This is a genomic window from Sulfitobacter sp. 1A13353 (assembly GCF_043557255.1).
Taxonomy (GTDB): Bacteria; Pseudomonadota; Alphaproteobacteria; order Rhodobacterales; family Rhodobacteraceae; genus Sulfitobacter; species Sulfitobacter faviae.
Window position 1 is genome coordinate 215,135 of the sequence record NZ_JBIFFS010000004.1, and the last position, 53,426, is coordinate 268,560.

A 53,426-nucleotide genomic window follows, 5' to 3' on the forward strand; every position below is an offset into this window, starting at 1 on the left:
GTGATCGTCGGTCAGCGTGTTCCCAAAGGCGATGTTTGAGGCGTCATGCCCTTTGATCATCATGTCCGACGTACAAGTCGCGTAAGACTCTCCATTGAGCTCCTGCCCGAAGAGATCAACCTTCAGGCCTGGGTTCAGAGCCAGCATCGTTTCTTCTGCGATGGAGAGCATACCGCCAGTGCCGCAAGCAGGGTCGTAGACACGGCGGATAACGCCCTTCCCGGTCAGTGCCTGGTCATCTGCACCGATAAGCAGATCAACGAGCAGCTGAACAACTTCACGCGGCGTAAAATGCTCACCGGCTGTCTCATTGGCCATTTCGGAGAACTTGCGGATCAGCTCTTCGAAGAGATACCCCATCTCGAGGTTCGAGATCGTGACAGGGTGCATATCAATCTGGCAGAAGCGATCGAAAACCTGCCAAAGAGACTTCGTGTCATCGAGCTTCTTCAGGATTTCGGTGAAGTTGAACTTGTCGATGAAGATGTCGCGGATGTTCGGGCTGAAGCCTGAGATGTAATCGATCAGGTTCTCGCGGAGCTCGGATGCCTCCTGCTGATGCAGGCTATCAAAGGTGAAGCGCGATGTGTTGTAGATCTGGCCACCGGCGTCTGCCGTGGTCGACAGGATCATCATGCGGGATTCATCATCAATCTCTTCCGGCAGATCATTAGCCATCGCGACGACCTGATCTTTTGTTTTCGCAAGAACACAGTCAAGGCGGCGCAGGATGACCAAAGGCAGAATGATCCGCCCGTACTCCGAAGGCTTAAAGTCTCCACGCAGAAGGTCAGCGATCGACCAGATGAAGGTATTGTATGTCTTTACTGCGGTTTCGGTCATGCTGGCCTCGGTTTACTGAATTAACTTATCAAGAAAACTAAACCTTCGTTTTTCGCAATTCTACGGTGCCAACGAATTACGCCGGCGTTTATTGTGGATAACCTCATCAAACATGGATCTTGCGCGGTGATCAGCTCGATAAGACCGGATACCGCGTTTCAGCCAAATACCTGAGATAGGGTATATCATCGACTGCAATATCAAAATTTTCATCCAGCCTGATACACCATTCCTTAGAGCCGGGCACCCAACACCAATGGCGCCGTATCAAATAGTCATTCAACCCATCGATGTAAGGTATCTTCACCTTCAGCCACAGGCCCTCAAGTCTGATGGATGTCTCTTTCGCGCACGTGGTGGCTTCGTACAGGGAAATTAGAGGTTGCGCCTGGTTTGGCCCCTCAGCCGCCATGAAGGCGTCCTCAGCTTTCTTGAGCACACCTTCAAGTGAAGCAAACCAATCATCGACTTCATCGGCATCAGCCATACTGAAACGCCAAACACCACCATAGTGCCCACTCCAAGATATGGCAGGATGTTTATTGGGGAACGTCCACTGGAACAGATGTACAATTTGACCATGCGCGGCATATGAGCCCTCACCATCCAAGAAGCATTGCATATCTTTTACGGGCGTAAAGCGGCGGGCTTTCGCATGCTTCACCAAAAGCTCCGTGGCCTTCAACTTCTCCGCAAGTTCGTCAAAGTCCTGCAGCTTTACGACCCAAGAGTGTTTCTTGTCATATGCACTACGGTTGAGCCGGCAGGGCGCTGATCGGAAACTGATAAAATTCTTATATGTCAGTATTTCTTTTCCTGACACACGTACCATAGGCTCCTTCAGCTTCTCGAAGGTGAGCCCTGAAATTTCCGGCATGATCTTCCGGGAGAGCTCCTTTTTCAGGGGAATTTCTTTGAGGTGCTTGGCATGGAGCCTTGAGATAGCTGGTGCGGCCTTCTTCTTGAAGACAACAGGACCAACCACGAAGCACCACTCATCCTGCATGCGGCACCACTCACCATTGACCTTCAATGCAGCGATATCGTCTCTCTCAGCTGATATTATCCAAGACTTCCCGTTCTCATGCCTCGTGACACGGAATGGAGGGAACTCGCCTTCGCCCTCAATCACAATTCGCTTAGCCATGATCTGAATGACCTCTTTTCATAGCGTAACCACTCTCATTTTTCGCACTAGCTTTCCTTTGCCGCGTTCATGGGACTTCCTGAAGAATAATGTGCCCTTACAACTGACGGCGGTATGCGCCCGTACTTGATGACGCTCTCTCGTTCTGGCTTCTTCCATCACCCCATACCCCGGGTATTCGCTTGGCAAGTACCTGACCCCGGCATCTGAGAGCGTGTATTGAATGGTCTCAATAATCTCATCAGCTCCAACACCATGTAGACACTGGACCTCGCCGGCACGTTTGATGATGTGACTCTTGTACTTTGTCAGCATCATGGAAAGGCATCCAAGCATACCGAGGCCATCCTCAGTTATCTCTCTCTGCATCTGCAGAATAGCGTCACCATCACCTCCATATGCATCGCCCGTTGCATCGATGAATTGGTGAGCATGTTCGATCTCAGCAAAACGATGATCACCTGAGGTGGCGCGTCCCAAGACGGTGTAAAAAGGTAGTGTGATTTCCTCACCCCTTGAAGCGAATACGGTCACTTCGAAATCTCGAGCGGGCGCATCTTCATTGTGATGGCACAGGATTCCGATACGATCGTATCCATCGATTGTGTCGCTTATGTCGAACTCCATCCAGGTATGTTCGAAGGGAGGGTACATCCCGGAGCAAATTGTTTTTAGGTCTGTCGTGCCTACAGTGGTGTAAATCTTCCTTGCTGCAGCCGTATCTACATCGATGACTACGCATGACTGTATGTGCTGATCGACCCGCGCGAGCCAATCTAGCGTTTGGGATCGATCCGCCCTGCCATCCCCGAATTCTAGTGCATCAGAAATTGCACGCCGGATGCTATGACGTATCACTTACGAGCTCTCCTGGCCTTACGATTTCCTTTCGGGACCAGCGGCTCTTGAGGGAAGGCTAAATCGCTCGCTGACCGTCTCAGTCCGAGAGCCAGGACAGGAACCTTTCCCCTTGCAGACTCGCCCCCCGAAAGGCTGACGGGTGTTGCCCCAGGAAAGGGCTCTGAATCGGCCGCACCCCCATCGGCGGCCGCGGCCTCTTTTACCTCTGTGTCATCTTGCGCGCCATCGGTCGACGTGGCTACTTCCAACACGGCATCCATCAGTTTCTGAAGAACTTTTTCGGCCTGCGTTTCACTGAAGTACAGACCCTTACCGTTTGCCAAGGTGCCAGCTTGAAATCCCGTCAGATGCTCTTTGAGTTTGCTCGAGATATCGTCCATTTCGCAAAGTGCATTTGCAGCGAATGATACACCAACAGGCAGTAGATCATCTTCAAGTGCCTCGGGCAGGATAGCTCTGTTTGTCATCTCAACATCTCCTTCGGATCATCCCCAAACCTGTTCTTCCCTTCTTCCCCTGGCCAAAACAGCAACGCCAACCACGCAAGCGTCCCCACGTAGGGCAGCAGTACCGTCAAACCGGCAAAGCCAGAGAACCCCACGTCGCGGCACCGCTGCGCGGAGGTAATCAAAGACACGGCGGTCATCGAAATGATGAGACCTACGATCAAAACAGCTGCAAGCACCCCAGTCCCGCCCAGAAGCTCGTCGAGCAGCAGAATGGCGAAACACAACGCAAGACCGAGACCGTAGACCGTTAGATGCAACAAGGCATAGCTCTTGCGGTTGCGCCGGCCATGAAAGGCAAAGAGGTCATCGAGTACGGGCTTGGACATCTCAGGTCTTCAACCCCCGCGGATCGGCGCCAAATTTGTTGGGACCCTTTTCACCCGGCATCACCAGGAGCGCGATCCAAGCAGCAATGCCCGCATAGGGCAGCATGATAACAGCTGCGACCACACCAGGCATACCGAGATCGCGGCAACGCTGTGCGGTGGTTGCGATGGAGGAGACCCCCATGACGATGAACATCAAGATCAACAGGAACAAAGTGCCAAGCGCCGTGTCCGGATCGCCGCTCAGCTCCGCCTCAACGATCCAAAGCACAGTTGCGGCCATACCAAATCCGAGCATGGCCAGCTGCAACAAAGTATAGCTCTTGCGGTCGCGACGGCCGCTCCATTTAAAAAGGTCTTCTAGTACGGGCTTGGACATGGGCACTCTCATTCTTGCAAGTTACTTGCATGATGAAATGAGAGCTGCGCACCTAGAAGCTATTTTCGCACTTCAATCAGCGAACTGCTAGGTTATCCACATAGAAGCATATGCCGGGCCAAATAGAGACTTGATATCCGGGACTTAAACTTCGTTATTCATATCTTTTTTGAGCTTTTCGTAATAGGGGTTCAAGTCAACCAAAGCTGCAATCTCTTCGAACTCATAGATAAGAAAAGGATCATCAATGAGAGGGAAGCTGCCCTTTTCGGGCCGATGCGCACTATGGCAGAACATAGACCCCTTCTCAGCCTCATTCTTGCAGTGCTTCCCTTGCTGGGTCAGAGCCGCACAGCGCGCGACGATGCGCTCTTCAACAAAGTCGTAATCCACGCCCGATCCAGACGAGGGTGTGCGCTTTTGATACGTCTCGACGTGATAAGCAAACCAGTGGTTTGGCTTGTGTGCTTCCACTAAAGAAATGGCATCCGAATTTAGCTTTTTCGTCAGGGCCAACGTACTGGGTAGGTTCAATGTCGGAAAGATGCGGTTCGTTGGCATTTCGGTGGTCGCGATCACTTCACCTTCTGCGTTGTGAAATCTAGCTTGGGTATAGCCTCTGGGCATGATGTCTATCCTTCTAAGCGCAGCAACCGCAGAAACTGCATTTCCAACATAAAAAAGGACTATGTCAGTTTTGACATTCCGCAAGGGTTGGCTGCACGACTATCGCTTAAATCGCAGTGGATCGCCCCCATAGCAGTTCACTCCGCTCTCCCCCGGCATCATAAGGGCAATAAGCCAGACCAGGGCGCCCAGATAGGGCACGTAGATAAGCAATGCCCAATATCCGCTCCACCCACAATCGTGGCAGCGCTGCGCCGCGGCCGTGACAATCGCCACTGACCAGCAGATACAATACAGAATGATCAGCACCGCAGGGATGCCGGTCTCACCGAACCCCCATCCGAACTCGACATCCAAAAGTAGGATGACAATGCCTTCTGCGAAAGTCAGAGCCAGTAGGAGATTCAACCACAGAAAACTCATCCTGTTGCGCCGTCCGCGAGAGGTAAAGAGATCGTCCAGCGCGGGTTTGGACATTCCCCCGCCTCAAACGGCAGGCATCAGTAGAGACGCTCTTCAAGATATCCCAACTCACGATCGCACTTGCGGTTGTGACCTGCTGCGGCAATGGCATCGAGCTGACCTTTGAGCTGGGCAAATTCAGCGCGCTTGCTGAACAAACCAAGGGCAAGCAGCGCTTCAGGTGTAGAGAGGTACATCGAAGTGGCAATGATGCGCATATCTGTCGCCATATTATGCTCATGGGCGTTGGCGATCTCCAGCATCTTGCCTTGGACGATCATCGCTTCGGCGGTGATTTCGGAGCAGTTCAATGACCCGTAAACAATCGGGTCAAACTCATAAGCCTTAAGTTCTTCCTGCGGCATCGAGCAGGCCGAAACGGAGGCAAACATGGCAAGGGCGGCAAAAGCTTTCTTCATAACGATCTCATCTCTTTTGTGTGATGAGACCATTGTGCGTCTCTGTTTTTCGCACCTCAAAGAAATTGAGCTGAAACCTGCCAAAACGGCGATGAAGCCGCCATTCTCTGGGCGGCTTCATGCGATCTGTGAAATACTCGGTTAAGTTAATTGGCGGGACATCCCCCCCAAACCGAGATCTTCTTCCGCTTCAGGTCTCAGGCATCAGGTTATGGTCAATGAGATCCCCAAGCGGCTTGGAAACCTGCATCGAAAGATACCCCCACTGGTCCTCGGTCCTCTCTGGGATATTGGGCCAAGCCTTGCCCTCGCGCTCTGGCATACCGGGCAGAGTCTTCAAGAAATTCCGCGCCATATCTGTGTTGGGGCTGTCGGGGAAATGCTCTTCACAGGTAGCCAGCCGCTCCAGAAACCCTCCCTTCCCGGTCAGGCTGAAAGATTGACGGAACGAGGAAGGATCGAAAGGGCACTCTTCGCGTTCCTGCGTTTGGAAGAAGATGGCTACAACAGCCTCTACGCATTCTCGCGCGCGGTTGCGCCACATGCCCTCATGAACCTGCAGGTAGCCCCCGTCCACGAGATCCATCACTGCTTCGCTGCAAGCTTGCTCCCCACCCTTGTAGAAATGCAGGATCCGACGGTGTTCCGCTTTGGCGATATCTGCCGCCGAAACCCTTGGGGTGCTGAGCTCCGCCCGGAAGGTATTCCAATCCTTTGCCCCAGCAGCGCAGGAGAGCGCCTCCAGGGCCTGGGCACGGCTCAGCTTGAGCCCCTGCCCTGCCAGATAGGCCGCAAGGCGCCCAGCGGCGTCTTTTGCGTCACGCACCGCTTCAGGCTGCGCATCGCGTTTCAGTTTGGTCGTCTTGGTGCTGTCTTTGGACATCACATCACTCCTCATATCAAACGAGATCGGTTTGACAGCTGGTCCGTTGCCGCAGGGATCTCATGATGATCAAGGCGTGCGATTGTCTGGGCCCTTCAGGGCGACGCAGGTTTACCACGCGGAGGTTGTCCGTGGACCGGGCAGGGCTGCATCCCTGCGCCCAATATACGTACTGATAAAAACGCGGCAACTGGTTATCCACACCTATATTGGCAAGCCTTAAAAGCGAGACGCGCCCACTGGCAAGTTTCAATGAATGGCCTCACCGCCCTCCAACACCATCAATGCAGGGTGGGCGTATCATCAGATGCCGTCACCAAAGTCGGCCGGGTGTCGGGCTCAGAGCCGCGCTTATGCGCCTTTACCAGAACTACCTTCCCGCTCTTGTAACGACGGACGTGCTCACGCACTTCATGGCGCACGCGTGGCGCCTGACCGCTGGCGATCGCAGCACGATCTTCGGCCATTGTCATGGATCTTATCGGCGGATCGGAAGACGCCCTACGCCACTCTGCGAATATAACCCCTGAAAACCTATTCCCAAGCCGTATAACTATAACGCCCTACGCCCAATCTCGATGAGCTCCGCCGTGTCGCTAAATAACTCATCGAACATGCGTGTAATTGGCCAAGCGACCCTCGACCATTGCTCTTTGAACTTTGTCTCCAGTGGCCTTCCAGGCTTCCACCCCGGACCGGGCGTGCCGGGCACCGTCTGCAAAAAGTCTCGCATAATCTTAGTTTCACGGCTGTCGGGAAAATCTCTTTCGGCAATCACGGCGTAAGCCAAAAAGCCACCTTCATCCTTAATTTGAAAGGCCTCACGAAACAGTTTTGGATCATATGGTCTTTCTGCGAGATCCTGGGCTTGGAAATAGGCCAGAACAACAGCCTCTGTGAGCTGCACGCAACGACTATACCATGCATCCCTCTGACTTTCTGCGACGCGCTCTGAAAGCTGGTTCCAGACAGTCGACAGGCTTTCTTCTGCACCGCCAGGATAAAGCTGCAGCACACCCCTCAAGAGCACAGAATGGGCGTCCTCTGCAGGTGGCATGAGGCTCGTTTCAAAGGCTTCCCAACTCTCGGACCCTGCGACATGGGATACGGCCTCCAAAGACTCTGTCTCGGTGAGATTGACACCCTGCCCCGCAAGGTGGTCTCTCAACCTGGCAGCGGCCTTCTTGGCCTTACGTACGGATTGGATCGCTCTTTTGCGCAAGATTGGCGTCGTCATGGTCATAGCTTCCTTAACCAGTCTATATCCCTGAATCGCCGATCAGCTTAGATCTCCGGCATCTCGTCATCTTCAGGCTCCGCGGCGGGCGTTTCGACCTCAATCCGGAAGGCTTCGAGCGCCTCTGAGCGCCCCCAAAAGAAGTCTTCGAGCAGCTCCTCGCTGTACTCCAGTACAGGGATCTCGAAATGCCCAAAGCTCCCTCGCAAGAGCAAGGGCTCAGTCCCATTGGGATCTCCCGATAAGACAAAGCCAGCACAGCGGTGCGGGATGATGCCATCAGGGGTCACCAGCTCATGGCCCTCGAATACAGTGTGCTCGCCGACAACAACGCCGGGCTGCACCCGCGTATGATGAGGCAGGACAGCGTTTCTGCCGATCACAGCACCGCGGCCGACCTTCGCCCAGTTGCCAAGCTGGGCGCCCTCGTGGACTTGTGCCCCTTCATGGACCTCCGCGTAGGGACCCAGGCACACATTGTCACCGATCACGGCATTGGCGCGCACTTTGGTCCAGCTGCCGGAGGTTACATTCTCGCCAAAGCGCGCAGAGTCTGAAATCTGAGCAAAATCGACGCCCTTGTGGCGCTTCTTTAATCCGAACATGGGGCTCTCTTCCAATAGATGTCGACCTGATGGTCGGTCCTGTCATGCCAGTATAGATACCTTGGTCGATCGAAAGTGCGAAAAATATTCAGATATGGTCTTGTCGTGCCGCTATCCTGGTGCTAGATCAGGTTCAAGGCGCGCAGCCCCGGCACTCGCAGGCCGAAATCGCGAAGCACCAAGACGATCCAATACTTCAGTTGATCAGCCTCCCTTTTATAGGCTCCGGTCCAACTTGCGAGCAGATGAGCCTTTAACAAAAGGAGATGGATTATGATCCTGAATAAGACTTCCCTACGCGACATCAAGACGGCCCTAATGGCCATTCCCGGACACCCTGGTTCCTCGCGGATCAGCGAAGCCCTCGCCCGCGGCTTTGGTTTCGATGACCATCATGCATTGAAGGCCAAGTTTGATGCCTATGAGGTTTCGATTTCGGACCTCCCGCCAGAGGTAGACTTCGACACGGCCTCATTCATCAAGGCAGTTGGCCCATCCGAGCGTCAGACCATTCTCGATCTAGCAACAACGGCGCAATACCTCGCAGACGGCGGGATCTTCCTGGATGATCTCGAAAGCTATCCCGAGCTCCGCGGTGGTCGGGTCATTCTCACTGGATGGACCAGCAAGGACTGGACCTTGGCCGCTTCCGATTTTGTTGAGCGCATTGGTTCGATCATCGGAACAACCACCTGGGTGCTCAATATGGTCGATAGACTATGGGACATGGAAGTCGCCGTATTTGGTGACAGCGAGGCTGAAACCTTTGACGTATACGACCCCGAAAAGGGAGTTCGCAAACCGACACTTCAGGAGCACTACGCGAACGAGGAGCTCGAAGAATCTACCGGTGTCACAGTCATGGCTTTTCTCGATGGGACCTTTGTCCGGTTCCGCGACATGCTCCCGAAGCATAGCCAGCCGAGCGCGCAATATTTGGCAGCGAGTGAAAAGGGGGTCCGCATGGTACATGGGGATGCGGAATACGCCGTCGAAGTGTGGCTCTTGATCCGCAGCGGTTCTTGAAAGTCCAGGCGCCGCTTCGGCGACAGCCTTTACGTGTCAGAAAAACATATATGTTTTTCTGACACAGCAGCGTAGACACGTCCCCCGTAAAAGTGGGGAGGATATTCTGCAGCAAATGTCACATCTCGGCCTCCTGAGTTGTATTTTTTTCGCACATGCCTTTCTTTCTCGCATGGCTGGGTTTATCTTGGGGGCAAAGGAGCCTCTGCCACATGAACACCCTCCACTTTTGCCGTGATGGCATTCTGCGCCGCACGATTACGACGCGCTTGCCTGAAGTAACGGATGACTACCGCTTTGAAACCCGGCTGATCCCGGTTCAGGCGTGGGAAGCCTCTACTGATCCGGACGTCTTCCTCAAGTCTCTGCACGACGGCATCGTCTTTGAAGATGGCCTGACCGTGGGGGAGGTATTCGAGAACCTGGCGCCTTGGGCCGAGACAATGCGCGGCGTGGCCTGCATGGATTTCCCTGCGTTCCTTGAAGAGATGCGCAGCACACACGACAACCCCATGCAGGATGTCGATAAAATCACCATCTCCTTTGATGCAGAAATCTCTGCGGTGCCGCGGTACGAGCGCGAAGGCCCCATCTTTGAAGACCGGAAGATGAACCTCGGAACGGCCGCATTTACGGGCCGCATCTCGCTGGATCAGGGTTGGAATATGACGGCTCGGGTCAAAGAAGAATATCGCGCTGAATATGACGGTGCTGAGAGCGTATCTTTGAGCTTTTGCCCTCTGTCCGAATGGAAGCATCTGCCCATCTGCATCGACAAAGCAGGCAATCTGCGCGACGAGACGGCCAACAAACGGGCCTCCGTTCACCTCGGCACCGAACAACCACTCACCGCGGCGGATCATAAGAACGTCAAGCTGACCGCCAGCCCCGAAGGGGTCGTCTTCGGCCATGATATCGTTATCGATGCGCCCGAGCCGACCTTCTTTCACGCTCTGATCCGCGGCTTTCTTTGGGATGTCGGGTTTCATTATTCACCCGTGCATCGCGACGAGACCCGCGACAGCATCATGGCAAGCGTGGATGAGATCAACGCGATGGAGAGCCTCGAAGAGCTCGATGCGCCTAAAGGTAATGCTTACGAGATCGATGGCGAAGATCGCGCCGAAATCGCCTTGATGGGCAAGCTGGTTGCGAAAGCCTCCGAGATGGGATTGGCGGTCAGCAAGCCGAAGCCCCAAGGCGACGATGCCTGACCTGCGTATGTCATCAACGCCGCGAGGTTGGCTTGCCCGCATCTTGCGGGCTCCGGGCAAACTCCTTTTGAGCCTTGGCTGGGAGCGGCGGGCAGGTCTTGAAGCGCACCTGCGTCAGCAGATCAAGGATGCGGATCTTGAACGTGCTACAGGCGTGGCCGCAATGGTGGGACGCTGTTCGCTTATAGAACGCTGATCAGTGCCGGCGCTCGCCGCTCTCTTCCAACAGCAGATCCAGGAACGGATTTCCCAGAAACGTATGCTCCGCGGCCGCGCGCGCATCCTTCACGTCAGGGGTCGCGATCGAGAACAGCGCATGATGCGAATCGCACTCCCCACAGTCGTAGCTCAGAACCGTCCGGCCGCTATCGGTGTCCAGTGACAGGCTGCAGCTGCCATCCATCATCGCGTCGATCGCGGTCTGGATACACATAAACACATCCGCAGGCGCCGTTTCCGGCTCATAGGCGCGCTTTGAAGCACGGCGCGCAATCAGCTCGGCAGAGTAGTGATAAGGCTCTGCGGGCAGGTGCCCTGCCCCCTCCGTGGTGCTGAGGTAGGCCATATAGGGGATGGACCCCACAACCGGCAGAAGGAAGCGCCCCCCGTTTTCGATCTCCGTCTCTTCTTCAAGATACTCGATGTCGACGATCGGGTGGTGGGTATCGCAGTGCTCACAGACATAGGCGAGAAGCAAACCGCCGGTGCGCTGGTTGCGGTAGACCTCCACCTCACCTGTGGCGATGCAATTATCCGCAAAGGCCAACATGGAGGCGACCTCAGGCGAAGGGATCAGATACCGATGCGCTTCAGTCAGGCCGATTGCCTCATCAGGTTTGATCTCTTCTTTGCGCATTGCCGTCCGGTCCTTGTCACTCTTCGATCTGATCAGATGTAACCAAACCGAGCATTTGTAAAGCCTGCCGGGTCTTATCTTGGGCGGCACGCTCACCGGCATCAAAGCCGTTCCTGAAAGCCAGCTCTACGAGCTCCGCCTCGCGTTTCGATTTTGCCTGCGCCTTCAGCGCTTCCAATCTCAGCATCACATATTACCATCTTCAGTTAATTTCGCATCACGTAGCACTCTATGCCCCCATGGCAGAAATACATCGGACACTGACGTGAAAACCAGTATTTGCGAATAATGCTCCACATATCATTGTATCAGACCCCCACAACATATAATTAATGAAATACAGATTTAGTCTTTTTCGCAGGAGCCCTTCATGTCCGATGCCACCGTACTCGACGAGAAAAGCACCACCGCCGAGATCGTCGCCGAGGCTTTGGATCAGTGGGTCGCTCTTACCGGCGTCAAGCAAGATCAGACCAGCTTCACCATGGGGGACATGGACGTCCACAGCATGAACGAAGTAATGAAGAAGGCGATGGAGCTCGATCCCGAAGGCACCACGACCTATCTTCTGCTCGAATGCTTCTTGCGCGATTATCTGGAACGAAAGAGCTTCACTGCTGCGCAGATCATGAAGGACTATGACGCAACATCAGCCTATCTGCAGAAGGCTGAACTGCTCTTCTCTGTTGTGCAGTCCGAACGCGCGCTGGAGTTGGCCTCGCAGTTTCGTGCCCGGGTCACAGATGGCGTCCGCCACTATAAGGCAGACCGGGACGATGTGATCGATGTGATCAATGATGCAGACATTCTGCCTTTCCTCCGCCGCGATGCGCTGCACTCGTTGGAAAGCCTGAAGCCGTATCAATTCCTGCGCGGCCCCGCGAGCACAGGGCCCGCTCAGGTGATCGAGCACATCTATCAGGCCTGGAATATCAACGATCTGCTGATCGCTCTGCGTGATATGCCCGTCTCGGGCATCGCGGTTGTCTTGCTGCGCGATCCTGCGCATCCGGATCGGAGCTACTTCGCCTTCGCCATGCGCAACGGCGAGAACGTGATCCTGTTTACCGATAAGAACAAACCAGCCTACCCCGGTCAGGAAGATGTTTTGGCCGGCCGCGGCTCACGTGGCACAGGCCGGTCTTATATGTCCCGGGCCTGGTCGAACCACTTCCCCTATCAGATCATCAAGACAGGTTTTGATGATCGGGGTGATGTGTATTTCAAACCGGAAACCACACCGGTGGCTGCTGGCAAGGCTGTCGTGCCCTTGATGAAAATGTCGGACCTGCCACCGGCACAGGTGGTCTGGTTGACCATGATGCTGTCCCTGATTTCCGAGAAATTCTGGAAGCAGAGCTGGCAAGCCGAAGCGCTAAGCTACACGGGCGAGATGGTGCGCAACAAAGCCTTGCTGGTGACAGATGGCCGCGGAGAAAACCTGCCGATGGCCAACGACTACGCCCCGATCGCTCTGGATGAGGTCAAAGTGGCAGATATCACACGCGAGGCGCTCGATGCCCAGTTGGAGCGGCCAACACAGGGTGTTCACGCTTGGATGGAGGAGCGCTACCGCGATACGGTCACGCATGAGGTGGTCAACCAGTGGTTCACGGACCCCGGCACTGTTCTCATGCTGCCCCGCACCCCAGATGAGCACAGCCCTCCCCAGAGACGCAATCACGAAGTGACCAAGCAGGTGGCCCCCGGCATTCTGGCAGTAGAAACCCGCAACTCACTGCCGCATTGGGAGCAGCCGAAAGGGTACAAGCTACAGACATTCTCCGCCACTGACTTTGGCACCGAGGAAGAAATCCGGGACGACCGCATCTGGGTCGCGCGCCACAACTTTGCCAAGCAGATCCAGAAGGCTGCAGACGACGAGCACAAGCTTCGCGCAGGTGAGGTTGCTGCTTGGTATAATAAAGCCGTTGAGAAGAACCTGCCCTACTTGCTTCAGCAGATCGCGGAGTTCAGCCTCAAACAGAAAGCCGGCACCCTGGAGCGGGGTGAGCACTTTATCCGCTTCGCACCGATCAAGGATCCAGAGTGGCGCTATGAGTACCGTACCGATAACCCGATGGGCAACGGGGTGTGGGGCAGTGGCAAGTGGCGCTGCGTCCTGACGGATGCGGTTTCGACATACCGCGCCATGTTCAAGCCGCGCACCGCACAGGATCTCGCCTTGCTTTGCGGTTGCGAAATTGACGGATTGCCCGATGTGTTGCAACACTGGTCACGAGGTAAAGACTATGTGGGCAATCACCTCCTGAATCGCCTCGATCCGATGGATACGATTGTCGAGAATCCTTGGAAGAAGTTTGGAGCTGAAGTGAACGTATTTCTGTCAAAGCGCGGACTGGCGCAAATCGAGAAGCGGCACGGCTGATGCTGGGGTTTGGACGCAAAGACGCAAACGGCGATCAGACCCGCATCGAACACCGCGGCCGCCACACCCGCGCCTCGCGCACCGGTGGCGCCTCCGTGCGGGCCCAGGGCAAGATCGGCAAGACCAATGCCACGGTGAACAGCAAGCATGGGCTGCGCCTATCGCGAAAAGTGGCAAAGGGCACGCAGATCAATCTTCAGAACGGCCGCCTCGGCGTCCGAGGGCGCTACGGCAAGGGGCGGTTGAAGACCAATCTGTCAAAATCAGGTCTCAGCTTCTCTTGGCGCGCGCGCCGCGGCAGCTTCAATATTACCCGCCCGGCCCGCTCAAGCTTCAAGATCGCCGGCATGCAGTTCCGCGGCAAAACGGCGGTGAACCTGCATATCATCTTCGGGATTATTGATCTCGGCATCCTCTGCCTGAAGCTGCTCTGGCTGCCTTTCGGCCTGGTGATCGCCCTCTTGCTCACCGCCTTTAGCTCACGCCAAGGGGATCAAGATGAAGGGGCTGCGGGGTGAGCTGGCGCAAGTCCGATAAGATCGGCACGGTCGAACGGTTCACCGCCGAGGGGGTGAAGTTCGAGAACCACTTTCTGCCGGCCTATGAGGGAGCCCAGCTTCAGGGCGCTGACCCTGAGGCGAAAGGTGAGCAGCGTATTAATGCTCAGGTCGAAGGTTTTAACCGGCGATACTACATCGCGCGCCTGCGCAAGTCTGATCGCAAGGTCCTCTTTCGCTGGGGCGAGCTCATAACCTGCAAGGCCTGCTATATCAACGGAAAATTTGTCTCCGCCGAATATTACGCGACCTGAACGACCGATTGAAAGCAGGTGGCCGACCAATTGAAATCACCGATGTGCAGGTGCTCTGCGGCTAGGCGTTTTCAAAGGATCCAAGCAAAATGGCTCAAGCCAGATTGCAATCAAAAAGGAACAACAGATGTCGGAAAAGCCAACCTATGAACAAGTTGCACAAGCCATGGTCGACCTCGGGATGCCCGCGGTGGAAAACATGCGCGACCCGAACTTCCACTACTCCATGGGCAAAAAGGCAGATGCGCTGATTAAGGAGATCGAGGTCGAGATGGGCGGCCCGATGCCTGAGATCGCCAAATCCGTGCTCTACACCGCAATCGAGAAAGCCGGCTGCATGACCGGCCCGCAGCTTGAAATCGTGACGGAAGACGAAACGCCTACGGCCGAGATGTAAAGGCAAGGAGCGCCGAAGGCGGCGCTTTCCATTCCCCCCAGATCATGTGGTACAGAATTATACAAGCACAGCATATATTTTTTCACGAACCCCTTTATTCGCAAATCAGTTAGACCTATCTCATCTATATTGGTTCACACGGCGTTGCCTTTACGGCCTTCATGCGCCACCAAAAGGCACCGTCGAGAAAAGGACATTAAGATGAAGTTTCACCTGATCCCCGCTACCGCAGTGATGCTGGCTCTGGCCGGTACGGCTTCGGCCCAAGAATGGTCTCACGCATCCCCCGGCATGGGGCAGCATGAAGGGCTGCTCGAGACCGAAGATGGTGCCACAGGTATCAACTATGCCTGCGCCGACAGCTATTCCCAGGTGGGCTTCAAGGCAGATGGCGTCCATGTGGCGGCCGGCGTCAGCACGATCTCCGTGGATGGCGAGGTGGTTGCCGAGGGCAACACAACCTACAACTCCAAATGGGATGCCACCAGCTTCACCAATAAGGTTGAATCCGAATGGGGCCCCAAGCTGAAGAATGAGCACAATAAGCTCGTTCAGGCCCTGGCACAGGGTGCGGAAGCCATCTGGACCACACCCAATGGCGAGAGCTTCAACTTCTCTCTGAAGGGCTCCAGCGACATCGTGTCCTGCCTGATCAAGTAAGCAAATCCCCGGTATCGGGGTGATCCGTAGTAAGAATGCTCCAAGACATTCCAGGCTTGCTGTTCCCCGATGTTACCGGGGGTGGAAAACTTGAAAACCGGCCAGCGCAAGCTGACCGGTTTTTCGTTTCTGATGGGAGGTTCACTGGATCAGATCAGCGGGTTTGGCGTTTGAAAAAGAACGGGTAAGGAACTTCCAGGGCCCCTCCCCCGCGCAATAAAGGGATTGCTGGTATGGCAGGTTCTCGCCTGCCGTTTTTCGCAATGTGGATTCTGAACCCCTTTCAGGGTAAATCCGTCGAGCTGCCATTCGCGCCCGGGCCAACGCTGCTGTTGTTCGTGCGAAAAACGAATGTCGCTGATATTCCTAACGTCAGAGAAGACACATGAAAGATACACTTCGCCTTGTGATGGCGGCTTTGGCCGCCCTGTCACTGTTCGCCGCCCCAGCTTCTGCCTTCAGCTTCGGGAAGAAATCTACCCAAGCTGTAGAGACAGTCGAGATCATCACTGTCCCCGAGCAGCTGATCACCGACCTTCAGGAAGACTTCGATCTGCCAGAGAGCTCCGCCGCTGCCATCGTCGGCAATCTGGCACATGAGTCCGGTAACTTTCGTATGCTCCACGAGATCAAAGGGACCTGCTACGGCTATTCTCAGTGGTGCGGGTCGCGCAAGACTGCCTTCCGGGCCTTCTCCAAATCGCGAGGCGGTCAGCAGACCTATGAGGCGAACTACGGCTTTCTCAAACACGAGCTCGCCACCGAATACCAGCCGATGCTGAACCGCCTGCGTCAGACCGAAAACGTCGACAAGGCTGCAAAGATCTTCATGAAGGAGTTCTTGCGGCCGCGGGCCTCGACGGCAAACCTCAAACGCCGTGTGCGTTTCGCCAAACAGTATCTGAACGAGGATTTCTCCGGCGCTGGATGCTACTCTCACTTCAAGCTTGAAGGCGCACATAGCCCAGCCCCCTGCCCCAGCATCAAGCTGGCTCAGGCCGGCTCATAAGCTGGGCTCAGGTGCTGCAGCGTCATCCCTGTATTGCTCAGCGGCCTCTGCCTCGGCGCCGATAAGCCAGGCCAGATCATAGCCTGCACGGTCCCCAAAACTGACCAAAGCGCAATGCAACGCATCCCGGTCCATTCCGATGGACCGGGCGTAGCGCTCTACTTCCAGCTCAGCGCCAAACCCATTGCCCAGAAGCTCAAAAGCGACCAAGGCCACAACGGTTGCCGTATCTGAGCTGTAATAGGGATCCTCAGGATCAAAGCGCAATCTGCGCTCCATCTGGTTGAGCGCGTCATGCAGCTCTTGGAGGCTATAGTTGATCTGCTCAAGTTCATCTTCGATCCCGCCGCGCGCCTCAATGGACAGGAACCGGCAGAATACCTTGAAAAGCTTCTGATGTTCGGTGAGCGCTGCCGCGGCGGGCAGCTCATAAAGCATGTTCGCGCCGCGATCGACAGTGACCTCTTCGGGATGGAGAACACGCTGCATCGTATCATATGGCACCAGCGCGCCAAGACCCGTCTCCCGAAGCGCTTCAAAGAAAGGTGCGGGATCACGAAAATGCTCAACAGGGTCTTCCATTCGGCTGCGCAGGCGCTCTGCAACACGCGGTGAGAGATCGCCTTGAGGGACAGAAAGGCCACCAGCCTCAAAAACCTGGGCAATAGCTGCCGGTGTCAGTCTGTTCAGGCGCTTCAGGATTGCCTGCTCCGCCCCAGCACCGCCTTCACCGGAAAGGAATGCAGCCATCGCAGCCTGCGGCTTCATTCGCGCGCGCAGCATCAATCCCGCCTCATCATAGGCGTCATTTTCGCCCAGGTAGATATGCGGATGGCTCGGGGAGGTCATCGCCCAGCGTGTGGGATCGAGGATTCTGCCATCTTTGGCTTCCAGCCAGCTGTGCTGCTGCAGGGAGCCGCGATATACCGAGGCACTCGAGACATAGCCATGATAGTGCCCGCGGACGATCCGCATGCCCGCCACAGGCGCCTTTCTAAGCACCGCTGTGGCGACTGCATGACAATTGCCGGGCCAGTCCTTCAGTGGAATGCCAATCGTTTCGGCTAGATCTTCTGGATCGAGGGGGAATTCCTGGCTCATGGGACAGATCAGAGCTCTGGCTCGGCGGGTTCGTCCGCAATAAGCGGCTGCCACTGCTCCACACCTTCAGCGACATAGGCGCGCGGTGCATAGCCATCGAGGACGACAAAAATGCGCCCTTTCTGATCCTCGAGGGGATGGAGGTATTGGGTTTCAGAAAGCTCGATTACAGGATGATCCACGAAGGCTGCGATCTTAACAATCAGCTCGTAAGCATCTGGCTTGCCATTGGCGCTATGAGCGTCTCGGATCATGGCTTCAATTTTAGGCCCCATGATCTTGGCGAGATCATCCCGCTCCCGGGGAACGATGGCGTCAGGATCTTCACAGAACTCGTTCCAGCAATGGCCGGGTTCAAAAGGAAGATACCCCAGCCCCTCGATTTTACCCAAGGAGCCATCATTGCGGGCCGTCTGCATCGCCACGAGAAGGCTTTCAGCGATATGCGTGCTTGCCTCCAGCGTGTCCAAGAGTTCCTGCTCAGTTTCGAGCTTCAAGAGCCCGGACAGCCAATCCTCTGTGATATATGGCATGGTTTAGAACCCCGGCTCTTCGGTGTTCGAAAGCTCAGGTGCTTCTCTATCGTCGAGGCTTTCCCATAGAGCGATCAGGTCAGGCTCTTTCGGTCCGATCCACTCGATTGGTGTATCGTAAAAGCCGTCCGAGTAGACGATGGGATTACCCGCATCATCCCGCTCCAGCTGCCTAAACGCGCCGATCTGGCAGAGATCTGCGCGGGTCTCGAGGCTGCGGGGCATGCCAGCGAATGGACCCCAATTGGTTTCATAGGGAACGGCCTTTGCGGGATCGGCTTCATCAGGCGCCACATAGTCAAAGCCCTCAAGTTCCAGACGCATGACGGCCCAGAGACTGGTGCCTCCGGGATAGAAAGTCATCTCGCCATCAAACTTCGGATCTTGATCATAGGGCGTTGGAAAGCCGATCCGGACCAGGCTGGTTACTTCAGGATCGGCAATGCCGCTGTAGGCATGGGCCGCATGGGTGAGCTCGCGCAGACCCTCGTCACTGTCCACTGCAAAGGTATCCAGTTGACCGTTGTGATCCGGGCGGGAGATCATCCCGTCCTTGAGGGTGGCGCCGACCGTTTCAAGCGCGGACGCGAAGTCGCGCTCCTGCAGGAAGATTTCGCCCTGGCGCAGCAGGATGACGCTCTCATCCCCACCTACATTCGTTTCGCTGATCGTCTCGACAGCCTCGACCCTGAAGTCCCCGTCATCAAGTGCGGCGTCGCGCACAACAAGAGCACCACTTTTGGGTGACATGTCACCGATATTTGTCCAAGGCATTCTGTTCTCCGATCTGGTTTTCTGTCCAGGAGTCTAGGAAATCCACACGAAAAGACCGCATGAATAATCATGGCGTTTTGTTTTTTCACAAAGGTCAAATATCTATCAGGGCAACAGCAATCGAAAGGATACTCCAATGAGTGATAAGCTATACTCCACATTCTCCGGCAAAGCCGATGGCAACTTCGCCGGTCGCACCTTCGCCAAAATCTCCGGTTACATGGCCGCTTCGCGCGAAGCCCTGAAAGAAGCCGGCGCCGAGATCAAAGGTCAGGGGTCTTACCTTCTGCCTGAAGGACAGGAAGACGCGATCATCGCCAAGCTCGACACCCTGACCGTTCAGGATCAGGCCCAGGCCATGAAGGACCGCACCCCGGTTGCCGCAGATGCAGCAGCCAAGCTGAACATCGGCGACAAGTTCGATTTCGGCGGCACCGTTGGCGAAGCGCCGATCGTCGGTATCGGCAATGCCTTCACCCCCAAGGGCACTTCGGCGCATGATGACCGCCTCGAAGCGGGCAAAGAGCAGGTCTATGTCTATAACGCGAACGCACCGAAGTCGGCGATGCCGAAGCCGGAGCTGACCGAAGAAGAGAAAGCCGCCAAAGCGGAAGCACGTGCCGCCTCCGTTGCCAAGCGTGATGAGACCCGCGTACCGGTCATCGAAGGTTCCAAGACCAAGAATGACACGGTCACCGTCGATGGTGAAGAAGTTGCCATCACAGAACTGGGTCAGGCCTGGGAAATGGACGCTGACTCTGTTGAGACTCTGAAGGCGCGCTTCCCGGACACCGACTTCAAGGTCGGCGACAAGGTGCAGTTCGCGAAGTTCGAAGCACCCGAGAAGGTTGCCGAGCCGGAAATGTAAGCTAAGGGCTACATGCGAAAATATGGCCCGCCGATCTTTCGGCGGGCTTTTTCATGACAACGAAAAAGAGCCTCAAGGAGGCCGCATGTTTCAGACCACCCTCACCGCGCTCTATGGCGCAGGCATAGCCATGCTTCTGACGGTTCAGGTTCTGATCGCTTTTGGCGTCAACAAGCGCGAGATCTGCGCCCTCTCCACCATAGCCATCACACCGTGCATCCTTGCAGCCAGCGCAATGGGCAACTGGAAGCTCTTCGCGGGCACCATCTGCTGGCTTGCGATCTGCGCTTGGGGAAGCCCAATCATAGAGCGCCGCGACCCACCCGGTAGATCCGACCAATTCACACTTTTCGTGGCATCGCTGCCTTTGATGGCATGGATCGCCCTGCCCTCTTATCTGATCTGGACGGCGCTCGCGTCTCTTCAGCTTGTCTGGCTGCTCTTCGCCTGGGGATTGGCATGTCGGCCAATTTACCTGCTCTCGATTACGGCGGCCGCCATGCCGCTCATACCGAGCCTCGTGATGAAAACCTCAGCAGGCACAGTGAGCTTTGATGCGATCTTGTTCGGCGCTTGCGCCTATGCCTTGCTCTGGATCTATGTCGGAGCCGCCAAAACAAGAGCCCAGGCCCGGCCGCTTTGGTAAAGATCAATCTTCGGTTAGGAGGTCCGCGTCCCGCATCATCGCCCGGGTGGCCTTGTTCTCATGGAAGCGCCGACGGCTTCTGACATATTTCTTAGCACCTTTGACCGCCCGGGCCATGCCGCGGTTGCCGTTCGAGAAATCATTCCCAATCGACGCCCCGATATCGCGGTCCGCCAATTCAGCCCGAGCTCTAAAGCCCTCCATCGCCTTATCAAGATGCTCGGAGTTTTTGTTGCGCACCACGCCATTATGCGTCGGGATCTCAGAGCGGCGAACATCTTGATAGGCGTGGGTGTCATCCTGACGGTCCCAACTGTCATAGAGGAGACCCTCCTCCTTCTCCACGCAGATCACGTCCTTGCGGACTTCGCCATAGCCCGGCTTCCTATTTTTTCGCCTGTGATTGCGTTTCATCACATCGCCTCCTGCAAAATATGCTCCATGTACAATATATATTCCCCGGTTTTTTCGCAATGTCATGACACAGTGGTATCAACACGAAATATAAGAGGTTGATATGACCACAGCACAGCTCCCTTTCCGCGCAGATATTGCCGGTGCGATGCCGCCAACCATGATGAAAGATGTTGAGGGCCTCCTCGGCACCTCATCCCGTCTGCTGGGCATGTATGAAGCCTACAAGGCCTTCGCGGTCCAGAGCGAGCGTTTCGAGCCCCCGCTCGAAAGCGATGAGATCACAATCGCGATGCTCGAGGACATTCATGAGCGCGCAGCCAGCGTGGTGGAAGATGCAGAGATCGTCGCCGACCGCGGTCACACCGATGGGTTTGTCGCCATGATGCGCATGACCATCAACGATGTTGTGCCGAGCCTCGAAGATCTGCGCGCCGAGGCCGCTGGGGTGATTGCTACAGGCTACAATGTCGAAGAAGAAATGCCTGAGTTCGGCCAGGCCGATACCGTCATCATCTCCTCACCCTTCGCGACCGCGGATCCGATCCTGGCTTTCGAGAGTGACGAGATGGAAATCGAAGACGAACTGTCGTTCTGACATTGCACCGGCGCAGCTGCGGCTGCGCCGAAATAACTGTTGTGTAAAAACAATGTAATGCGCTTCATTCTTCACAAATTGGTTTAACATTTCTGAGCCAGGTCATCTCTCATGAAACTTGGAGATCTCTATAGCAATGCAGAGCTCACGGATGAGAGCGAAGCACTATTTCACTGCCTTTGTGCTGAAGTTGAGGGCTTCGACTTTACCTCAAAACTGCTCGCGTGGGAGGACATCGCCCTGCTCGAACCTTGGGGCGGCGGGGTGAAATTGATCACCTCGATGGACGCTCTCGCCACTCCAGAACAGATCGAGCTCATAAATGAGAAGGCGCATTCCTTTGATGCGCGCCGCTGTGTCGTTCTGGAAGGCGTCCGTGTGGTCGACGGTCACCACCATTTGGTGGCCGCCTACAAGATCCAAGAAGATGTGTCTTACATCGATCTCGAGGAGGCTTATCCGGAAGCAGAAGCCGGACCGGACTTCTGATTTTTCGCTTTCCGATCACGGCTTAAAAGGTAAACTGAAAGGCATCACCGAGCTTCGGTGTGAACCGGTGGATTTACCTTAGCCGTAGGCGCCGACATAAAGTTCCCCGATCCTGCCGGGGTGAAGACATTGCCAAGCACACTGCGGTTATTTGCAATCCTGCATTTTTCGCATAGCTGATCTTTATGTTCTATTTTGGACCACTTAACCGATGCGGGTAGCTGTATATTTCAACCTGCACAAGCGTTGCTTCAGTCTACGGGCTGAAGAAGGCGATCTGCGCGGTATTGTCATCGGTCATGCAGACCAGGTGGTCCTCACTGCGGTCACTTGCCATGTGCGGGCCGCCGGGCAAGCGACAGTCAGGGCCACCCGGGTGAAGAACGTCCACGCATTCCTGCGCGGAGATCTTGTCAGCCTATCTGGGTTTGCACCGACCAAGCGTGCAGCTGAGATGAAGCTCCAGCTGGAAGCTGATAAAGCTGCACCACGCATACCTGATTTTTCCAACAATGGCAGTATCTTCGGATACGATCCTTATGTGGATCACGGCTTCACCTCACGGATGAAAGCGCACTGCGGCACCTATATCACGGCGGCGCGCGCGGCCTTGCTCTCCATCACGGAAGCCCCCCGCATGCTCGACCCGGAGATGCGTCCAATCCCGGCCTAACGCCCTGGTTATCCACATGTCTCTGCCCCGCTGACCTATCAGCGAAACCTCTCCCCGACATATCTGCCCCGTAACGCGCCCAATGAACGGTCGCGCGCAGACATCCGCGGGAGCACCTCATGCCGACGACAGACAAGGACCTGGCCGAGAACTGGCCTGGCAAAAGCCCCGCCGAGGGCTGCGACATCTTTCACCCTGCGGCCTATCACATGCTTGATGTGGCTGCCTCGGCCGAGGAGCTGCTGACCTCCTTCGAGATCCCGCAGGGCGCCGCAGACGCGCTCGTGCTACTCATCTTTCTGCATGACCTTGGAAAAATCGGAAATGAATTCCGCGACATGGTGACCGGCGTTAATGTTGACGGATACATCTATCGTCACTGGGAATTGTCCGAGACTTGGCTCTTTGATCACCAGGCCCGTATCGCCGCCCATCTGGGCATTCGCCCGCGCGCTCTTTTCCAGCTGATTGCTGCGGCCTCAGGGCATCACGGCCGCCCTTCGCGGCGTGATATGAATGACGATTACATTCGTATGCGGGACCGGGCGGGTGTGCAGGCCGCGGAAGACGCCGCAACACTCATCGACCGGGCGCTGGCGCTCTGGCCTGATGCAGATCTCTCTGGGATGAGCACCAAGGAAACCAAGCGTTTTTCCTGGTGGCTGGCAGGTCTGACTTCCGCAGCGGACTGGATCGGTTCGAACCAGGAGTGGTTTCCGGCACAACATGCGGATCTCAGCTTTGACGCTTACCTCGATGAAGCACGTGTCAAAGCCCGTGCCGCTGTCTCGGCCGCAGGCATGGCGACTACGCCTGTCTCTACAGATCGGCTGTTCGACTTCGAGCTTCGGCCGATGCAGAAAGCCGCACAAGACATTCCCCTGCCCGAGGGCCCCTGCCTTGCTATCATCGAAGACGAGACCGGTGCTGGGAAGACGGAAGCCGCTCTGCTGCTGTCACAGCGCATGCTGGCGGCAGGAAAAGGGCTGGGTCTTTTCTTTGCCCTGCCCACAATGGCCACCTCCGATGCGATGTATTCGCGCATGCGTCAGGTCATCGGCAAGATGTTCGTAGGCACACCCAATCTGGCCTTGGCCCATGGACGGGCGCATCTGTCGCGCGAATTCAGAGCGACGATCAGCAATGAGGCACGCGGTGACAGCGATGTCTCCTGTACACGCTGGCTTGCGGATGACCGCAGAAAGGTTCTGATGGCTGATGTGGGCGTCGGGACCATCGACCAGGCGCTTCAAGCCGTCATGCCAACGGCATTTGCCACCTTGCGCCTCTTCGGCCTGTCTCGTCAGATCCTGATCGTCGATGAAGTCCATGAGATGGGCAACCCTTACATGGCCCGCGAGCTTGAAGAGCTGCTGCGTCTACATGCAATGCGCGGCGGCTCGGCGATCCTTGCCACGGCCACGCTGCCCTTGGATCTGCGGCGCCGGCTCGTCGAGGCCTTCAACAAGGGCGCCGAGATTGCCACAGCGCCAGATCTTGATGATCCGAGCTACCCTGCGCTCACCCTCTCTTGTGGTGAGACGATCACCAACTTCCCGCGCACAGCTTCCGCCAAGGGTCCGGTGCGGGTCCAAAGGATCGGCAGTCAGACCGAAGCAATCGACCGCGTCGTGCATCTTGCGAAAAACGGAGCATGTACGCTCTGGGTCCGCAATGCCGTCGATGACGCGATCGCCGCGGTACATGCCCTGCGCGCCCGCGGCATCCGGGCCCGCCTCTTGCACGCGCGCTTTACACTCTTTGACCGCAAGACCCATGAGCGCGACATCATGAAGATCTTCGGCAAGGAAGGTCAGGACTATCGTCACAAGAAAGACGGCACGGCCGAGGTTCTCGTTGCCACCCAGGTGGTCGAAAGCTCGCTCGATATCGACTTTGATGCGGTGGTCAGCGATCTCGCCCCCATGGCGGCTTTGATCCAGCGCGCTGGCCGTCTCTGGCGCCATATGGACAAGCGCCCCCGCGAGGATCGGCCTGTCGCCGAGCCGGTCCTTTATCTCCTGTCCCCACTGCCGCGCCCGGATGTGACCGGCAAGTGGCTTGATAATGTCATGCCAAAGGGGCGTTGGGTTTACCCGCTGCATGATCAGTGGCGCACCGCCCATGTTCTGCTACAGCGCGGTCAGATCACCGCCCCCGATGATCTGCGCGGTCTCATTGAAGCGGTGCATGGCCCGGACGCCTGCCCCCTCCCCGAGGAGCTCATCAAAGCAGAAGAACGACGCAACGCCTTGGATGATGTCGAGGCTGGTCGCGCCGCGCATAGGATCATCGATGTTGAGGAAGGGTACCGTGCCGGAGGCGATGGTGAGGATGGCGAGCAATACCCGACCCGCTTGGGCCGGCCGACCATCACAATCCATCTCTTGCGAAAAACAGAGCCGGAAGTGGTCACCTGGGCCCGGCGCGTAACTCCGGCCTATTCCGAGTTGCAGGTGCCGCTGCATAGGTTGCTCGCGATCGACAACCTGCCGCGCATCCCAGACGATGTCTACGCCGCGCATACGGAGAAATGGACCCATTGGAAGAAACGGGGGACCCGTGTTTTCCATGTGCCGAAGGATGGCAGGATCTGCGCCGGTCTGCGCTATGACCGTAAATACGGTCTGCTCTTCGAGTGAAGAAAATACCCCTCAACATAGACAATGCGAAAAACGGCGCATAGTTCCATCTGTGTAGGAGATATTTTACGTGTCACTGAATTTGATCATGGACCCCTGGATCCCCGTAGTAACGACTGACGGTCGTCGCCGCGTGATCCGACCCCATGAGATGATCGATGCGGAGATCCGTGCCGTGGATTGGCACCGGGAAGACCTCAATATCGCTTGTCTGGAATTCCTCGTAGGTCTGAGCTTCGCCGCCCTGGCGCCGGAAGACCTCGAAGCTTGGGAAGATGGGCTTGAGATCGAACCTGATGACCTGGAAGCAGCTTTTACCCGCCTCGCACCCGCATTCAATCTCACTGGTGAGGGCCCGCTCTTCTGTCAGGATCAATCCATGCTGAGCACAGGCAATGAGCTTCAAGCTGATGCCTTGTTTCTCGATTCTGCTGGCGAGAAAACCATCAGCGACAACAAAGACCTCATGGTGCGCCGCAACCGCTACGATGGGCTGACACTGCCCGAGGCGGCTATGGCCCTCTTCACCTTCCAGACCTATGCCGCGGCGAATGGTGTCGGCAAACGTGTCGGCTTGCGTGGCGGCGGCCCCATGGTGACCCTCGTGGTCCCGGGCGAGAACTTTTGGGAGATGATCTGGGCGAATGTGCCCTATGGACGCCCGGCCCGGCTCGAGGACTTCCCTTGGATGCGAGAGACCATTTCTTCCTCTCGACAGGCCACGACAAAAGGCAAATCAACCGCCGGTGCGACTGTGACGCTCCCCCTCGGGATGGATATGCCGGTCGAGACATTCTTTTCCATGCCGCGGCGTGTGCGCCTGACCTTTCAGGGGGACAGAATGATCTCCTTCCGGGAGCAGACTTACGGGACCAACTATATTGGCTGCCTGCACCCTTTGACGCCAAATTACACTGACCCCAAGACCAAAGACATCATCCCGGTGAAGGTGAATGTGACCCGTCTGGGCTATGAGAACTGGATCGGCACGATTATCCCTGCAGAGCAGGGTGTCGGCCGAGAGCGTGCAGCCAACTTCCGCAGCTTTGAGGAGAGGTTTCCCGGACAAAGCGCCTCTGTGCTAATCGCCGGATGGAACATGAACAAGGCTACGGCGGCCAATTTCATCTCAAGCCAGCCGGTCCTGCACAGTCTCTCGGGACGCAATCAGGTTTTGGTCCGTGGCATGATCAAAGCCGCTGACATCGTCTCGAGCCATACCTACCGCGCGATCAAGGATGCCATGGATATCCCTTACGGCATGCGCATTCAGACCGAGTTCTACATGCGCACAGAAGTGGCGATGAACCGCCTTTGCGCTGAGCTCTCCCATGGCAAAGCTCGCCCGGAGATTGGCGCCGCCTGGCTGCTCGAAATGCAGCACAGCGCCCTGTCCATCTTTGATGAGATTACCCTTCCCTGCATGACCCAGAGAGACCTCGAGGTCATCCCAAAGATTGTTAAAGGCCGTCAGGGGCTCGAGATGCGGTTCAACACCAAAGCCCGTTCCAGCGCCCCGCTCCGGGCCTTGCTGGAGATGGATGAGGAGCTTTCATCATGAGTGAGAAGATCAACCACGGTAAGGTTGCGATGAGCTGGTGGGCCACCAATCTCGCTGCTGGGACCACCTCCGCCACAGCATTGCGGGCACGCCTCCGGCGCGCAACCCAACCTTCCATGGTTCTGTCCGAGCGCGCTGTCTACGATCTTTCGCAGCGCTTGGGGCTGCGTCAGCCTCTGCAGATCCACCGCCTAGCTAAAACATTGGGGCGGATCACCCAGCATGATGAGAAACCCCTGATGGCTTTGCTCGGCGGGTCCGATCCCAAGCTCAGCCCGAAGCGCTTCAACCGTCTCCTGACCATGGAGCTCGGCGATGTGGCCTATGCCATCGGCAATGCGATCGATCTGGCTGGCGGCCGCTGCAATGTTGCCCAGATTTCCCGGGACGTACTGTTCTGGGGCGAACCAGTGCGCTGCCGTTGGTGCTTTGATTATCACAATGCGCCGGCGCCTGCCACGCTACAGACAGAAATCGACGAGGAATGCCCCCTATGACCACCTTTCTGCAATTCCACTTGCTGACCTCCTACCCACCATCCAACCCGAACCGGGATAAGGAGGGACGTCAGAAGACAGCGCGGTTTGGCGGTACCCCGCGGCTGCGGATCTCCAGCCAGGCGCTGAAACGGGCTATCCGCACAAGTTCGAACTTCCAGCAGATGCTGGGCGGCTCGCTCGGTGAACGGACGCGCAAGATCGGCGAGGTGATCGAGGCGCATCTGATGTCCAAGGGCGCAAGCCAAGAAGATGCGAAAAAGACCGCGAAAGAGATTTCATCTATCTTTGGCAAGCTGCAAGACGTCGACACCTCCGAGACCGACCGCGTTCGGACAAAGCAAATCGTTTTCATCTCCCCTGAGGAAAAAGCGCGCGCCATTGACGTGGCGGATCGCATCCATTCCGGCGAAATAAATCTCTTCAAACTCGACAAAAGCAAGGACGCCAAGGCGCTGCGCGATCTTGCAAAGGAAATGCGCAACGAAGTCCTGGGCACCGCCGATGGTGCGGTGGACATTGCTATGTTTGGCCGCATGCTGGCTGGCGCCACAGAATACAATCGCGAAGCCGCGGTGCAGATCAGCCACCCGATCACCACCCATACTGCAGTAAGCGAAGATGACTTCTTCTCGGCGATGGACGATCTGCAAAAGCCTGATGATCCGGAAGGCGCAGGCGCGGCCTTCATCGATGACGCAGAATTCGGCTCCGGCGTCTTCTACATTTACGCCTGTGTTGATCTGGATCTGCTGCTGCGCAACCTCTCTGGCGATCGGGAGCTGGCCATCAAGAGCATTGAAGCACTGATCCATGCCCTACCCACGGTATCGCCCTCCGGCAAGGCCGGGGCCTATGCCCATCATCCCCGCGCAGGCTACATGCGCTTGGAAGTCGGCAGCCAGTCCCCGTTTAATCTGTCGGGGGCCTTCTCACGGCCGATTTCCCAACAGCCCTTGATGGAGAGTTCGATCGAGGCGCTTGAAGATCACGCGCGCCGAAATGAAGCCGCCTATGGCATGTCACCTGATGAGACCTCCGTCATGGATGTTCATGCCGGAACCGGCTCGCTGGCGGATATCAAAGCCGCGGCAATCAAGGCGCTGCAGAGCCTCTGATGGACCCCTACCTCGTCTTCACCCTCTCGGCCGGCATTGCCTCAATGGGCAGCAATGCGGGCAACGAGTTCCGCGGGACACTGAGCTGGCCTGGGCGCAGTGCCATACTTGGGCTGGTGGCGGCCGCACGCGGCTTTGATCGTCTGGACGCCGAAGGTCATGAAAAGGTCAGCAAGCATAATGTGGCAATTGGCATCCATGATATCGGGGCATCCTTTACCGACTTTCACACAATTCAGTCTGTACCGCGCGCCGCGGTAAAACGCCCGGCGACACGTGGCGATGCCCTGGCATTGGCCCGCGCTAAAGGATCTCTTGAGACCACCTTGAGCCGGCGCGATTACCGCACAGATGTGCTCTATTCCGTGGCGCTTTGGGGTGGCGACATCGAGGCGGCCCTTGTGGCGTTACAAACGCCCGCCTCGGTTCTCTATCTCGGCCGCAAGTCCTGCCCCCTTAATGCGCCTCTCGCGCCCCGCATTGTGGAGGCTGCCGATCCCGGCGCGGCGCTGCGCTCGGCCGTTTTGCCCTATTGGAAGAACGAGCCACTGCAAAGCATCGCGACAGATACGCACCCTGCCCTTCAGGGGCGCAAGATCACCCGCAACGATGACCCCACATGCCGCAATCGGTGGGAGTTCAGAAACCGGACCGTAACGGTCCTCGATGTCGCTCAGGAGACCTGACCCATGTATCTGTCCCGAATGACGCTTTCGCGCACGCCCTCCATGCAGGCCTTGTCGAGCCTCTTGGATCCTGCCCACCAAGGCGCAGCCCTGGATGCGCATCACCGTCTGGTCTGGTCGGCCTTCAATGAAAGGGGTGTCGGCAAGAGGGACTTTCTTTGGCGTCGGGACAGTGATGGATGCTTCTATGCACTCTCCGAGCAGGCCCCTGCCCCCTCGGACTTCTTTGAGGACATCGAGACCCGCGAATTCGCCCCGGTGCTCTCCTGCGGTGACAGGCTCAGCTTTACCTTGCGCGCCAATGCAACGCGCAGCGTTGAGACACCCGGTGATATCGCGCCCAATGGCAAACTGCGGCGCCGCAAACATGATGTTGTCATGCATGCGTTGCGCGGATCAAATGACCGCGCGGCCGAGCGCGACGTGCTTGTGCAACAAGAAGGCGCCGCTTGGCTTTCCCGCCAAGGCCACCGGTTGGGCTTTGAAAACCTAAACTGTCACGTCGAAGCCTATACGCAGATCACCGTGCCGGCCGGGCGCGGCAAGCGCAAAGGTCAGCCGCATTTCGGCGTGCTCGACATCTCAGGGATTATCGAAGTCACCGAGCCCGCGCTTTTCCTGGCCGCAATTAAGACCGGCTTCGGCGGCGCGAAGTCCTTTGGCTGTGGCATGATGATGATCCGGCGCGCATAATCAGGTGAAACGGTAAGGATCGACGACAGTGAAAAGAGGTGCTACCGAAAGGTGACACCCTATTATTCACAAGGCCATTTTCGAATGAAATATTTCCTTCACGCTGCCGCGTTCCTCACCATGATGGCGGCGCCGGCAACAGCTCAGTCCTTCATGACTGGCAACAAGCTCCTCGATAACTGCGACAGTATAAACCCCAGCTATTGCGGCGGTTATATTGTGGGTGTTTTTGATGCCGCGCTTCCTGTGATTGAGGAGGGGAATACCGTCTACGGTTTCACATTCTGCGCCCCGCAAGAAGTCCTTGCGGGGCAAATCCGAGACGTTGTCGTACAGTGGTTGCAGAGGAACCCAAGCAAGCGGCACTACGCTGCCCCTTCTCTGGTCATGGTGTCTCTTTCCGAGGCCTATCCCTGCCAGTGAGACATGGCGAGGTTCAGGCGACCTTGCGGACTTCCTGGACCCAACCGTAGCGCCCGCGTTCGATCTTTTCGATATCGCCTCTGGCGACAAGGTCCCGAAGCAGCCTGTCTATCATGTTTTCTGATAAGGCAGCGGCGATCCCCAAACGCACATCCTTCCGGGTGAAGCTCTCCAGGGGAAACGTATAGGCCCGCACCATCGCCAGACAGCCCTCATAGTTCTGCGGTGCCGGACCATATCGCTTGTTGGATTGTTTGGCGATCAGACCTGCCTTGACGGCAGACTTCAGAATGTCTTCGACATACCTGCGGGAGACTTTCATCTTGGGTGTTGCCAATAAATCATCCACGGAAAAGTCGATGCCGCGCCGAAGTCGGAAGTTGATCAACTGAAGGATGTGGGCACGGCGCTTTTCGCGCCGTGGCGCCTCTTGGTAGAGACGAACCAGTCCTTCTGTCATGACATGCATAGATTAAACGCCCCGGGGTTCTCTATTGATACAATATGGACTGCGAAAAACCATAGCGCAAGATCAACATATATTTGTTTGCTAAGCCATTGTCATTGCGAATTTCACGCTTAGCGATGATCTTAAACATGAAATAGGAGATATGACCCATGCAAGACTACAAGATCTACACCGCCGAACATGACCGGGTCGTTTCAGTGTCCTTTTACAAAGATGATCTCCTCGACCGTGATCCGGAGAACTTGAATAAGATGAAGCAAACACTTGCGCAATTCGCGAGCGGCGCCGAGATCGAGATCATGGATCCCGAAGTGCCACGCACCTTCCTGCTAGACTGTTCGGGATCGATGCGGGGCAAGACAATCGCCGCCACCGTCACAGGCATGGTTGAGATGGGCGACGCCTTGCACGCTGCTGGCACCCCCTTCGAGATCCTCGGCCACACCACCTCGGCCTGGAAAGGTGGCCGTCCTCACAAGGAATGGATGGAGCAGGGCCGCCCGCCCCTGCCCGGACGCCTCAATGAGTTACTGCTCATCACCGTGAAAGAGCGCGACGAAGACTGGCCTGACGTGCGCGACAATGTCTATGGGCTGCTTCACCCGGGCTTACTCAAAGAGAACATCGACGGCGAGGCCATCACCTGGGCGGCAGAGCGCATGCGCGCGCATGAGACCCCGGGTCAGTTGATTGTCTGCTCTGATGGTGTGCCCATTGACGACGCCACCCTGGCTTACAACGATATGAACCTCCTAAAAGACCATCTCATCAAAGTTTTGGAGCAAGAGGCATCCAACGGCCTAAATATCGGATCTGTATCGATCGACATTGGCCACGGCTTTAATCCTTCTGCTTATCCTGATGCGCAGAAGGCTTTGATGCTGGATACCCGCAGCCACTCTGAAAACACAGCGTCTCTGCTCCAAGCTATGGGTGATGCGATGGCATCGCATGAGCGGCAACCGAATGCTGAGGAAGATACGCTCTCTATCTAACCGTGAAGAGCAAAAAGGCCGCCCTCAGGGCGGCCTTGATATCATTCAGTGGCGTTTAGCTTAGCCGTTCAGGCCATAGGCCTTGAAGGTGCGCATCTGGCCGTTGCCGAAGACCGAGTCGACCATGTAGCCGCCGGGGGTCTTGAACAGCGACAGGCAGCTGCCGTGGAACTTGCCGACCTTCTTGAAGCACAGGGTGTTGCCCTTGGTGGCGCCGATCTGGACCGGCACGGTGATCGGCTTGCGGCTGCCCATGTAGTACATCGCGGCGGAGCCATCACGGTTGAAGTTGAACGACATGATACCGCGCTTGGTCAGGCTGAAGGTGTTCGAGCCCGGGTTGCTTGCGAAGTAGGCATCGCGGGTTTCGAGAACGCCAACCGGTGTGCCCAAGTTCTTGTGCGAGGTCCAGGTGTTCATGTCGATGACATTGTTACCGCCCACACGGGTTACCGAAGGGTTGTCCGTCGCGGTTGCGGTGGTGGACGGACCCGAAGCGCTCTGAGACGTGGGTGCGGCGCAACCCGAAACCAGAACGGCTGCGAGAACGGCGACTGCGGTGAGGGTGCGACGGGTGGAACCAAACATGAAGAACTCCTAGATGTTGTGTGGTGGCGGTGCTGCCTTGCTTGATATTGATATAGTATGCGAAAAACATTGGTGCAATAGGTTTGCGAAAAATAATTACCTAATGCACATCTGTCGCATATTTGCCATTCTTGTTACAGTGCCGGCTGTTCGATCTCAGGCGCGCGTGCGGCATAGAAGATGGACAGGTGCTCAACTGCGTCCTTTACCATCTCGCCTGTGTGCGGGTGAACGAGCTCACCGGTGGCGTCGTAATGCGCGAGATCTTCTTCTTCGATTTCATACTCATCGCCGAACTCGAATAGGACAGCCCATCTCTCAAGCTTATCATTTTCCTTTGAGATTTCATGAAGCATCTCGCTGAGCTCAGGTCCATAATGGATCCCGGTCTTGTCCGAAAAGAACTTCGGGGAAAGCATTTTGTGGGCATCAGGACACAGAGTGTCGATGAAGGCTTCCAGCTTCTCTCTCATCTCTCGTTCAGTCATTCTTCACTATCTTTCAGTTATGCATTTTCTGATTATGCTTTTCAGGTTATGCGTTCTTTTCGCAATTACCACACCATCTCTATGGATTCATGCCTGCCGTCTCACAGCCTGGATCCTTATCTTTGAGCCCTTTTTTGAGCGTCAGCGAAATTTCATAGGCCTTGCGGTGGGCGGCGTAGCCAGCCTCCGAGAACCCCATTCCCTCCCAGTTCTGAGTGGGACAATCCCCCAGGATATCGGCCGCGGCGTTGATCATCAGGGCTGAACGTGCAGCGCCTCGTGCGTCTGGCTCCACCCAGAGTTGACCGGACATATAGAAGCCCTTGTATGCCCCTGAGGGGTCGAAGAGACCCACGGTGGCCGGAGGTTCCCAATCATCGAGCCAGCGGGCCTCCCATCCCTCTTCGTCGCGTGCGACTACCGGGAGGTCACCGCCCTCCTCTACCAGCGACTCCACGAGGTGCTCATAGTTCTCATCTTCGCCATCGATCGAGAAGACCTCCATCACCATGGCGGGGCCGATGTATCTGTCGAGGTCCATGTCCCAGGGATCGACCGTCATCGTCTGTTGGTCGCGATGTAGACAGATTTGATCAGGTGACAGGATCATCCAGGAGATTGAGCCGGGATCCTCATGCCGGTTCACATAGCTCAAACCGTCGTATCCGGCCTCCTGCAGTATCTCGATGAGATACTGCTCCTGCGTACCGGGCTCGAGATCGCGCATCTCCTCCATCTGATCCCCGATCAAACCAGGGTGAGATTGCTCGATGATGTCGGCGATGTGCTCCGGGGAATGATCATCGTCCACATCAAGGACCCTTAGCGGGTTTTTGATATCGAGGTAGGCCGAGATTACCCTCGCGTCCTTGTCGGACATACGCGTGCGCGCCGCGGTCCTGGTTCCAAAATGGGTGAAAGGGGCAATCTCGCTCACATCGCAGCTTGCCAAGGTAGCGTGATGGGTGAGCTGCAATGCGCCGGTTTCCCCACGCACCGCTGTCTCTTTCATCTTCTGTTTAAAATCACGCGTCATCATGGCCTCCACCTTACGATCCTGAAGATCAGGATCGTCTGAGATCATGAAAGAGCAAAGCGATCAGCTGGGCTCAGGTGTCTCATCGCAAAGCTTGTCCAAGGCACAGCCGATGCTAAAGCGGACATCTTCTTGGGTGATGTCCTCATCCGGGAGGCGCCGCATGATTGCTTTGGAGGTCCAAATGTCATCGTGATTTCTGAACCCGCCTTCAAGTCCGTGGTACTCTGTGACTCCGGTTAGGGTACGGGTGTCATAATCAAACCGCGGATTTTTGGACAACTGGAAAACCCCAACGGGGTCCAGGAACTTGATCTGACTGAAGTCGGTCGCTCTATCTACCTGAGCCTCAACAATAAGATCCATCTCCTCTTTGAGTGAGAGCTGATAGCGCCGAACGAATTCGGCCTTATCGGCTGCCGTCTCAACAATCAGGAAGCATGTCTGTTTGTCGTTATTGTAACCTAGAATTTCCAAGCCCTTGAGAAGACGCTGCTCATCTCTGATATCTAGGATTTCTGAGGCTTTGTCTTCGATTTCACTGTCGCTGAAGGCTTCGCAAAGCGTCTCCACTTTGCCATCGACCTCAATGTGGAGCCCCCGGATTAAAGGGTGTCCGGCTGCGGCTTCCAACATTTTCTTAAAAGCGACTTCAGGATCCGTGTCTTCGATATCCGCCATAAATGGCGATATAAAAGAAAGGACCCTGTCACGCGCTATGCTTGCAGGTCTTTCAATGCCATCGACACTAAACTGCATAATGCTGCTGATCCCGCAGTCTACCGCAACCGTTTGATTGACGGTCCAGCTATCTTCTTTCTTTCGGAGATCGAACGCCAAGCTTCCATCACGCGCGGGAAAATCAGCCTCCTTTCGCATGAAGTATCCATCATCTATCTGCTTCAAAACGATACGGGTTGCGGGTTTCTCAGTCATGGCGGGTCCTTTTCTTCTTTTACTGCTCGTTGCTGGCAAGAGCGGGCTTTACCCACGCTTTACCCTATCCAATTCCTGGTACCCGATAAAACACATGAAAGCGGCAATCATAGGAATGATGAGGTTGCCGATCATCAAAGCCAGAACCGTGATCACGGCCGCGATGGCCCAGCCCGTATAGACCGCAATCCGCGTGGCCTTTGCAGGGGCCATCCAGAACCTGAGGATGCCGCGCCAGATCCGGCCCCCGTCCATAGGAAAGAGCGGGATGAGATTGAACACAGCCAGCATCGTATTGACCAGCACGATGGCATAGAGACCGGTCAGTATTGGCGCAGCTGAGGCACCAAGGAACATCGGCACAAGGGTCATCAACCCCATGCTGAGCGCGATAATCACCAGGTTCACCGCCGGCCCTGCAGCCGCAATCAAGATTTCATCTCGCGCGGTTTCATCAGTGGCATTTATTTGAGCAAGCCCACCCAGAGGCGTCAGCACCACATCACCTGTTTGAAAGCCCAGCCTTTTTGCCATGGCAATATGGCCAAATTCATGCAGGACGATGCAGAAGAAGATCACAGCCATGTAGCTCAGCGCCATGCTGGCAGCAGAGAATTGCCCCGACAGCAGCTCCGGCCCCGCAATGAGAAGCGGTAAAAGAATGAACGTCGGATGCAGGAAAACCTCTGTTCCGCGCCATTCGAATAATCTGATCTGCTGTATGCCCAAGTCCGTTCTCCTTTGTTCCTATATGAGAGCCGCCGGGCAGCGGGGCAAGGCAGCGTAAGCAGTTATCCACACGCCGTTTTTTCGCATCACTGACATAACATAGCAGCAACGCGAAAATGGATAGTGCAACATGCCTCAGAAATACGGAATTCCAGATGAGCTCATGGAGCCAGTCAGCCTCTATGCCCCCGAACAGCTGACCTTCATCCGGACGGTCGGCAAGAAGCATGGTCTCTCTGATGAGGAGATCGAAGCCAAGCAGCGCGGATACAGTCGCGGACTTGCCGATACACGTATCTGGCTCTCCGAACCGGGGCAGATCGAAGGGTACCGCAGGCTGGCTCTGGCGGGCATCGGAGAGCATAAAACGCTGGCCTATGCGGTGACAGAAGGTGGCGGTCTCATTCTGTCAGAATGCGCCTTGGAGGGGTTAAGAGATATCCCCTTTGGTGAACTCGTCCAAGGACTTATCGAGGGGGCGCCCTATTGGAAGACGGGGACGTCGCATTGGCTCTCATTCGATATCAATCACTATACGAGAGAAGCTCAATGGTTGCGCGGGGTCTTGGTCGACACCCGGTTGCAAAGCCTGCGCGAGGGCGACTGGGGATCAGACGTGCAGAATGGCTTTTACGCGGAGATGAAAGGAACGATCGTTTCGCGCGCCGGCAGAAACGGGGGTGGCATTCGAAAAGCCATCAAAGACGCTTTGGACCCCGATATCGTCAAGGCTGCCTGGGGCGCTCGGGCCACGGATCTGGCACATCTCACCTGGTTTTCGGGCACAAGCCATGAAGGGATTATCGATACGACAGATCCGGATGTGCTCCGGTCGCGGCAAAAATGCCGCTTGCAGGCTTTCAAGGCCTACCCCTCGCTTCTTCCCATCCTGCGCCTGGCGAAGATCACCGAGGTGATTGATGAGCAAGAGCCCCTCCTGCAAGCTTTGAGCGCCATTACGGAACTTCCCGAAGCGAAGCTGAAATTGCTCCACGGCAAAGGGGCTCAGGCGATCGGCAAACCCCTCCAATCAGGGCGGCCGCAAATTGAGCTGGTGCATAACCAGGCTGCTGCTGCGCTGCGCGGTCTCCAATACGTCGATGAGACATCGCTCCCGCGCCGCGGATCGGATTGGCAGAAGCTCTGGCGAACGTCGGATGCAGTTGATGAGGTATTCTCCCTGATATCCCACAGCTTCAATCTGACGGACGAAGACAGACATGCGCTGCGCGCAAAGCGCGAAAATGCGCGGCGCACCTATTTGCCGCGCCACCAGACCTTCGAGGAGGATTTTCCCGAAGTGGCGTCTCGGCATTACAAGGACATGATCAGGAGTGTTGCGACAAAGCTTATCATCCCGGCTGTGTCCTTGAACCTCCCTGAGGGTGATAGCTCACCTCAGACCCAGATCAGCATCACTCTGGAAAAGGAGATGCTCCTGAGATCATCTTTCAAAGACATTCAGGCTGCCTCGTCGAGATGGCATAGAAACCTTGCCAGGATCGAAGATAACCTGGGCAGCGCGAAGTGGGGTGGGATCGAAACATCCTGGAGGGCCCTCCTGACTGATAGACAGATTGAAGGATATGATGTCCATGAAATCACATCCGACCATGAGTTGACCCGGCGCGGCCGCACCGAAAACCACTGCGTGGGAGGCTATGGCCCCATGATCAGGGCGGCTGGATCCAAGAACGCCTTCTCACTCATCTATGCGGTTGATGGCGCGCAAGCATCGCTGTCAACGATCGAGATCAAGGTGACGATCGACAACGACAGCAAAGCCAGTTTTGCGGTTCATCAGAACATGGGCGCATCCAATGCACCACCGCATGTCGATGCCGAAAAAGTAGCAGCAGAGCTCGTCAAAGATCTCGAGAAGATGAGCCCGGAACGGCTGGAGACATATCGAAAGCGCATTCGGGAAGTCGAGCAAAGCCGACATAAGGTTTTTCAGGATTTCACACCCACCGAGCTTCACTGCGGCGTCGGCTTTACCAGACCTGGATACCTTCAGTCCGCTTGGGATGAGATGCATGAATACCTCCCACGATCGCTCCGGAAGGCTGGTCTTGAAGAAGTTGCGAGAAACTTTACCTCTCAGGAATTGGTGGCCCAAGCCAGGCTGTCGACGGCGCGCAGCCAACAAAAGGAGCGTGCGGATAGTCTTTGCGATATCTACGATGAATATGAACACGACATGATAGAGGCCATGCCGTTTTGATGGATACCTCCGCACAGCATCAGGGCAGGTCAGAGCCGCTCCCGCCTGCCCTGCGCCTCAAGATACATCTTGAGGACCAGATCCTTCTTTCGGCAGAAAGCCGATCAGAAGCGGGCGTGCTGTCTTTCGAGGATGACCAGTATCCCGGCGTCTGGCACGATGCGGGGCGTTTGATCTCATCTTTGCTGGCCCCTGCACATTTCTCTCTCGTGGAACGACTGGACCACATGAGCCATCTCAGACTGAGGATCTCCCTTGTCGCCGAAGAGACGCTCGAGCTTCGCTTGAATGATGCAGGCACGGTGATCCTCACAGATAACTACTCCTGGTGGCTTCCACTCGACCAGGCGACCCTGGGCGACATCCTGGAAGACACTGGCATGGACAAATATGCTGAACCTATCAGCGTAGATAATCCTTTCGGTGCGATCTCCTGAGACCATCGGATAATTTATGCCATTGCCGTTTTTCGCATCTACCTTATACTCCACGTTATGGAAATGACCGCGGACATCATCGGCTATCTGGGCCTTCTCATCACCCTTGTGAGCTTCAGTCTCGCAAAGGATGAGCTATTGCAGAAGCTCAACTTGGTCGGATGCCTGCTCTGGGCTGTCCATTTTGGGGCTATGGAGCAATGGTCTGCCTTTATCATGCTTGTAATGGCTTCCGCCATGGTCGGCAGCTCGATCGCGGGCATGAAGGCTTTGACCAATATGGTCTGGATGCTGAACATCCTCATCATTCCCGTCACGGCAATGATGATCCTCAGCGGCGGCGCGGCCTGGCCGGCAATTCTGCCTGTCCTCGGCGGGTTCTTCATCAACACAGGCGTATCGAAATGCCGTGGCAATGCTATGACCTACACGATCATGGCGGGCATGATCGCATGGATCGCCGCGGCCGTAATGATGGAGTCGATCCCGGCGATCATCGCCAATCTGCTCAATCTTCTGGCTTTGCTGTTCCGTGAATTCACCCGGATCCGGAAAGCCTCCAAAGCCGGCGCCGCCGATGGCGGCACCGTCTCGGCTTGATCAGCATGATTAGAACTGGCCGACCTGCTCAACCTGCTTGGGCGTGATGACCGGCAGAACCGAACAAGCGCCTTTCTCGAGCAGGATACGGTTTTTCAGACTGCCTTCCTTGTCGAATAGGCGGTAGGCCACGGCCGTCTCCTTGTTCATTTCGATCAACAAAGGCGTCTGTTTGGCGCAGGTCAACGCATCTTCAGAGGCGATGAAGAACAGCTCCTCAGGGACTTCTTTGAAAAGCTCCGGGTTCGCGCGGAGATCGAAGGTGAAGACATTGTCTTCCACATCATAGGCGGTCTCCATGATCAGACCTGATCCGCTTTTGATCGGCGTCGTTGCATTCAGCTCCTCGGCGGTTTTGATGAGATCTTGGTCAGTGGCGCTCAGCGCGCCGGCAGTGCTGTCGGTATCAGACCGAAGGAAAAGCGACAGGCCGCCCACCATCAATACGACAGAGAGGGCCAGATATGCCCCCGCGATCAGGTCGCCCTTATCAACATCGGTTTTCATGGGTGTGTGTTCCTTGTGAAAATGATTTCCACGAAGACTATTCGTTGCCCATAAAATTCTAAGGTCTCACAGGACGGCTTTATGTGGATAACATCTCCTTTACGGCTCGACGGTCTCATCCATGTCCCTGCACTCATGCGCGCGCATGCTGGTGCGGTGAATGTTTCGCGCGGCCTGCACGACAATCTCCGGCAAGGGGTATCCAAATTTCATCCGCGGCGCCGTGGTCTTGCACAGCGCATGGGCGGGATCGAGACCTCGGCAGACCCACCGCAAGGCGGTGTTCCGATCCGTGTCCGGCATATACATGATGGCACGCAGTGGCTCGCTTTCATCCCCGTGTGCTGCCTGCGTATGGGCAACAAGATGTTTCGGCGCGACCCGAGACCAATCATCCTGACCGCTTTTCAGCATCTCATACATCGCACTGTCCAACCGGGGCGCCCAGCCATTAACCTGCTCGATTTCCTTTCGCAGGCCCTCCGTCACTGTCTTGGCCCCCACCTCAGCGTCCACCTCTTCAGCACTGGCGGCCACGGCGATCTCAGGCCGGTTCAGCTTCAGCGAAGGGCAATGCCAGCTAGGTCGGCCTTTGGGGAGGGTCTCATGTGCGCATTGACCAAAGTCTGCGGTATAGCGCGCGTTATAGGCCTGGGTTTCCTCCAGCATCGTTGACGGATCATATTTCAGGACGCCCTGCTCGAATGTCTTGCGTCCGAGCCCAAGTGCGCTCGACAGAAGGTATACATCGTCTGACCTGAAGCGCAGCCCGCCAAGCTCGCCGGTGGTCTTGCTCAAATTGGGGCGTACACGCAGTCCGGAAGTCTCGACGCGCGCCATGAAATCCGGGAAGGACTGAGCCTGGTCGAACGCTTCCTGGACCTTGTCGCGCAGGGCAAGGCAGGCTTGATCATGCCTCTGTTGGTCCCTGTTGCGCTGCAGATCCTGGGGGGTCTTGTCAGGGGTCTTGAAGGGCGTTGCTGCCTGAGGGCGCAGGTCCGCCTCCCCACCCGGCTTTCGAGCTGCAGACGGCCGCGGCTGGGCTTGGGACATCAGAGGCACAATATCGATGTCAGGCTGCCCGCGTAGACGCGCCACAACCGCCGCAAGGATCGCGGCATCGAGCAGAGCGCCGTGGATTTTCCGATCCGGGGTCTCGATTTCCAGCTTCTCAACCAGAAGGTCTAGTTTTGCGGGCCCACGGGGGAACCTGCGCTCCGCCAAGCGGATCGTATCACGCCACTGGTTGTTGCCCGGCGGCACAAGGCCAAGGCGCTCCATTTCGGCTCTGACAAAGCGCTGATCGAAGACCGAGTTATGCGCCAACACGGGATCTGCGCCAATGAAATCGAGAATGCCCTGCGCGTGGTCTGCAAACAGAGGCTGACCAGTTAGCATCTTTCGTGATAGACCATGAACCCGTTTGGCAGCCCAGTGAACGTCGCAACATGGATCGAAATAGGAATGGAAGATGCGCCCCGTGGCCGCGCCGTCGACCAATTCGATCATGCCAATCTCGCAGATGCGATCGCCATTCTTGGCACTGCCCCCGGTGGTTTCCGTATCAAGTACGATCTCTCTCATATCCTGTGCCCTTATTATCTTTGTTTAGGATAGCCTTGCGCCGTGAAAGTTGCTTCACTTCCGACTGTGTAATCCTTGAGATGACAGCGGGGTTTGTCTGGGTTAAGAAAGCGGCGCTTCAAGATCCTCATAAAAGAACCCTGCCCTATGTCTGGAAATCAGATCGATTTCAAAAAGCTGATCAACAAGGCGCGGTGCTACCCGGATATGGCGACCTGGCGTATGGAGCACCCTGCGAGCTACTATACCGCGGCAGAGCATAACATCATTGAGCGACCGGAGATTTCCCGTCATATGGACCTCGAACTCCGGGCCAGAGTGACATTTGACGATGTACTCAACGACCTTCGGTTCTACACCAGCCAAAGAAGCTGGCGTGATAGATCTCCTGTAAACTTCTGGGCGGCCTGGGCCAACGGATGGCTTAGCCATCCCGATGTCGAGGCATGTGTACCCAATAAGCTGGCCAGCGACCGTCTTTGGAGTTTTGAGAAGGTCTGTGATGAAGCTCGGAATTTCAAAGACATGGAAAGCTGGCGTGTCGGACACAGGCCCTCCTATCAGGCGGCGAAACGCAACCTTTGGTTGGGGCAGCCCAAGCTCTTGGAGGTCCTGGGCGTCACCGACACTGCCAAGTTCTCGCCCGCGGAGATCTTGATCGAGAACCCGCGCCTGCTGATCAGCAGTGCAGACATCTCCAAATCCCCCGACCCTGATAAGACTCGCGATGATCTGCAGCAGGCTGTCAGTGATGGGCGACTGTATGAGATCGATGAAGACCTCTACGTCAAAGGGCATTTGAGAGAACGCGCGCCAAACCTTTTGCCTGAGTTCATCGCCAATGCAATGGCGCGTGAGCTCGGGTGGCACCTAAAGCCCAGCTGCGAGCAGATGGCATATGAATTCGGTATGCCCCATCTCGCCAAACGTCGTATGGGATTTGAATCTGACGAGCGATCGATGCGCGTCGACCTTTGCAATATCTCCCGTAAAGGTCATCCAATGCTGCTCATCCGTAAGGTGCCGCGCTACCGCATGGAGCTCGGGGACAACTATGAGGATCGCCTGCTGCGGGCGCTGATGGCTGTGCCTCAAGACAAGCTCGACCAAGAAGTAGACAAGGCCATCGATAAACTCACAGGCGCACAGCTTTTGGTCTTACGTATTTCCCTGCGCGGGATCTCTGGTCCTGTCCGGCGGTCGATTGAGCGGTCATTGCGATGAAAAAAGCCCCGCAATCTGAAGATCACGGGGCGAGTTATTGAGGCAAGGGGCTAAGGTAGGCAAGTATCCTGGGACAAGCCCCTACTCAATTGGTAGATTGCGAATTTCAGCAATGCAACTGTTTTCTTACATCTCCGGCTTGACTGTGACATTCATCATTTCGCCAAATGCGGCCCAGTCCCCCATGAAACCTGCAAAGACCATTCCCAGTGAGAGCGGTGCCTCTGGTGCAATGCTGACGGAGGCGCCGCCGTTGCGAACGGCTTCGAACCAGCTTGCCACCATCTCGCCTTTGGTTGGGCCGAGATTGCTGGAAACCATAGGTCCGATTAAGCTATAATGGTCCAATCCGAACTCGCTCCGGGCATAGGCGCCAATGCCCTGATCATCGAGCGTCAATTTCGCCGCGGCGATGGAGATCGGCATAGTCATCATCAATGCGGATGGACCTGAGCTGGCCAGGCCTTCGTCCATTCCATCCATGACTAAATGCAGTTCCAGCTCCGAATGGAGCAGGTCAGAGCTCTCGATATCTAGCCCGAAGTGAATGTTTTCGCTGGCTTTCTGATAGACCGTCAGGAAGTTCAGATCGCGCCCTTGCGCAAGAAGTTCAGAGCCCGTGACCATCTGAGCCATTTGTCCGGTGATCTCTGCACCAGCAATTTTGAAAGCACCTTCCGCTTTCGTTTCACGCAACGCGTTCCAGATTTTCGGAAGTGAAAACTTGCTGAAGTTGATGTTATTTACATCCCCCTCTGCCCGGATGAGATCACCTGCGAGTTCATGGTATCCAGAACCTGCGAGGGCAGCCATGGACTTCACATCGACGAAGGACGAGGAGGTAATGCTGTCGATACGTGCCTGCTCCGCGCCGCCATAGCCGAAGACAAGATCGGTGATGGCCAGGTCTGCTTCAAAGTCACGCGAGAGGTCGGTCACCGGATGGTCGGCCCGCATAGGGCTGAAAGCGCTCAGCTTGATAGACGCGAATTTAGTTGAGGCACCGTTTTTCTCAACACCAGAGAACCCTGAAATTGCAAGTTCCATGTCGACGATGCAATTCTCATCAGGGGCCACGACATCATAGCGGCCACTCAGGCTCTCGATCGACAGGGTGGAACCGGCCGCATCAATCGAAAGCGCCTCGGCGGACATATCGAAAGGTGCGTCGAACTTGGCGCAGACTTCAGGGGTGATGATTGTGGGCCCAGCTTGAAGAGTCTCGAAAAGATCATTGAAGACGGCACGATCGAATGTCAGGTTGATGCCTTCGAAGGACGTCATGTCGCCATTGGACTTTGCCATCTTGCCGTCAGCCATCATGAGCGAGGTCAGGTTTGCCTTCTCGCTGATGGTCATCTCCGCAACTTCGGCTGTCCAGTTGCCACGGGTAAAGACAAGCCCCGTATAGGTTTCACCGGCGCCGGAGACGTCTTCCCCCTCCGCAGTCCAGGTCATCCCTTTCGGGGTCATGCTATCGAGGATCGGGCCCGCGAAGACCGGCACCGCTGTGCTGGCCAGGATCGTGCCGAGAAGGAGTTTCTTCATGTTGTCTGCCTTTAGTAAGAGGAATGAGGTCTGACAAACAAGATATGGCGTTATTTTTCGCAATGAAAGGGTGCGGAGGGAAGAGGCAGCAGAAACCTGCTGCCTCCTGGACAGGTCAAGCGACCTTCAGTGCTTCGGGCGCGCCGCCATTGGCGACATGTTCTTTGAACCAGTCCGGGCGACGCCCCTTGCCGGTCCATGTTACATTAGGATCCTCTGGGGAGCGGTACTTTGGCGCTGACGGTTTTTTCGGTGCCTTCGCTTTGCGCTTACCCTTGGCCCTTACCTTCTTCGCTTCGGTGCCAATCTTACCTTCCTTTTTTAGGTAGGCAACAAACTCCTCAAGGGTCACGCCGCTGGCGTCAAGAAGCTTTTTGACATCCGAAAATACTTCGGCACTTTTCCTGTCCGGAAATTCATCATGCGCCTTTTGAACTTTCTTGAGATAGCGTGAAAGCTCGGTCTTGGGCATATCCCTAAGTTCAGCCATCGTCGGTCGTGTCGGTGTCTCAGTGGTATTCAAAACGTTACACTCCATTCTATTCCGGCAGATTGATGCGAATAATGTTTACGCATCCACCTGTCTTGATGCCCCCATTAAGTAGAATTGGGCAAAGGTCAATCAAGATGGCCTGCAAAATTCCAAGTCTACAGTCTGCGTCCACATAAATCCCAAGTAGCCAGAGCCCAGTTTCAATGTCGTTTCATATGCTTGTGGGGAACCAAAACCACGAGGCATCATGTTTATTTCAACCCAAGGGACCAAACCCCCGCTGGTCTCAGCCATCATTCCCCTTCTCAATAAGAAGCAGACGCTTCACCGGGCTGTGAAATCCGTAGAACGCGCAGGTAGGGATGTTCCGGTTGAGGCTATCATCGTGGATGATGGATCGACAGATGGGTCAGACGTGCTCGCTGAAGCACTGGCGGCACGGTATTCCTGGATCACATATCTGTCTCAAGACAATATGGGCGCGGCCGCGGCGCGCAATCGCGCATGCGCATTGGCAAAAAGCCAAATCCTCGCCTTTCTCGATGCAGATGATGAATGGCAGCCCAATCATGCGTGCAATCTGGTCGAAGGCTTCAACGTCGATCCTTCCATTTCAATGGTGGTAAACTCCTGGCGAAAATACACAGATGGAAAGCGGCGTTTGATCCGCTTGTTTGATGTCAATCCTGGCGTTGTTCAGAACCATTTTCTATCCATGGCTTGGGGCGATTGTTATGCGGCGACCTCTGCCACTGCCTGCCGGAAGAAACACTTTCTGCAGATTGGTGGCTTCGATGAAAAGCTGCGCAATGGACATGACCATGCTTTGTGGGGCGAAGCAGCTCTCTGCGGGCGTATTTGGTATACTGGCCGCGCGGGGGCGATCTGGCATCAGGATACATCGAATTCATTGATGGAAGCGGCCCATCACAACCGACATCCGAAATACGAAAACTGGCTCGAGGGTAAGATCGAGCAACTCGCCGGTGCGCAGCCTCTGGGCACCAGACACAATGGCGTGGTGTTGAAACGTCAGATGATTGAGAATCTGGTCTGCGATTCAGAAATCACCGGCAGCCAAGCCGCCGCAAAAGGGGTGTATTGGCTCCGGGATGAGCGTGTAGCTGTGCTTGAGAAATGGGGGCGTGCCGACCTGGCCGAAGAGATCATGGCGATTGCCCCTGGCGGCAGGCCAGCCAAGCGCCTCTGCCACCGGAACTGACATAGGTCTGCCTGCACCTTCAGCTTCCGAGTGGGCCTAAGAGTGGCACAGCTCGGTTGTGTGCTTAAATGTGCCAACCTTCGTCAAGTTGATCTTCTTACTTTCAGTGTTCCCTTATAAAAAATGAGGATGAGCAGAATAATACAAGCAAACCATATTACATTTAGACACACAAATTTGTATGTTTGAATGACATATAAGAAGGGGTACCTGATGTCTGAGCCTAAGCGGAAACCGATCGATCCAGCAGCTGCGCGGCACATGTCGGACCTCGGTCACATCGGCTTTATTCAGGCACTGACCCAAGCAATGCCGCTTCAGGCAGAGCAAGTCGCCTTTCATGGCGGCACAAGCCTCCACCTCTCTTGGAAATCACCTAGATTTTCCGAAGATCTCGACTTTCTTCTGAGCAGAAAGCTGCAGCCCAAAATGGGGAAGCTGATGCGCAAAGTGGAAGATCGCATGCGCCAAATCCTGAAAGCCCAGGATCCAGATCTTGATGTTCATATCACGGATAAGACACGCAAAGGGTCAAACCTTTTGAATTACCGGGTCACGGTTTCTTCGGCCAAAATAATCGGCGTGGTGAAGGTGAAGGCCGAGTTCTGGCAGGTGGAAAGTGCCTATCTGAAATCCTACGACACCCGCTTCGCTTATCCCCTCAAAAATGGAGATGTAGTCAGCTCTGTATCGCAACCGGTGCCGGCCGCGACGCTGGAGGCGGCCTATGCCGACAAATTGACGGCCTTTGCCACCCGTCGCCACCTAAAATGGCGAGATGTCTTTGATCTCTGGTGGATCGACCAGCAGATCGACGTCAGACCAGATGAAATGGCCGATCGTTTCCTGCATCACGTGCAAGCCTTTGATACCTACGACGGGCTTCCTCCGGCACAGGCCTTGCGGAAATTCCTCGAGCGGAGCCCCGAAGACATCGCCAGTGAAGCAGATCCGGACCTCAAAAAATGGCTCCCGAAGTCGCTATGGGACAGTCTATCCGGTCAGGGTGTTGATGAAATCGTCGCCCATGTCAGATCTGCCATTCTTGATGTGGTGCATATTCTAGAAGATCGCGAGCATACCCCTGTAGAGGAGGCGGACTGCTATGCCCCGGAGCCATAAGTCCGCCGTAGAGCGCCTACAGGAGCTTCCTGAGGTCTTCACATTAAATACCGTTGCCGCGATGCTGGACTGCGATACAGGCAATGCGTCCACCTATATCGCGCGCTGGAAAGACAGCGGCTTGGTTAAATCCTTGGGTCCTCGAACTGGCATCCACTTCAATCTTCTGAAAAATCCGCAGGCCGACCAAGACAAGCGTATGGAGGCCATTGGGTACCTGTTCCCCGGGGCGATGATCGGCGGCGTCAGTGCTGTCCATGCGGCCGGATGGACAACACAGTTTCCACGGCAAACCGAAATCATCATTCCCAAACGGCGCAGCTTTCCCGCGGTAGATGACGCGCTGATCACCACAAGGCCCCTGCCCTGGATCCGGGAGGCTCGCAATTGGATTGCATCCTCTGGGCCGGTGCCATGGCTTGATCCTGCTTTCGCGCTGGCGGATTGCATCAAGAACGATGTCTGGCATCCTGATCCCGATGATCTGGAATGGGATGAAATAGACGCTCAGAGGTTGCAGCTGGCCTTTCGGTATTTCGACATCCCGACCCCTGAGGACTGGGCTGAGGAGATCGAACACCTGAGCAGATCAGGTCAGGATGATCTGTTTATGTAAGCCAGCAGGACAGATGGCTCCATCGCGCTCATCGAGGTGAAAATTTACTTTGTCCGAAATTTCAGAAGCTTCGCATACCCTGTGATTGAACAATCGCAGGATTAAGCATGACCGAATTCAAACATTTGCAGGCTGACATCAGCAGCACGACGAAAGACATGAAGCGACGGGGCCTCCTCGGGTCCGTGGCGAGATATGGCCTGATCTCGTGCGGATTGAGTGGGCTTGTCGTGGGAAATTACATTTATCCAGGCTTTGAAGATGCGGTCGCACAGATTACAGAGGCCGATCTGTCACGCTTTTCTGGTCCAGCGCGCGCAATCTACGCTGAAAATCTGCTGACTTCGCTCGATAATCTATCTGCAGATGTCATGGGGGCGTTGGATACAGTCGCTTCTTGGATCGAAGAGAAGACCGAGCATTACAAGAATGGCACTTTCATTGAAGTCCATAAAGACGCGATCGCTGAGCAGGAGCTCTTCGGTCTAAAAGCGGGGAATGCCCTTGTATCCGCTTGGGACTGGGCTCTGACGACGGATCCCAATGCAGAGACTTTCATCGGTCGATCCCCCATCAGCAAGGCTGCGATTGGTGTGGCATCCGCGACCATTATGACTGTCATCGCTGCAAAAACCGTGATTGGCGTGGCCGGGAAGACGCTAGATGCGATGGCTGAGACCGTCAGCCAGGCAAATCGTTTGGCTTCCAGTTCGAAGACCCTTGCGGTCGATCTCTTCACGAAGATGCGGTCTGGCGTTAAAAAGGGTATTGATGCCGCTCTGGGACGCAGAGTTCCGGATCAGGTCACCCCACCGTTCCCATCCTCCGAGCCAGAAGCTCCAACGCGTTCCGTGGAGATCAGTCTGCTTGAAAGACTGCGATTGGCCGGGGTCGAAGACGATGTGGCACACTCCATCGTTTCTGAAATCACCGACCAGATCTCTCGGAAAGATCAGCTGATCGAAGCGCTCAACAGCAAGACGCAACGCGTGGAGGATCAAATGGCCCAGATTCACCGGGTCGTCTTTGCTTTGAACGCGAAAATCGATGAGCTGACGGATCCTGAAGAAGCCAACAGGCTGCGGCGCAGAGCTGTGGCGGATAATAGGGACGAACCGCAACCCGACCCTTCCGAGACGCCGACCCTTCACTGATTATCCAGCAGATCGGACGTTGCGCGCGCCGCCCTCATTCAAGAGGCCGGCGCGAAAGGCATTAGGCAGCCTGCGCAAATTTTTGAGCTTCATTGCCTGTGTCGACCTTGGAAAAGTAGTACCGGCGTACGTCATTGATGTTGGCAAACCAGATGTCCGCCATATGATCGCGCTTCCCATCAGGGCTGATCTCACGGAGCTTCTCAAGCGCCCAGGCTTTGGACTTTCCCAGCCTCAGGCAGCAGCGGTAGATCGCAGAGACCCTCCAGCAGATCATATCCTGATTGCGGCGGGAAAAAGCAGGGGTTTTGAAGCTCACGACGGTCATATTGAAATCCTTTGTTGGTGTTGCCTTACCATGAGGCATCCATGCCGAGAAAAGACAAAGCGCGCTAAGATGCGCTCTCTGATTTCAAACAAAACTTTCTTCGGTCGCGCCCCTCTCTCGCCCTCCGAAGCCGTGGGATGTCTCAATTCAAAGGGCTGCCTGGATAATGCGAAATTTCTATTCCGATTAAAATTTCCGTCCCGATTTTCGCAAGCATCGCCGAAGTTGTCCTGGACACGAGATTCTAGGATGAAACAATGCAAGACCTATCATGGGCCGATCGCAATACGGCCGAACAGCTGGACAGGCGCCTTTTTGAGGATCTGGACACCTATGAGGTCGTCGAGCTTTCTGATCGCACCGAAGTGGACCCCGATGAGATCGTCTTCAGATTCAGCGATCCGCGCTTTGGCGGCACCTTCGGGGATGCTGTTGAGGATATGGCGACAGACCTCGATGACAGGGCGAACCCAAGTGGCAGATATTGCCTCTCTGCAAGCCCGGAGAGCTACACGATCGGTCTCGCCGGGGCGGATAATCCGAAACGTATTTTAGCCACAATAACCGTAGGTTACGATGTCCAAGGCACAACATTGGATATTGGTATCCATATGATCTTCACCGATGCGGAGTTCCGCGGCGAAGGCCTTGGTCACCTTTTGGCTGGGGCCGCCAGCATGATGAGCGCCCGGATGATCGACGAATGGCCAAACCTGCACGGTTCGACAGGCAGCGTGCCGGAGTTGATCACCCTTTGGGGGGAGCCAGTATCTGATGGGGGTCTCGCTCTCATGGAGGAAATCCGCGATATGAGCGCGATCATTCTCGCAGACCGTCAGGCTGAGCTGAAGGGGGAGGCGCCGGAATTGGCCATGGCATGAGGAACGAACCACAGATCTCGGCGTTAATCCTCCGAGGGTCGGACTGAATTCGCAAAGTTCTTGAAAAGACTTGGAAACCGGTCCACCCTTGAAGATAGTTATCCAGCAAAGGAGTATGCTATGTCAGCGAACCGGATCGAGGCTTTGAAAGCGAAGCACGCCGAAATGGACACCGAAATTCTCAATCTGGAACGACACCCTGGCGCCGACGACGCAGAACTGCGGGAGTTGAAGCGCAAGAAGCTGGCAGTCAAGGATGAGATGTATCGTCTCTCAGCTACGGTCTGATCAAACCGATGGGTCGTCAGGTTCACCACTGGAAATCTTTAGATCCATCACATTGTCGGGGATAGAGTCCTTTTCGACCTGACCGATTGTATCGCTACATTCTTGATCTTCGCTTTCCAACGCGAAGATTAACAAAGCTTCATCGTCATGTTCCTGCATTAGAAGTTCGTCACGAAAGCGACGCGCAGAACCGGGGTAGAACTCCCTCAAACTTTGAAGGGTTACGGTGCGCGAGACATCAAGACGGTGGCCAGCCAATGCGCGCGCTTCCAGATCGAGGAGCAAACGCAGATCCTCGATCCTTGCGAGAAAGGAAGCCAAACTTCCCTTATCGGTATTGAAATACTCCATATCTCCTCCTGAGATTTGGATTCTCGGCAAACAATGCCAGTGGTGAAAAAAAGATACTCGTTACAATTTGGAACCCTAACAAAAACGCCCTTATCTGTCTCTACCTATCCGGGTGTCTATTTTGAGAAATCACCACTATAGGAAAAATATCACAGTAATGTTCCACGGCCGCTCTCCTGATGCATGCATGCATACAATCCATGTCTCATGACTGAGGCGGGCCGAATTATCATCAATCTAAATTTATTGTTGTGGATAACGCTGCACGACCACACGCTCAGAGCATACATCAGGTGTAGGATAGCAAGGCAGTATGCCTTGGCTAACAATAACAAAAGAATGAGCGGTCATGTCGAAGCAGAAAAGACTAGAATCCCGGTACGCATGGATTGAAGCTTCCCTTCGATACTCAGGCCGGTTTGAGAAGGTGTCCTATGGCGACTGGTTTGATATCAATGCGCCACAAATATCGGCTGATCAGGCCAGTTTCGTACGGGCCATGAACCATGAATGTGCGCATCGTGAAAAACGTAACGGTGTTGTGGAACCATCTCCGGTGCTCGGCATCATCAAGGGCAAAATCTCAATCCTGAGACCTCTCCCGTCTGCCCCGATTTTCGATATCCCGAAGTTGCGTGACTGGCTTAAAACTTCGGCTGCGATCCCCTTCGTAAAGGTGAATGAGTTCAACGAGATCACGCCACCTGAAGAGATCATGCGGGACATTTGCGAAGCCATCCTGCGAAAGCGGCCTCTGCGCGTCTCCATCGCTACCTCAAATGGTGTGAGCTGGCGCGATGTCTCGCCTCATGCAATCATCGATGCCGCGGGCCGGCTTTATGTGCGGGCTTATGACCATCTGGAGGATAAGTTCTCCGATCTCGCGCTGTCGCTTGTCAGCGAAACCGGACCCCAGACCCGCGGCACCCACTATGTGGGTAGTGAGGCTGATACCGACTGGACGGAGACTTCTGAGGTCGTTCTCGAACAGGAGGCACGCGCTTTGCATCCCACCTCCCGGCGCATTTTTATCCCGAAGGCACTGTCCCGGTTCTTGCTCCGGGATCTAAGAGCAGCATCAACAGGCATCTCCTTTAAACCTAAAGAAAGCCAAGCAGAACTTTCATGACCGAAGGGTAGTCTTGAGCAATAAGTAAGGAGGACCCAATGTCTGATAAGTTTCCCCTGCCTGGTATGAAAGAAGACCATGATATCATGGTTCATGCCAATTAGATCTTGGCTGCTGCAGCTGAATGCCAGGACCCTGAACGCACCAGAGAGATCATGGAGTCACGACCGAGGAAACGCGTGTATGGCTTCAGAAATGGCTCAGACATACTTCGGACATGGGATACCCGAGGGCAAACTCACTCACATCTGGGCATGTTGAGGTCCCCTTATCAGCTGAGATGTCTGCATCCGTGTTGGACGAATTGGCGAATAGTAACCATTTTGGCCTTATTCCTGATGTCGGTGCGGAAAGCGCAGATACACTCTTGGCGGTGTTATCTCCTCAGCTTGATGTCGAGACACCTTCACTCTGAAGCTGTTCGTTGGGGTTAGGCAACGGCCTCCAAAAAACGCGGCATCTCTGCCTCAGATGCTTTTGCAACATTGCTCAGGATGGTCGGGGTGAGCTTTGTGACCTTGTAGATCAATTCCTCAAGGATGTTGTGCAGAGCACTGCATCCCTTCATATTCCATGCACAGGTTCCCTGTCCCGCGGCGGCTTGCTTGAGGAGCTGGCAATTGGCTTCCATCATATCTGAAAAGCCACCATCCACAGCGATGCGCTCCCGGCTCGCCCTTAAGATGCTGCCTGGCGTGTAGTTTACATCGAGCTCTCTGGCACGATCGGACCATGCGCGGTCGAGCAACTTTGGTGCGACGTGATCCAGGATCAGACAAAGGTCGTCGATCAATCCCAGAAGGTCGGCAGCCTCCTTACCTGTCCAGCCCGCCTCATAGCTGGGGAACATCTTCCCCAATTTGAGCTTGTCGAGATGAACCGTTGCCCGGCGAAGAACTTCTTTGCGCGTAGGGATCGCGTGATACATGCTGTGCCTCCAGTTTCTTATTTTCCTTAATCCTATGTCTGCGTTCGACTTCTGCAATGGCGAGGCTCATGGATTGAACCGCTTCGGCTCAGATTGCACGCTGATCCTTTAGACAATCCACAGCTATCTGAGGTTAACACCATCATATCTGTTTTTCGCAAACAAAATCAGGTCTATCTTAATGAGGAATTCAGACACCCGGAGATCTTCATGCGTAAGCTTCATGCTCTTGGCGCGGCCACCGCGCTCATTTTGTCCTACACTTTGCCTGTCCAGGCTGAGGATTGCGGTCGCTGGGTCCCATGCTCAGACGCTACGTCTTTGAATGCCGCGGATCTGAACGCCTACATCTACGGCAACAAGACAGAGATCGAGCCTTGGATTACGGAAACAAAAAAGTCTGACCAGAAAGTCGACAAGAAAACCGCCGTTAAAACAGTAAAGGCCCCGAGCGCCGCACCAACTCAGCGGACCTTGGGTGCCGCAGGTGATGATGCTCAATCTGTGAATGAAGGGGAGAATATTGGCGATCTGACGGCAGCAGAAGAGAATGAACTGTTCTTGGAGCTGGAGGCCGCGGAAGACGCTCTGCTCGCGGAGGAGCAAGATGTCGCGGGTGAGACTCCCACTGGCACCACAGTCTCAGAGTTCGGCATCACTGGGACAACCAAAGAGACGGGCCTTACAGGCGTGAAGGTCCTTTCCTCTGGTGCCGACTGACATCGCCTTTTCAGATCGCAATCACCGCTCACTGTCACAGACATTGAAGGACGCGCCATTTCCCGGCGCCGATGGCCATGCGACGGTAGCAGAACTTACCCGAACGCTGGATGATTTGGCCCATAGCGCTGCGATTTTCTTTCTGGCGGCGCTTGGCCTTATCCCGGCACCTCCCGGCCTCACCGTCCTGATCGGCATTCCGTTGATCATCGTTTGCATCCAGAAAGCTTCCGGGCTGCCGTTAAAGCTGCCGCGCTTCATCATGCGTGCCAGAGTATCTCGTGGCCGCTATGATGCGGTGCGCAGCCGCCTCTCGTCATGGCTGGCCTCCGCGGAAAGGTGGGTCAAGCCCAGTGGTGCCTGGCAATCTCGGCCTGGGGTCGACCTGATCCTCGACTGTTTCGTGATCCTTCTTGCCATCGGCATGATGATCCCCCTGCCCTTCACCGCGAT

General features: G+C 55.6%; 65 protein-coding genes (2 of these 65 running past the window's edge). 34 read left to right on the plus strand and 31 right to left on the minus strand.

The features are described from left to right. From ACGYLO_RS11730 to ACGYLO_RS11785, 12 genes are all read right to left on the minus strand, one after another. Window positions 1–843 carry the start of an N-6 DNA methylase gene (locus tag ACGYLO_RS11730; RefSeq protein ID WP_394376614.1) on the minus strand. 1,296 nt of this gene lie to the left of the window's left edge, so the window shows 843 of its 2,139 coding nt (coding positions 1–843); its start codon is at window positions 841–843; its stop codon lies beyond the left edge, outside the window. 130 nt (window positions 844–973) lie between these two features. After that, a complete protein-coding gene (locus tag ACGYLO_RS11735; protein ID WP_394376615.1) occupies window positions 974–1,990 on the minus strand; it encodes a hypothetical protein in 1,017 nt (338 codons plus the stop codon). Between the two features lie 18 nt (window positions 1,991–2,008). Beyond that, window positions 2,009–2,617 carry a hypothetical protein gene (locus tag ACGYLO_RS11740; protein ID WP_394376616.1) on the minus strand — a complete coding sequence of 203 codons (609 nt, stop codon included), beginning with the start codon at window positions 2,615–2,617 and terminating at the stop codon, window positions 2,009–2,011. A 227-nt stretch (window positions 2,618–2,844) separates the two neighbouring features. Next, window positions 2,845–3,318, minus strand: coding sequence for a hypothetical protein (locus ACGYLO_RS11745; protein WP_394376617.1), 474 nt, complete (start codon window positions 3,316–3,318; stop codon window positions 2,845–2,847). Next, a complete protein-coding gene (locus ACGYLO_RS11750; RefSeq protein WP_394376618.1) occupies window positions 3,315–3,686 on the minus strand; it encodes a DUF805 domain-containing protein in 372 nt (123 codons plus the stop codon). The genes ACGYLO_RS11745 and ACGYLO_RS11750 overlap by 4 nt, the downstream gene beginning before the upstream one ends. 1 nt (window position 3,687) lies before the next feature. Then, entirely contained in the window at window positions 3,688–4,065 is a 378-nt protein-coding gene (locus ACGYLO_RS11755; protein WP_394376619.1) for a DUF805 domain-containing protein, read from the minus strand. A 144-nt stretch (window positions 4,066–4,209) separates the two neighbouring features. Continuing rightward, a complete protein-coding gene (locus ACGYLO_RS11760; protein WP_394376620.1) occupies window positions 4,210–4,692 on the minus strand; it encodes a hypothetical protein in 483 nt (160 codons plus the stop codon). Between the two features lie 99 nt (window positions 4,693–4,791). Continuing rightward, entirely contained in the window at window positions 4,792–5,169 is a 378-nt protein-coding gene (locus ACGYLO_RS11765; protein ID WP_394376621.1) for a DUF805 domain-containing protein, read from the minus strand. A 23-nt stretch (window positions 5,170–5,192) separates the two neighbouring features. Next, complete coding sequence (locus ACGYLO_RS11770; protein ID WP_394376622.1) at window positions 5,193–5,573, minus strand: hypothetical protein; 381 nt, start codon at window positions 5,571–5,573, stop codon at window positions 5,193–5,195. A 190-nt stretch (window positions 5,574–5,763) separates the two neighbouring features. Continuing rightward, a complete protein-coding gene (locus ACGYLO_RS11775) occupies window positions 5,764–6,456 on the minus strand; it encodes a glyoxalase superfamily protein (protein ID WP_273054854.1) in 693 nt (230 codons plus the stop codon). Window positions 6,457–7,009: 553 nt separating this feature from the next. Then, on the minus strand, window positions 7,010–7,693 hold the full coding sequence (locus ACGYLO_RS11780; RefSeq protein WP_394376623.1) for a glyoxalase superfamily protein: 684 nt from the start codon (window positions 7,691–7,693) through the stop codon (window positions 7,010–7,012). Window positions 7,694–7,740: 47 nt separating this feature from the next. Then, entirely contained in the window at window positions 7,741–8,298 is a 558-nt protein-coding gene (locus ACGYLO_RS11785; RefSeq protein WP_394376624.1) for a hypothetical protein, read from the minus strand. A 273-nt stretch (window positions 8,299–8,571) separates the two neighbouring features. On the opposite strand from ACGYLO_RS11785, the gene ACGYLO_RS11790 reads away from it, so the two are divergent. Together ACGYLO_RS11790 and ACGYLO_RS11795 are read left to right on the plus strand one after the other, a co-directional pair. Then, window positions 8,572–9,324, plus strand: a complete 753-nt coding sequence (locus ACGYLO_RS11790; protein WP_394376625.1) for a hypothetical protein — start codon at window positions 8,572–8,574, stop codon at window positions 9,322–9,324. 212 nt (window positions 9,325–9,536) lie between these two features. Further along, window positions 9,537–10,538 carry a hypothetical protein gene (locus ACGYLO_RS11795; RefSeq protein ID WP_394376626.1) on the plus strand — a complete coding sequence of 334 codons (1,002 nt, stop codon included), beginning with the start codon at window positions 9,537–9,539 and terminating at the stop codon, window positions 10,536–10,538. A gap of 196 nt (window positions 10,539–10,734) precedes the next feature. Here ACGYLO_RS11795 and ACGYLO_RS11800 read toward each other — a convergent pair whose 3' ends face one another. Together ACGYLO_RS11800 and ACGYLO_RS11805 are read right to left on the minus strand one after the other, a co-directional pair. Beyond that, window positions 10,735–11,394 (minus strand): hypothetical protein, encoded by a 660-nt coding sequence (locus ACGYLO_RS11800; RefSeq protein WP_394376627.1) that lies wholly within the window; start codon window positions 11,392–11,394, stop codon window positions 10,735–10,737. Between the two features lie 16 nt (window positions 11,395–11,410). Beyond that, entirely contained in the window at window positions 11,411–11,581 is a 171-nt protein-coding gene (locus tag ACGYLO_RS11805; RefSeq protein WP_394376628.1) for a hypothetical protein, read from the minus strand. 183 nt (window positions 11,582–11,764) lie between these two features. Here ACGYLO_RS11805 and ACGYLO_RS11810 point away from each other — a divergent pair, with 183 nt between their 5' ends. The 6 genes from ACGYLO_RS11810 (at window position 11,765) to ACGYLO_RS11835 (ending at window position 16,660) form a co-directional block, all read left to right on the plus strand. Further along, entirely contained in the window at window positions 11,765–13,783 is a 2,019-nt protein-coding gene (locus ACGYLO_RS11810) for a hypothetical protein (RefSeq protein WP_394376629.1), read from the plus strand. Further along, a complete protein-coding gene (locus ACGYLO_RS11815; protein WP_394376630.1) occupies window positions 13,783–14,301 on the plus strand; it encodes a hypothetical protein in 519 nt (172 codons plus the stop codon). Before ACGYLO_RS11810 ends, ACGYLO_RS11815 begins: the two co-directional genes overlap by 1 nt. Continuing rightward, entirely contained in the window at window positions 14,298–14,594 is a 297-nt protein-coding gene (locus tag ACGYLO_RS11820) for a hypothetical protein (RefSeq protein ID WP_394376631.1), read from the plus strand. Before ACGYLO_RS11815 ends, ACGYLO_RS11820 begins: the two co-directional genes overlap by 4 nt. Before the next feature lie 127 nt (window positions 14,595–14,721). Next, on the plus strand, window positions 14,722–14,991 hold the full coding sequence (locus ACGYLO_RS11825; protein ID WP_394376632.1) for a hypothetical protein: 270 nt from the start codon (window positions 14,722–14,724) through the stop codon (window positions 14,989–14,991). 201 nt (window positions 14,992–15,192) lie between these two features. Further along, on the plus strand, window positions 15,193–15,651 hold the full coding sequence (locus tag ACGYLO_RS11830; RefSeq protein WP_394376633.1) for a hypothetical protein: 459 nt from the start codon (window positions 15,193–15,195) through the stop codon (window positions 15,649–15,651). A 385-nt stretch (window positions 15,652–16,036) separates the two neighbouring features. Then, a complete protein-coding gene (locus tag ACGYLO_RS11835; protein WP_394376634.1) occupies window positions 16,037–16,660 on the plus strand; it encodes a phage tail tip lysozyme in 624 nt (207 codons plus the stop codon). On the opposite strand, the gene ACGYLO_RS11840 is transcribed toward ACGYLO_RS11835, so the two are convergent. Genes ACGYLO_RS11840 through ACGYLO_RS11850 form a run of 3 tightly spaced genes read right to left on the minus strand, consistent with a single transcriptional unit; the run spans window position 16,655 to window position 19,068 of the window. Continuing rightward, the gene (locus ACGYLO_RS11840; protein ID WP_394376635.1) at window positions 16,655–17,761 is read right to left on the minus strand and encodes a hypothetical protein; all 1,107 of its coding nucleotides are present in this window, start codon (window positions 17,759–17,761) and stop codon (window positions 16,655–16,657) included. The genes ACGYLO_RS11835 and ACGYLO_RS11840 overlap by 6 nt on opposite strands. Before the next feature lie 8 nt (window positions 17,762–17,769). After that, window positions 17,770–18,294, minus strand: a complete 525-nt coding sequence (locus tag ACGYLO_RS11845) for a hypothetical protein (protein WP_394376636.1) — start codon at window positions 18,292–18,294, stop codon at window positions 17,770–17,772. Between the two features lie 3 nt (window positions 18,295–18,297). After that, entirely contained in the window at window positions 18,298–19,068 is a 771-nt protein-coding gene (locus tag ACGYLO_RS11850; RefSeq protein WP_394376637.1) for a hypothetical protein, read from the minus strand. A 136-nt stretch (window positions 19,069–19,204) separates the two neighbouring features. Between ACGYLO_RS11850 and ACGYLO_RS11855 the strand changes: the two genes are divergently transcribed. Together ACGYLO_RS11855 and ACGYLO_RS11860 are read left to right on the plus strand one after the other, a co-directional pair. Next, entirely contained in the window at window positions 19,205–19,936 is a 732-nt protein-coding gene (locus ACGYLO_RS11855; protein ID WP_394376638.1) for a hypothetical protein, read from the plus strand. Window positions 19,937–20,021: 85 nt separating this feature from the next. Next, entirely contained in the window at window positions 20,022–20,582 is a 561-nt protein-coding gene (locus ACGYLO_RS11860) for a hypothetical protein (protein WP_394376639.1), read from the plus strand. A 3-nt stretch (window positions 20,583–20,585) separates the two neighbouring features. Here the strand turns inward: ACGYLO_RS11860 and ACGYLO_RS11865 are convergent, their stop codons facing one another. Next, the gene (locus ACGYLO_RS11865) at window positions 20,586–20,996 is read right to left on the minus strand and encodes a hypothetical protein (protein ID WP_394376640.1); all 411 of its coding nucleotides are present in this window, start codon (window positions 20,994–20,996) and stop codon (window positions 20,586–20,588) included. A 103-nt stretch (window positions 20,997–21,099) separates the two neighbouring features. Between ACGYLO_RS11865 and ACGYLO_RS11870 the strand changes: the two genes are divergently transcribed. The 10 genes from ACGYLO_RS11870 (at window position 21,100) to ACGYLO_RS11915 (ending at window position 30,376) form a co-directional block, all read left to right on the plus strand. Continuing rightward, window positions 21,100–21,594, plus strand: a complete 495-nt coding sequence (locus ACGYLO_RS11870; protein ID WP_394376641.1) for a hypothetical protein — start codon at window positions 21,100–21,102, stop codon at window positions 21,592–21,594. Between the two features lie 111 nt (window positions 21,595–21,705). Then, complete coding sequence (locus ACGYLO_RS11875; protein WP_394376642.1) at window positions 21,706–22,083, plus strand: hypothetical protein; 378 nt, start codon at window positions 21,706–21,708, stop codon at window positions 22,081–22,083. 211 nt (window positions 22,084–22,294) lie between these two features. After that, window positions 22,295–22,756 carry a hypothetical protein gene (locus ACGYLO_RS11880; RefSeq protein WP_394376643.1) on the plus strand — a complete coding sequence of 154 codons (462 nt, stop codon included), beginning with the start codon at window positions 22,295–22,297 and terminating at the stop codon, window positions 22,754–22,756. Window positions 22,757–22,875: 119 nt separating this feature from the next. Further along, a complete protein-coding gene (cas3, locus tag ACGYLO_RS11885) occupies window positions 22,876–25,398 on the plus strand; it encodes a CRISPR-associated helicase Cas3' (protein ID WP_394376644.1) in 2,523 nt (840 codons plus the stop codon). Window positions 25,399–25,468: 70 nt separating this feature from the next. Continuing rightward, window positions 25,469–26,959, plus strand: a complete 1,491-nt coding sequence (gene casA / locus ACGYLO_RS11890; protein ID WP_394376645.1) for a type I-E CRISPR-associated protein Cse1/CasA — start codon at window positions 25,469–25,471, stop codon at window positions 26,957–26,959. Beyond that, window positions 26,956–27,456 (plus strand): type I-E CRISPR-associated protein Cse2/CasB, encoded by a 501-nt coding sequence (casB, locus tag ACGYLO_RS11895; protein ID WP_394376646.1) that lies wholly within the window; start codon window positions 26,956–26,958, stop codon window positions 27,454–27,456. Before casA ends, casB begins: the two co-directional genes overlap by 4 nt. Beyond that, window positions 27,453–28,574: a type I-E CRISPR-associated protein Cas7/Cse4/CasC gene (gene cas7e / locus ACGYLO_RS11900; protein ID WP_394376647.1), complete on the plus strand. Its 1,122-nt coding sequence runs from the start codon at window positions 27,453–27,455 to the stop codon at window positions 28,572–28,574. The genes casB and cas7e overlap by 4 nt, the downstream gene beginning before the upstream one ends. Further along, window positions 28,574–29,260 carry a type I-E CRISPR-associated protein Cas5/CasD gene (gene cas5e, locus ACGYLO_RS11905; RefSeq protein ID WP_394376648.1) on the plus strand — a complete coding sequence of 229 codons (687 nt, stop codon included), beginning with the start codon at window positions 28,574–28,576 and terminating at the stop codon, window positions 29,258–29,260. The genes cas7e and cas5e overlap by 1 nt, the downstream gene beginning before the upstream one ends. 3 nt (window positions 29,261–29,263) lie before the next feature. Further along, entirely contained in the window at window positions 29,264–29,953 is a 690-nt protein-coding gene (cas6e, locus tag ACGYLO_RS11910; RefSeq protein WP_394376649.1) for a type I-E CRISPR-associated protein Cas6/Cse3/CasE, read from the plus strand. An 84-nt stretch (window positions 29,954–30,037) separates the two neighbouring features. Beyond that, window positions 30,038–30,376, plus strand: coding sequence for a Rap1a/Tai family immunity protein (locus ACGYLO_RS11915; RefSeq protein ID WP_394376650.1), 339 nt, complete (start codon window positions 30,038–30,040; stop codon window positions 30,374–30,376). 13 nt (window positions 30,377–30,389) lie between these two features. Here ACGYLO_RS11915 and ACGYLO_RS11920 read toward each other — a convergent pair whose 3' ends face one another. Continuing rightward, the gene (locus tag ACGYLO_RS11920; protein ID WP_394376651.1) at window positions 30,390–30,845 is read right to left on the minus strand and encodes a hypothetical protein; all 456 of its coding nucleotides are present in this window, start codon (window positions 30,843–30,845) and stop codon (window positions 30,390–30,392) included. Between the two features lie 149 nt (window positions 30,846–30,994). On the opposite strand from ACGYLO_RS11920, the gene ACGYLO_RS11925 reads away from it, so the two are divergent. Further along, window positions 30,995–31,840, plus strand: a complete 846-nt coding sequence (locus tag ACGYLO_RS11925) for a hypothetical protein (RefSeq protein ID WP_394376652.1) — start codon at window positions 30,995–30,997, stop codon at window positions 31,838–31,840. A 60-nt stretch (window positions 31,841–31,900) separates the two neighbouring features. Here the strand turns inward: ACGYLO_RS11925 and ACGYLO_RS11930 are convergent, their stop codons facing one another. The 5 genes from ACGYLO_RS11930 to ACGYLO_RS11950 form a co-directional block, all read right to left on the minus strand. Then, window positions 31,901–32,428 (minus strand): hypothetical protein, encoded by a 528-nt coding sequence (locus ACGYLO_RS11930; RefSeq protein ID WP_394376653.1) that lies wholly within the window; start codon window positions 32,426–32,428, stop codon window positions 31,901–31,903. Window positions 32,429–32,562: 134 nt separating this feature from the next. After that, window positions 32,563–32,916: a hypothetical protein gene (locus tag ACGYLO_RS11935; RefSeq protein WP_394376654.1), complete on the minus strand. Its 354-nt coding sequence runs from the start codon at window positions 32,914–32,916 to the stop codon at window positions 32,563–32,565. 79 nt (window positions 32,917–32,995) lie between these two features. Next, window positions 32,996–33,955 carry a hypothetical protein gene (locus tag ACGYLO_RS11940; protein WP_394376655.1) on the minus strand — a complete coding sequence of 320 codons (960 nt, stop codon included), beginning with the start codon at window positions 33,953–33,955 and terminating at the stop codon, window positions 32,996–32,998. Between the two features lie 60 nt (window positions 33,956–34,015). Beyond that, complete coding sequence (locus ACGYLO_RS11945) at window positions 34,016–34,888, minus strand: hypothetical protein (protein ID WP_394376656.1); 873 nt, start codon at window positions 34,886–34,888, stop codon at window positions 34,016–34,018. Window positions 34,889–34,936: 48 nt separating this feature from the next. After that, entirely contained in the window at window positions 34,937–35,617 is a 681-nt protein-coding gene (locus tag ACGYLO_RS11950; protein WP_394376657.1) for a M50 family metallopeptidase, read from the minus strand. 130 nt (window positions 35,618–35,747) lie between these two features. Here ACGYLO_RS11950 and ACGYLO_RS11955 point away from each other — a divergent pair, with 130 nt between their 5' ends. From ACGYLO_RS11955 to ACGYLO_RS11965, 3 genes are all read left to right on the plus strand, one after another. Next, window positions 35,748–37,841 (plus strand): hypothetical protein, encoded by a 2,094-nt coding sequence (locus ACGYLO_RS11955; protein WP_394376658.1) that lies wholly within the window; start codon window positions 35,748–35,750, stop codon window positions 37,839–37,841. Continuing rightward, complete coding sequence (locus ACGYLO_RS11960; protein WP_394376659.1) at window positions 37,841–38,278, plus strand: hypothetical protein; 438 nt, start codon at window positions 37,841–37,843, stop codon at window positions 38,276–38,278. Before ACGYLO_RS11955 ends, ACGYLO_RS11960 begins: the two co-directional genes overlap by 1 nt. 63 nt (window positions 38,279–38,341) lie before the next feature. Further along, window positions 38,342–38,878, plus strand: coding sequence for a YgjV family protein (locus ACGYLO_RS11965; RefSeq protein ID WP_394376660.1), 537 nt, complete (start codon window positions 38,342–38,344; stop codon window positions 38,876–38,878). Window positions 38,879–38,887: 9 nt separating this feature from the next. Here the strand turns inward: ACGYLO_RS11965 and ACGYLO_RS11970 are convergent, their stop codons facing one another. Together ACGYLO_RS11970 and ACGYLO_RS11975 are read right to left on the minus strand one after the other, a co-directional pair. Continuing rightward, window positions 38,888–39,385 carry a hypothetical protein gene (locus tag ACGYLO_RS11970; RefSeq protein WP_394376661.1) on the minus strand — a complete coding sequence of 166 codons (498 nt, stop codon included), beginning with the start codon at window positions 39,383–39,385 and terminating at the stop codon, window positions 38,888–38,890. 99 nt (window positions 39,386–39,484) lie between these two features. After that, window positions 39,485–40,969 (minus strand): exonuclease domain-containing protein, encoded by a 1,485-nt coding sequence (locus ACGYLO_RS11975; RefSeq protein WP_394376662.1) that lies wholly within the window; start codon window positions 40,967–40,969, stop codon window positions 39,485–39,487. A gap of 147 nt (window positions 40,970–41,116) precedes the next feature. Between ACGYLO_RS11975 and ACGYLO_RS11980 the strand changes: the two genes are divergently transcribed. Further along, window positions 41,117–42,193, plus strand: coding sequence for a hypothetical protein (locus ACGYLO_RS11980; RefSeq protein WP_394376663.1), 1,077 nt, complete (start codon window positions 41,117–41,119; stop codon window positions 42,191–42,193). 126 nt (window positions 42,194–42,319) lie between these two features. On the opposite strand, the gene ACGYLO_RS11985 is transcribed toward ACGYLO_RS11980, so the two are convergent. Together ACGYLO_RS11985 and ACGYLO_RS11990 are read right to left on the minus strand one after the other, a co-directional pair. Further along, window positions 42,320–43,741 carry a hypothetical protein gene (locus tag ACGYLO_RS11985; protein ID WP_394376664.1) on the minus strand — a complete coding sequence of 474 codons (1,422 nt, stop codon included), beginning with the start codon at window positions 43,739–43,741 and terminating at the stop codon, window positions 42,320–42,322. Window positions 43,742–43,856: 115 nt separating this feature from the next. Next, on the minus strand, window positions 43,857–44,213 hold the full coding sequence (locus ACGYLO_RS11990; RefSeq protein ID WP_394376665.1) for an H-NS family nucleoid-associated regulatory protein: 357 nt from the start codon (window positions 44,211–44,213) through the stop codon (window positions 43,857–43,859). Between the two features lie 268 nt (window positions 44,214–44,481). On the opposite strand from ACGYLO_RS11990, the gene ACGYLO_RS11995 reads away from it, so the two are divergent. From ACGYLO_RS11995 to ACGYLO_RS12010, 4 genes are all read left to right on the plus strand, one after another. Further along, complete coding sequence (locus tag ACGYLO_RS11995) at window positions 44,482–45,456, plus strand: glycosyltransferase family 2 protein (RefSeq protein ID WP_394376666.1); 975 nt, start codon at window positions 44,482–44,484, stop codon at window positions 45,454–45,456. A gap of 213 nt (window positions 45,457–45,669) precedes the next feature. After that, window positions 45,670–46,578: a nucleotidyl transferase AbiEii/AbiGii toxin family protein gene (locus ACGYLO_RS12000; RefSeq protein ID WP_394376667.1), complete on the plus strand. Its 909-nt coding sequence runs from the start codon at window positions 45,670–45,672 to the stop codon at window positions 46,576–46,578. Further along, the gene (locus tag ACGYLO_RS12005; protein ID WP_394376668.1) at window positions 46,562–47,194 is read left to right on the plus strand and encodes a hypothetical protein; all 633 of its coding nucleotides are present in this window, start codon (window positions 46,562–46,564) and stop codon (window positions 47,192–47,194) included. The genes ACGYLO_RS12000 and ACGYLO_RS12005 overlap by 17 nt, the downstream gene beginning before the upstream one ends. Window positions 47,195–47,301: 107 nt before the next feature. Next, complete coding sequence (locus tag ACGYLO_RS12010; RefSeq protein ID WP_394376669.1) at window positions 47,302–48,348, plus strand: hypothetical protein; 1,047 nt, start codon at window positions 47,302–47,304, stop codon at window positions 48,346–48,348. A 61-nt stretch (window positions 48,349–48,409) separates the two neighbouring features. Here the strand turns inward: ACGYLO_RS12010 and ACGYLO_RS12015 are convergent, their stop codons facing one another. After that, window positions 48,410–48,676, minus strand: a complete 267-nt coding sequence (locus ACGYLO_RS12015) for a hypothetical protein (RefSeq protein ID WP_394376670.1) — start codon at window positions 48,674–48,676, stop codon at window positions 48,410–48,412. A gap of 257 nt (window positions 48,677–48,933) precedes the next feature. Here ACGYLO_RS12015 and ACGYLO_RS12020 point away from each other — a divergent pair, with 257 nt between their 5' ends. After that, window positions 48,934–49,557: a hypothetical protein gene (locus ACGYLO_RS12020; protein ID WP_394376671.1), complete on the plus strand. Its 624-nt coding sequence runs from the start codon at window positions 48,934–48,936 to the stop codon at window positions 49,555–49,557. A gap of 120 nt (window positions 49,558–49,677) precedes the next feature. Beyond that, a complete protein-coding gene (locus ACGYLO_RS12025; protein ID WP_394376672.1) occupies window positions 49,678–49,845 on the plus strand; it encodes a YdcH family protein in 168 nt (55 codons plus the stop codon). Here the strand turns inward: ACGYLO_RS12025 and ACGYLO_RS12030 are convergent, their stop codons facing one another. After that, window positions 49,846–50,196 carry a hypothetical protein gene (locus ACGYLO_RS12030; RefSeq protein ID WP_394376673.1) on the minus strand — a complete coding sequence of 117 codons (351 nt, stop codon included), beginning with the start codon at window positions 50,194–50,196 and terminating at the stop codon, window positions 49,846–49,848. It abuts the gene before it with no gap. A gap of 349 nt (window positions 50,197–50,545) precedes the next feature. Between ACGYLO_RS12030 and ACGYLO_RS12035 the strand changes: the two genes are divergently transcribed. Beyond that, the gene (locus ACGYLO_RS12035; RefSeq protein ID WP_394376674.1) at window positions 50,546–51,325 is read left to right on the plus strand and encodes a WYL domain-containing protein; all 780 of its coding nucleotides are present in this window, start codon (window positions 50,546–50,548) and stop codon (window positions 51,323–51,325) included. 430 nt (window positions 51,326–51,755) lie between these two features. Here the strand turns inward: ACGYLO_RS12035 and ACGYLO_RS12040 are convergent, their stop codons facing one another. Further along, window positions 51,756–52,253 (minus strand): hypothetical protein, encoded by a 498-nt coding sequence (locus ACGYLO_RS12040; protein ID WP_394376675.1) that lies wholly within the window; start codon window positions 52,251–52,253, stop codon window positions 51,756–51,758. 210 nt (window positions 52,254–52,463) lie between these two features. On the opposite strand from ACGYLO_RS12040, the gene ACGYLO_RS12045 reads away from it, so the two are divergent. Both ACGYLO_RS12045 and ACGYLO_RS12050 read left to right on the plus strand, forming a co-directional pair. Beyond that, window positions 52,464–52,973 (plus strand): hypothetical protein, encoded by a 510-nt coding sequence (locus ACGYLO_RS12045; protein WP_394376676.1) that lies wholly within the window; start codon window positions 52,464–52,466, stop codon window positions 52,971–52,973. Further along, window positions 52,963–53,426, plus strand: the 5' portion of a protein-coding gene (locus ACGYLO_RS12050) for an exopolysaccharide biosynthesis protein (RefSeq protein ID WP_394376677.1). 160 nt of this gene lie beyond the right edge of the window; only the first 464 of its 624 coding nucleotides appear in the window; it begins with the start codon at window positions 52,963–52,965; the stop codon falls past the right edge of the window. Before ACGYLO_RS12045 ends, ACGYLO_RS12050 begins: the two co-directional genes overlap by 11 nt.

What these genes read in the sequence shown, in the direction of transcription:
- ACGYLO_RS11760 (WP_394376620.1), bottom strand. Translation starts at nt 4,692, where the DNA reads ATGCCCAGAGGCTATACCCAAGCTAGATTTCACAACGCAGAAGGTGAA.
- ACGYLO_RS12000 (WP_394376667.1), top strand. Translation starts at nt 45,670, where the DNA reads ATGTCTGAGCCTAAGCGGAAACCGATCGATCCAGCAGCTGCGCGGCAC.
- ACGYLO_RS11960 (WP_394376659.1), top strand. Translation starts at nt 37,841, where the DNA reads ATGGATACCTCCGCACAGCATCAGGGCAGGTCAGAGCCGCTCCCGCCT.
- ACGYLO_RS11875 (WP_394376642.1), top strand. Translation starts at nt 21,706, where the DNA reads ATGAAACTTGGAGATCTCTATAGCAATGCAGAGCTCACGGATGAGAGC.
- ACGYLO_RS11785 (WP_394376624.1), bottom strand. Translation starts at nt 8,298, where the DNA reads ATGTTCGGATTAAAGAAGCGCCACAAGGGCGTCGATTTTGCTCAGATT.
- ACGYLO_RS11805 (WP_394376628.1), bottom strand. Translation starts at nt 11,581, where the DNA reads ATGCTGAGATTGGAAGCGCTGAAGGCGCAGGCAAAATCGAAACGCGAG.
- ACGYLO_RS11995 (WP_394376666.1), top strand. Translation starts at nt 44,482, where the DNA reads ATGTTTATTTCAACCCAAGGGACCAAACCCCCGCTGGTCTCAGCCATC.
- ACGYLO_RS11745 (WP_394376617.1), bottom strand. Translation starts at nt 3,318, where the DNA reads ATGACAAACAGAGCTATCCTGCCCGAGGCACTTGAAGATGATCTACTG.
- cas6e (WP_394376649.1), top strand. Translation starts at nt 29,264, where the DNA reads ATGTATCTGTCCCGAATGACGCTTTCGCGCACGCCCTCCATGCAGGCC.
- ACGYLO_RS11855 (WP_394376638.1), top strand. Translation starts at nt 19,205, where the DNA reads ATGAGTGATAAGCTATACTCCACATTCTCCGGCAAAGCCGATGGCAAC.
- cas3 (WP_394376644.1), top strand. Translation starts at nt 22,876, where the DNA reads ATGCCGACGACAGACAAGGACCTGGCCGAGAACTGGCCTGGCAAAAGC.
- ACGYLO_RS11795 (WP_394376626.1), top strand. Translation starts at nt 9,537, where the DNA reads ATGAACACCCTCCACTTTTGCCGTGATGGCATTCTGCGCCGCACGATT.
- ACGYLO_RS11920 (WP_394376651.1), bottom strand. Translation starts at nt 30,845, where the DNA reads ATGCATGTCATGACAGAAGGACTGGTTCGTCTCTACCAAGAGGCGCCA.
- casB (WP_394376646.1), top strand. Translation starts at nt 26,956, where the DNA reads ATGAGTGAGAAGATCAACCACGGTAAGGTTGCGATGAGCTGGTGGGCC.
- ACGYLO_RS11845 (WP_394376636.1), bottom strand. Translation starts at nt 18,294, where the DNA reads ATGCCATATATCACAGAGGATTGGCTGTCCGGGCTCTTGAAGCTCGAA.
- ACGYLO_RS11825 (WP_394376632.1), top strand. Translation starts at nt 14,722, where the DNA reads ATGTCGGAAAAGCCAACCTATGAACAAGTTGCACAAGCCATGGTCGAC.
- ACGYLO_RS11740 (WP_394376616.1), bottom strand. Translation starts at nt 2,617, where the DNA reads ATGGAGTTCGACATAAGCGACACAATCGATGGATACGATCGTATCGGA.
- ACGYLO_RS11810 (WP_394376629.1), top strand. Translation starts at nt 11,765, where the DNA reads ATGTCCGATGCCACCGTACTCGACGAGAAAAGCACCACCGCCGAGATC.
- ACGYLO_RS12010 (WP_394376669.1), top strand. Translation starts at nt 47,302, where the DNA reads ATGACCGAATTCAAACATTTGCAGGCTGACATCAGCAGCACGACGAAA.
- cas7e (WP_394376647.1), top strand. Translation starts at nt 27,453, where the DNA reads ATGACCACCTTTCTGCAATTCCACTTGCTGACCTCCTACCCACCATCC.
- ACGYLO_RS11980 (WP_394376663.1), top strand. Translation starts at nt 41,117, where the DNA reads ATGTCTGGAAATCAGATCGATTTCAAAAAGCTGATCAACAAGGCGCGG.
- ACGYLO_RS11765 (WP_394376621.1), bottom strand. Translation starts at nt 5,169, where the DNA reads ATGTCCAAACCCGCGCTGGACGATCTCTTTACCTCTCGCGGACGGCGC.
- ACGYLO_RS12005 (WP_394376668.1), top strand. Translation starts at nt 46,562, where the DNA reads ATGCCCCGGAGCCATAAGTCCGCCGTAGAGCGCCTACAGGAGCTTCCT.
- ACGYLO_RS11955 (WP_394376658.1), top strand. Translation starts at nt 35,748, where the DNA reads ATGCCTCAGAAATACGGAATTCCAGATGAGCTCATGGAGCCAGTCAGC.
- ACGYLO_RS11925 (WP_394376652.1), top strand. Translation starts at nt 30,995, where the DNA reads ATGCAAGACTACAAGATCTACACCGCCGAACATGACCGGGTCGTTTCA.
- ACGYLO_RS12035 (WP_394376674.1), top strand. Translation starts at nt 50,546, where the DNA reads ATGTCGAAGCAGAAAAGACTAGAATCCCGGTACGCATGGATTGAAGCT.
- ACGYLO_RS11930 (WP_394376653.1), bottom strand. Translation starts at nt 32,428, where the DNA reads ATGTTTGGTTCCACCCGTCGCACCCTCACCGCAGTCGCCGTTCTCGCA.
- ACGYLO_RS11990 (WP_394376665.1), bottom strand. Translation starts at nt 44,213, where the DNA reads ATGCCCAAGACCGAGCTTTCACGCTATCTCAAGAAAGTTCAAAAGGCG.
- ACGYLO_RS11800 (WP_394376627.1), bottom strand. Translation starts at nt 11,394, where the DNA reads ATGCGCAAAGAAGAGATCAAACCTGATGAGGCAATCGGCCTGACTGAA.
- ACGYLO_RS11880 (WP_394376643.1), top strand. Translation starts at nt 22,295, where the DNA reads ATGCGGGTAGCTGTATATTTCAACCTGCACAAGCGTTGCTTCAGTCTA.
- ACGYLO_RS11735 (WP_394376615.1), bottom strand. Translation starts at nt 1,990, where the DNA reads ATGGCTAAGCGAATTGTGATTGAGGGCGAAGGCGAGTTCCCTCCATTC.
- ACGYLO_RS11835 (WP_394376634.1), top strand. Translation starts at nt 16,037, where the DNA reads ATGAAAGATACACTTCGCCTTGTGATGGCGGCTTTGGCCGCCCTGTCA.
- ACGYLO_RS11840 (WP_394376635.1), bottom strand. Translation starts at nt 17,761, where the DNA reads ATGAGCCAGGAATTCCCCCTCGATCCAGAAGATCTAGCCGAAACGATT.
- cas5e (WP_394376648.1), top strand. Translation starts at nt 28,574, where the DNA reads ATGGACCCCTACCTCGTCTTCACCCTCTCGGCCGGCATTGCCTCAATG.
- ACGYLO_RS11770 (WP_394376622.1), bottom strand. Translation starts at nt 5,573, where the DNA reads ATGAAGAAAGCTTTTGCCGCCCTTGCCATGTTTGCCTCCGTTTCGGCC.
- ACGYLO_RS11750 (WP_394376618.1), bottom strand. Translation starts at nt 3,686, where the DNA reads ATGTCCAAGCCCGTACTCGATGACCTCTTTGCCTTTCATGGCCGGCGC.
- ACGYLO_RS11985 (WP_394376664.1), bottom strand. Translation starts at nt 43,741, where the DNA reads ATGAAGAAACTCCTTCTCGGCACGATCCTGGCCAGCACAGCGGTGCCG.
- ACGYLO_RS11755 (WP_394376619.1), bottom strand. Translation starts at nt 4,065, where the DNA reads ATGTCCAAGCCCGTACTAGAAGACCTTTTTAAATGGAGCGGCCGTCGC.
- ACGYLO_RS11780 (WP_394376623.1), bottom strand. Translation starts at nt 7,693, where the DNA reads ATGACGACGCCAATCTTGCGCAAAAGAGCGATCCAATCCGTACGTAAG.
- ACGYLO_RS12045 (WP_394376676.1), top strand. Translation starts at nt 52,464, where the DNA reads ATGCGTAAGCTTCATGCTCTTGGCGCGGCCACCGCGCTCATTTTGTCC.
- ACGYLO_RS12015 (WP_394376670.1), bottom strand. Translation starts at nt 48,676, where the DNA reads ATGACCGTCGTGAGCTTCAAAACCCCTGCTTTTTCCCGCCGCAATCAG.
- ACGYLO_RS11850 (WP_394376637.1), bottom strand. Translation starts at nt 19,068, where the DNA reads ATGCCTTGGACAAATATCGGTGACATGTCACCCAAAAGTGGTGCTCTT.
- ACGYLO_RS11940 (WP_394376655.1), bottom strand. Translation starts at nt 33,955, where the DNA reads ATGATGACGCGTGATTTTAAACAGAAGATGAAAGAGACAGCGGTGCGT.
- ACGYLO_RS11815 (WP_394376630.1), top strand. Translation starts at nt 13,783, where the DNA reads ATGCTGGGGTTTGGACGCAAAGACGCAAACGGCGATCAGACCCGCATC.
- ACGYLO_RS11865 (WP_394376640.1), bottom strand. Translation starts at nt 20,996, where the DNA reads ATGAAACGCAATCACAGGCGAAAAAATAGGAAGCCGGGCTATGGCGAA.
- ACGYLO_RS11860 (WP_394376639.1), top strand. Translation starts at nt 20,022, where the DNA reads ATGTTTCAGACCACCCTCACCGCGCTCTATGGCGCAGGCATAGCCATG.
- ACGYLO_RS11965 (WP_394376660.1), top strand. Translation starts at nt 38,342, where the DNA reads ATGACCGCGGACATCATCGGCTATCTGGGCCTTCTCATCACCCTTGTG.
- ACGYLO_RS11945 (WP_394376656.1), bottom strand. Translation starts at nt 34,888, where the DNA reads ATGACTGAGAAACCCGCAACCCGTATCGTTTTGAAGCAGATAGATGAT.
- ACGYLO_RS11915 (WP_394376650.1), top strand. Translation starts at nt 30,038, where the DNA reads ATGAAATATTTCCTTCACGCTGCCGCGTTCCTCACCATGATGGCGGCG.
- ACGYLO_RS12030 (WP_394376673.1), bottom strand. Translation starts at nt 50,196, where the DNA reads ATGGAGTATTTCAATACCGATAAGGGAAGTTTGGCTTCCTTTCTCGCA.
- ACGYLO_RS11790 (WP_394376625.1), top strand. Translation starts at nt 8,572, where the DNA reads ATGATCCTGAATAAGACTTCCCTACGCGACATCAAGACGGCCCTAATG.
- ACGYLO_RS11830 (WP_394376633.1), top strand. Translation starts at nt 15,193, where the DNA reads ATGAAGTTTCACCTGATCCCCGCTACCGCAGTGATGCTGGCTCTGGCC.
- ACGYLO_RS11935 (WP_394376654.1), bottom strand. Translation starts at nt 32,916, where the DNA reads ATGACTGAACGAGAGATGAGAGAGAAGCTGGAAGCCTTCATCGACACT.
- ACGYLO_RS12040 (WP_394376675.1), bottom strand. Translation starts at nt 52,253, where the DNA reads ATGTATCACGCGATCCCTACGCGCAAAGAAGTTCTTCGCCGGGCAACG.
- ACGYLO_RS11970 (WP_394376661.1), bottom strand. Translation starts at nt 39,385, where the DNA reads ATGAAAACCGATGTTGATAAGGGCGACCTGATCGCGGGGGCATATCTG.
- ACGYLO_RS12025 (WP_394376672.1), top strand. Translation starts at nt 49,678, where the DNA reads ATGTCAGCGAACCGGATCGAGGCTTTGAAAGCGAAGCACGCCGAAATG.
- ACGYLO_RS11775 (WP_273054854.1), bottom strand. Translation starts at nt 6,456, where the DNA reads ATGTCCAAAGACAGCACCAAGACGACCAAACTGAAACGCGATGCGCAG.
- ACGYLO_RS11870 (WP_394376641.1), top strand. Translation starts at nt 21,100, where the DNA reads ATGACCACAGCACAGCTCCCTTTCCGCGCAGATATTGCCGGTGCGATG.
- ACGYLO_RS12020 (WP_394376671.1), top strand. Translation starts at nt 48,934, where the DNA reads ATGCAAGACCTATCATGGGCCGATCGCAATACGGCCGAACAGCTGGAC.
- ACGYLO_RS11975 (WP_394376662.1), bottom strand. Translation starts at nt 40,969, where the DNA reads ATGAGAGAGATCGTACTTGATACGGAAACCACCGGGGGCAGTGCCAAG.